Source organism: Burkholderia sp. SRS-25 (genome assembly GCF_004343765.1).
Classification (GTDB): Bacteria; Pseudomonadota; Gammaproteobacteria; order Burkholderiales; family Burkholderiaceae; genus Burkholderia; species Burkholderia contaminans.
The window spans coordinates 225938-281937 of the sequence record NZ_PTXM01000011.1 but is presented as its reverse complement, the minus strand read 5'-3'; the positions used below and the strand labels follow the sequence as shown (position 1 = coordinate 281937).

General features: G+C 67.0%; 56 protein-coding genes (2 of these 56 running past the window's edge). 30 read left to right on the top strand and 26 right to left on the bottom strand.

Annotated elements, in window-relative coordinates; translation table 11 throughout:
- Both C5O79_RS17880 and C5O79_RS17875 read left to right on the top strand, forming a co-directional pair.
- Window positions 1-36: the final stretch of an aldo/keto reductase gene (locus C5O79_RS17880; RefSeq protein ID WP_122476969.1), read on the top strand. The gene continues 969 nt to the left of window position 1, outside the view; the window shows 36 of its 1005 coding nt (coding positions 970-1005); the start codon falls outside the window, past its left edge; it ends in the stop codon at window positions 34-36.
- 177 nt (window positions 37-213) lie between these two features.
- On the top strand, window positions 214-747 hold the full coding sequence (locus C5O79_RS17875; RefSeq protein WP_047851272.1) for a DUF3455 domain-containing protein: 534 nt from the start codon (window positions 214-216) through the stop codon (window positions 745-747).
- Between the two features lie 119 nt (window positions 748-866).
- Here the strand turns inward: C5O79_RS17875 and C5O79_RS17870 are convergent, their stop codons facing one another.
- Complete coding sequence (locus tag C5O79_RS17870) at window positions 867-1532, bottom strand: O-methyltransferase (protein WP_122476972.1); 666 nt, start codon at window positions 1530-1532, stop codon at window positions 867-869.
- Between the two features lie 48 nt (window positions 1533-1580).
- On the opposite strand from C5O79_RS17870, the gene C5O79_RS17865 reads away from it, so the two are divergent.
- The 6 genes from C5O79_RS17865 (at window position 1581) to C5O79_RS17840 (ending at window position 8462) form a co-directional block, all read left to right on the top strand.
- Window positions 1581-2258: a TetR family transcriptional regulator gene (locus C5O79_RS17865; RefSeq protein ID WP_122476975.1), complete on the top strand. Its 678-nt coding sequence runs from the start codon at window positions 1581-1583 to the stop codon at window positions 2256-2258.
- A gap of 529 nt (window positions 2259-2787) precedes the next feature.
- Window positions 2788-4176, top strand: coding sequence for an NCS2 family permease (locus tag C5O79_RS17860; protein ID WP_046548640.1), 1389 nt, complete (start codon window positions 2788-2790; stop codon window positions 4174-4176).
- Window positions 4177-4390: 214 nt separating this feature from the next.
- Window positions 4391-4984, top strand: coding sequence for a hypothetical protein (locus C5O79_RS17855; RefSeq protein ID WP_122476977.1), 594 nt, complete (start codon window positions 4391-4393; stop codon window positions 4982-4984).
- Window positions 4985-5191: 207 nt separating this feature from the next.
- Window positions 5192-6112: a LysR substrate-binding domain-containing protein gene (locus tag C5O79_RS17850; protein ID WP_046548642.1), complete on the top strand. Its 921-nt coding sequence runs from the start codon at window positions 5192-5194 to the stop codon at window positions 6110-6112.
- Between the two features lie 226 nt (window positions 6113-6338).
- Entirely contained in the window at window positions 6339-7121 is a 783-nt protein-coding gene (locus tag C5O79_RS17845) for an ABC transporter substrate-binding protein (RefSeq protein WP_046548643.1), read from the top strand.
- A 225-nt stretch (window positions 7122-7346) separates the two neighbouring features.
- Window positions 7347-8462 carry a succinylglutamate desuccinylase/aspartoacylase family protein gene (locus C5O79_RS17840; RefSeq protein WP_039349914.1) on the top strand — a complete coding sequence of 372 codons (1116 nt, stop codon included), beginning with the start codon at window positions 7347-7349 and terminating at the stop codon, window positions 8460-8462.
- Window positions 8463-8587: 125 nt separating this feature from the next.
- On the opposite strand, the gene C5O79_RS17835 is transcribed toward C5O79_RS17840, so the two are convergent.
- A complete protein-coding gene (locus tag C5O79_RS17835) occupies window positions 8588-9394 on the bottom strand; it encodes a MetQ/NlpA family lipoprotein (protein WP_046548644.1) in 807 nt (268 codons plus the stop codon).
- Window positions 9395-9702: 308 nt separating this feature from the next.
- On the opposite strand from C5O79_RS17835, the gene C5O79_RS17830 reads away from it, so the two are divergent.
- The 9 genes from C5O79_RS17830 (at window position 9703) to C5O79_RS17790 (ending at window position 18764) form a co-directional block, all read left to right on the top strand.
- Complete coding sequence (locus C5O79_RS17830) at window positions 9703-10854, top strand: porin (protein WP_122476980.1); 1152 nt, start codon at window positions 9703-9705, stop codon at window positions 10852-10854.
- Between the two features lie 212 nt (window positions 10855-11066).
- Window positions 11067-11327 carry a DUF2866 domain-containing protein gene (locus C5O79_RS17825; protein ID WP_011353838.1) on the top strand — a complete coding sequence of 87 codons (261 nt, stop codon included), beginning with the start codon at window positions 11067-11069 and terminating at the stop codon, window positions 11325-11327.
- A gap of 124 nt (window positions 11328-11451) precedes the next feature.
- Window positions 11452-11835, top strand: a complete 384-nt coding sequence (locus tag C5O79_RS17820; protein WP_122476982.1) for a DUF6232 family protein — start codon at window positions 11452-11454, stop codon at window positions 11833-11835.
- A gap of 200 nt (window positions 11836-12035) precedes the next feature.
- A complete protein-coding gene (locus tag C5O79_RS17815; protein WP_046549469.1) occupies window positions 12036-12263 on the top strand; it encodes a hypothetical protein in 228 nt (75 codons plus the stop codon).
- Window positions 12264-12497: 234 nt separating this feature from the next.
- A complete protein-coding gene (locus tag C5O79_RS17810) occupies window positions 12498-14765 on the top strand; it encodes a TonB-dependent hemoglobin/transferrin/lactoferrin family receptor (protein WP_122476985.1) in 2268 nt (755 codons plus the stop codon).
- A 49-nt stretch (window positions 14766-14814) separates the two neighbouring features.
- On the top strand, window positions 14815-15906 hold the full coding sequence (locus C5O79_RS17805; RefSeq protein ID WP_046548647.1) for a hemin-degrading factor: 1092 nt from the start codon (window positions 14815-14817) through the stop codon (window positions 15904-15906).
- A complete protein-coding gene (locus tag C5O79_RS17800; RefSeq protein WP_122476987.1) occupies window positions 15903-16820 on the top strand; it encodes a helical backbone metal receptor in 918 nt (305 codons plus the stop codon). The genes C5O79_RS17805 and C5O79_RS17800 overlap by 4 nt, the downstream gene beginning before the upstream one ends.
- A gap of 15 nt (window positions 16821-16835) precedes the next feature.
- Window positions 16836-17924, top strand: coding sequence for an iron ABC transporter permease (locus C5O79_RS17795; protein WP_122476989.1), 1089 nt, complete (start codon window positions 16836-16838; stop codon window positions 17922-17924).
- Between the two features lie 18 nt (window positions 17925-17942).
- On the top strand, window positions 17943-18764 hold the full coding sequence (locus C5O79_RS17790) for a heme ABC transporter ATP-binding protein (RefSeq protein WP_131931529.1): 822 nt from the start codon (window positions 17943-17945) through the stop codon (window positions 18762-18764).
- A 129-nt stretch (window positions 18765-18893) separates the two neighbouring features.
- On the opposite strand, the gene C5O79_RS17785 is transcribed toward C5O79_RS17790, so the two are convergent.
- Entirely contained in the window at window positions 18894-19505 is a 612-nt protein-coding gene (locus C5O79_RS17785) for a trimeric intracellular cation channel family protein (RefSeq protein WP_046548651.1), read from the bottom strand.
- Between the two features lie 8 nt (window positions 19506-19513).
- Window positions 19514-21637 (bottom strand): PBP1A family penicillin-binding protein, encoded by a 2124-nt coding sequence (locus C5O79_RS17780; RefSeq protein WP_131931527.1) that lies wholly within the window; start codon window positions 21635-21637, stop codon window positions 19514-19516.
- A 239-nt stretch (window positions 21638-21876) separates the two neighbouring features.
- On the opposite strand from C5O79_RS17780, the gene C5O79_RS17775 reads away from it, so the two are divergent.
- Both C5O79_RS17775 and C5O79_RS17770 read left to right on the top strand, forming a co-directional pair.
- Complete coding sequence (locus C5O79_RS17775) at window positions 21877-22671, top strand: aminoglycoside phosphotransferase family protein (RefSeq protein WP_122476997.1); 795 nt, start codon at window positions 21877-21879, stop codon at window positions 22669-22671.
- Between the two features lie 158 nt (window positions 22672-22829).
- Window positions 22830-23897, top strand: a complete 1068-nt coding sequence (locus C5O79_RS17770; protein ID WP_047852564.1) for a zinc ribbon domain-containing protein — start codon at window positions 22830-22832, stop codon at window positions 23895-23897.
- A 116-nt stretch (window positions 23898-24013) separates the two neighbouring features.
- On the opposite strand, the gene C5O79_RS17765 is transcribed toward C5O79_RS17770, so the two are convergent.
- From C5O79_RS17765 to C5O79_RS17750, 5 genes are all read right to left on the bottom strand, one after another.
- Window positions 24014-24850 carry a bifunctional allantoicase/(S)-ureidoglycine aminohydrolase gene (locus tag C5O79_RS17765; protein ID WP_046548654.1) on the bottom strand — a complete coding sequence of 279 codons (837 nt, stop codon included), beginning with the start codon at window positions 24848-24850 and terminating at the stop codon, window positions 24014-24016.
- Between the two features lie 870 nt (window positions 24851-25720).
- Window positions 25721-26167: a hypothetical protein gene (locus tag C5O79_RS17760; protein ID WP_043181055.1), complete on the bottom strand. Its 447-nt coding sequence runs from the start codon at window positions 26165-26167 to the stop codon at window positions 25721-25723.
- Between the two features lie 378 nt (window positions 26168-26545).
- Window positions 26546-27205: an isoprenylcysteine carboxylmethyltransferase family protein gene (locus C5O79_RS17755; protein ID WP_122476999.1), complete on the bottom strand. Its 660-nt coding sequence runs from the start codon at window positions 27203-27205 to the stop codon at window positions 26546-26548.
- 163 nt (window positions 27206-27368) lie between these two features.
- A complete protein-coding gene (locus C5O79_RS38145) occupies window positions 27369-27533 on the bottom strand; it encodes a hypothetical protein (protein ID WP_011353821.1) in 165 nt (54 codons plus the stop codon).
- Between the two features lie 256 nt (window positions 27534-27789).
- Window positions 27790-28209, bottom strand: a complete 420-nt coding sequence (locus C5O79_RS17750) for an HIT domain-containing protein (protein WP_043181059.1) — start codon at window positions 28207-28209, stop codon at window positions 27790-27792.
- 295 nt (window positions 28210-28504) lie between these two features.
- Between C5O79_RS17750 and C5O79_RS17745 the strand changes: the two genes are divergently transcribed.
- Both C5O79_RS17745 and C5O79_RS17740 read left to right on the top strand, forming a co-directional pair.
- A complete protein-coding gene (locus C5O79_RS17745) occupies window positions 28505-29668 on the top strand; it encodes a hypothetical protein (protein WP_174242155.1) in 1164 nt (387 codons plus the stop codon).
- Window positions 29669-29860: 192 nt separating this feature from the next.
- The gene (locus C5O79_RS17740) at window positions 29861-31261 is read left to right on the top strand and encodes a serine hydrolase (RefSeq protein ID WP_122477006.1); all 1401 of its coding nucleotides are present in this window, start codon (window positions 29861-29863) and stop codon (window positions 31259-31261) included.
- A gap of 92 nt (window positions 31262-31353) precedes the next feature.
- Here C5O79_RS17740 and C5O79_RS17735 read toward each other — a convergent pair whose 3' ends face one another.
- The 6 genes from C5O79_RS17735 to C5O79_RS17710 all read right to left on the bottom strand — a co-directional run bounded on the left by C5O79_RS17735 (window position 31354) and on the right by C5O79_RS17710 (window position 36915).
- Window positions 31354-31977 carry a glutathione S-transferase gene (locus C5O79_RS17735; protein ID WP_047851287.1) on the bottom strand — a complete coding sequence of 208 codons (624 nt, stop codon included), beginning with the start codon at window positions 31975-31977 and terminating at the stop codon, window positions 31354-31356.
- A 72-nt stretch (window positions 31978-32049) separates the two neighbouring features.
- Complete coding sequence (locus C5O79_RS17730) at window positions 32050-33549, bottom strand: TIGR01777 family oxidoreductase (protein WP_122477009.1); 1500 nt, start codon at window positions 33547-33549, stop codon at window positions 32050-32052.
- Complete coding sequence (locus C5O79_RS17725) at window positions 33546-34418, bottom strand: DUF393 domain-containing protein (RefSeq protein ID WP_122477545.1); 873 nt, start codon at window positions 34416-34418, stop codon at window positions 33546-33548. Before C5O79_RS17725 ends, C5O79_RS17730 begins: the two co-directional genes overlap by 4 nt.
- 100 nt (window positions 34419-34518) lie before the next feature.
- Window positions 34519-34989 (bottom strand): DUF2269 domain-containing protein, encoded by a 471-nt coding sequence (locus C5O79_RS17720; protein ID WP_039349799.1) that lies wholly within the window; start codon window positions 34987-34989, stop codon window positions 34519-34521.
- Window positions 34986-36293 (bottom strand): SDR family oxidoreductase, encoded by a 1308-nt coding sequence (locus tag C5O79_RS17715; RefSeq protein WP_122477547.1) that lies wholly within the window; start codon window positions 36291-36293, stop codon window positions 34986-34988. The genes C5O79_RS17720 and C5O79_RS17715 overlap by 4 nt, the downstream gene beginning before the upstream one ends.
- 88 nt (window positions 36294-36381) lie before the next feature.
- Window positions 36382-36915 (bottom strand): MarR family transcriptional regulator, encoded by a 534-nt coding sequence (locus C5O79_RS17710; RefSeq protein ID WP_047851291.1) that lies wholly within the window; start codon window positions 36913-36915, stop codon window positions 36382-36384.
- A 160-nt stretch (window positions 36916-37075) separates the two neighbouring features.
- Between C5O79_RS17710 and fabV the strand changes: the two genes are divergently transcribed.
- Window positions 37076-38278 carry an enoyl-ACP reductase FabV gene (gene fabV / locus C5O79_RS17705; RefSeq protein WP_046548661.1) on the top strand — a complete coding sequence of 401 codons (1203 nt, stop codon included), beginning with the start codon at window positions 37076-37078 and terminating at the stop codon, window positions 38276-38278.
- Window positions 38279-38342: 64 nt separating this feature from the next.
- On the opposite strand, the gene C5O79_RS17700 is transcribed toward fabV, so the two are convergent.
- The gene (locus C5O79_RS17700; protein WP_047851292.1) at window positions 38343-39047 is read right to left on the bottom strand and encodes an SDR family oxidoreductase; all 705 of its coding nucleotides are present in this window, start codon (window positions 39045-39047) and stop codon (window positions 38343-38345) included.
- A gap of 342 nt (window positions 39048-39389) precedes the next feature.
- Between C5O79_RS17700 and C5O79_RS17695 the strand changes: the two genes are divergently transcribed.
- Window positions 39390-39974: a TetR/AcrR family transcriptional regulator gene (locus C5O79_RS17695; protein ID WP_046548663.1), complete on the top strand. Its 585-nt coding sequence runs from the start codon at window positions 39390-39392 to the stop codon at window positions 39972-39974.
- A 178-nt stretch (window positions 39975-40152) separates the two neighbouring features.
- Here the strand turns inward: C5O79_RS17695 and C5O79_RS17690 are convergent, their stop codons facing one another.
- The 5 genes from C5O79_RS17690 to C5O79_RS17670 all read right to left on the bottom strand — a co-directional run bounded on the left by C5O79_RS17690 (window position 40153) and on the right by C5O79_RS17670 (window position 44436).
- Window positions 40153-41481, bottom strand: coding sequence for a hypothetical protein (locus tag C5O79_RS17690; RefSeq protein ID WP_131931525.1), 1329 nt, complete (start codon window positions 41479-41481; stop codon window positions 40153-40155).
- Window positions 41482-41617: 136 nt separating this feature from the next.
- Window positions 41618-42202 (bottom strand): hypothetical protein, encoded by a 585-nt coding sequence (locus C5O79_RS17685; protein ID WP_131931523.1) that lies wholly within the window; start codon window positions 42200-42202, stop codon window positions 41618-41620.
- A 218-nt stretch (window positions 42203-42420) separates the two neighbouring features.
- The gene (locus C5O79_RS17680) at window positions 42421-42999 is read right to left on the bottom strand and encodes a hypothetical protein (RefSeq protein WP_122477015.1); all 579 of its coding nucleotides are present in this window, start codon (window positions 42997-42999) and stop codon (window positions 42421-42423) included.
- A gap of 109 nt (window positions 43000-43108) precedes the next feature.
- Entirely contained in the window at window positions 43109-43894 is a 786-nt protein-coding gene (locus C5O79_RS17675; RefSeq protein WP_122477017.1) for a YhfC family glutamic-type intramembrane protease, read from the bottom strand.
- Window positions 43895-43905: 11 nt separating this feature from the next.
- Window positions 43906-44436, bottom strand: coding sequence for a GNAT family N-acetyltransferase (locus C5O79_RS17670; RefSeq protein WP_071331855.1), 531 nt, complete (start codon window positions 44434-44436; stop codon window positions 43906-43908).
- Between the two features lie 204 nt (window positions 44437-44640).
- Between C5O79_RS17670 and C5O79_RS17665 the strand changes: the two genes are divergently transcribed.
- The 3 genes from C5O79_RS17665 (at window position 44641) to C5O79_RS17655 (ending at window position 46064) form a co-directional block, all read left to right on the top strand.
- Complete coding sequence (locus tag C5O79_RS17665; RefSeq protein WP_071331854.1) at window positions 44641-45006, top strand: metalloregulator ArsR/SmtB family transcription factor; 366 nt, start codon at window positions 44641-44643, stop codon at window positions 45004-45006.
- On the top strand, window positions 44978-45463 hold the full coding sequence (locus C5O79_RS17660; RefSeq protein ID WP_039349758.1) for an SRPBCC family protein: 486 nt from the start codon (window positions 44978-44980) through the stop codon (window positions 45461-45463). The genes C5O79_RS17665 and C5O79_RS17660 overlap by 29 nt, the downstream gene beginning before the upstream one ends.
- A 124-nt stretch (window positions 45464-45587) precedes the next feature.
- Complete coding sequence (locus C5O79_RS17655) at window positions 45588-46064, top strand: SRPBCC family protein (protein WP_059487757.1); 477 nt, start codon at window positions 45588-45590, stop codon at window positions 46062-46064.
- A 33-nt stretch (window positions 46065-46097) separates the two neighbouring features.
- On the opposite strand, the gene C5O79_RS17650 is transcribed toward C5O79_RS17655, so the two are convergent.
- The 4 genes from C5O79_RS17650 to C5O79_RS17635 form a co-directional block, all read right to left on the bottom strand.
- Window positions 46098-47228 carry an amidohydrolase family protein gene (locus C5O79_RS17650; RefSeq protein ID WP_122477020.1) on the bottom strand — a complete coding sequence of 377 codons (1131 nt, stop codon included), beginning with the start codon at window positions 47226-47228 and terminating at the stop codon, window positions 46098-46100.
- Between the two features lies 1 nt (window position 47229).
- Window positions 47230-48537 carry an MFS transporter gene (locus C5O79_RS17645; protein WP_122477022.1) on the bottom strand — a complete coding sequence of 436 codons (1308 nt, stop codon included), beginning with the start codon at window positions 48535-48537 and terminating at the stop codon, window positions 47230-47232.
- A gap of 82 nt (window positions 48538-48619) precedes the next feature.
- The gene (locus tag C5O79_RS17640; RefSeq protein ID WP_047851299.1) at window positions 48620-49900 is read right to left on the bottom strand and encodes a CaiB/BaiF CoA-transferase family protein; all 1281 of its coding nucleotides are present in this window, start codon (window positions 49898-49900) and stop codon (window positions 48620-48622) included.
- Window positions 49897-50883: a hydroxymethylglutaryl-CoA lyase gene (locus C5O79_RS17635; RefSeq protein ID WP_122477024.1), complete on the bottom strand. Its 987-nt coding sequence runs from the start codon at window positions 50881-50883 to the stop codon at window positions 49897-49899. Before C5O79_RS17635 ends, C5O79_RS17640 begins: the two co-directional genes overlap by 4 nt.
- Window positions 50884-51055: 172 nt before the next feature.
- On the opposite strand from C5O79_RS17635, the gene C5O79_RS17630 reads away from it, so the two are divergent.
- Entirely contained in the window at window positions 51056-51877 is an 822-nt protein-coding gene (locus tag C5O79_RS17630; RefSeq protein WP_105818278.1) for an IclR family transcriptional regulator, read from the top strand.
- A gap of 138 nt (window positions 51878-52015) precedes the next feature.
- Entirely contained in the window at window positions 52016-52654 is a 639-nt protein-coding gene (locus C5O79_RS17625) for a 2-hydroxychromene-2-carboxylate isomerase (protein ID WP_122477028.1), read from the top strand.
- A 45-nt stretch (window positions 52655-52699) separates the two neighbouring features.
- On the opposite strand, the gene C5O79_RS17620 is transcribed toward C5O79_RS17625, so the two are convergent.
- Window positions 52700-53683, bottom strand: coding sequence for a LysR family transcriptional regulator (locus C5O79_RS17620; protein ID WP_122477031.1), 984 nt, complete (start codon window positions 53681-53683; stop codon window positions 52700-52702).
- Between the two features lie 101 nt (window positions 53684-53784).
- Here C5O79_RS17620 and C5O79_RS17615 point away from each other — a divergent pair, with 101 nt between their 5' ends.
- Together C5O79_RS17615 and C5O79_RS17610 are read left to right on the top strand one after the other, a co-directional pair.
- Window positions 53785-55017, top strand: a complete 1233-nt coding sequence (locus C5O79_RS17615; protein WP_122477033.1) for an MFS transporter — start codon at window positions 53785-53787, stop codon at window positions 55015-55017.
- Between the two features lie 431 nt (window positions 55018-55448).
- Window positions 55449-56000 carry the 5' portion of a phosphatase PAP2 family protein gene (locus C5O79_RS17610; RefSeq protein ID WP_046548678.1) on the top strand. The gene runs 141 nt beyond the window's last position, so only the first 552 of its 693 coding nucleotides appear in the window; its start codon is at window positions 55449-55451; its stop codon lies off the right edge, out of view.

Genomic DNA, 56000 nt, shown 5'->3' with positions numbered 1-56000 from the left:
GCCGCGCAGGCACCGACACCGGTCGGCCGGGATTGAGGTTGAATCGGGGATGCGCGGCCGCGTCAACCAACGGCCGCGCATCCCGGGCCGCACGCAATTGCAACGGCTATCGCCACGATTGCCATTTGCGCATTGCAGCCGGCGCAATTGGCGTCTAGCGTTTACGGGTTCGTCGACGTATACCCGTCACCCGACCCGAAAGGATGCCTCGCCATGCGAAGCCGCTTCCCGAAACGCCCCATGCTACCGGCCGCCATGGCCTGCGTTGCACTCGCCTTCTGCGCGTCGTCCGCCCGCGCCGACGACGCCGGCCTCGCGCCGCCCCAGCCGGCCACGCCCGTGCTGTCGACGACTGCGGCCGGCCTACAGGTCTACACGTGCGACTACGATGCCGGACACAAGCTCGTGTGGGTGTTCCAGCACCCGGAGGCGATGCTGTTCGACGCGAGCGGCACGCTCGTCGTCCGGCACGGTGCCGGGCCATCATGGGAAGCGCTCGACGGCAGCCGCATTACCGGCAAGAAACTCGCGGAAGCGCCGAGCGCGCGCGCCGGCAGCATTCCGCAACTCCTGCTCGCGGCGACACCGGCCGCAACGGACGCGAAGGCCACGGCCGGCTCGCTCGCCGGCGTGCGCTTCGTGCAGCGGCTCGATACCGCGGGCGGCATGCCGCCGGATGCAGCATGTTCGACCGAGCATGCGGTCGGCCGCTTCCCGTATTTCGCGCGCTACGTGTTCCTGAAATAACACACGACGGCGCCCGAAGCGCCGGGCGCCGCTGCGGCTTCGTCCACTGCCCGCATCGCATCGATCAGTTGTCCTTTCCTTGATGGTCGGATGCGCGCAGTCATCAGGTACCGCAAAGCTCAGCCGATCCGCATCGACAACTCGACATCGCCACCGAACGGCACCGACAGATAGCCGTTCTCCGGCGCGCGCACGTAAGCGAGATAGTCGGGATTGAAATCGGCATTGTCTGCAACGACGAACGCTCCGCGCCGCAGCCGGTGCTCGACGAGAGCAAGCACCTCCGGATACAGCGCCTTCGCACCGTCGAGCAGCAGCAGGTCGACCGAATCCGGCAGATCGGCGGCCAACGTGCGCAGCGCATCGCCCTCGCGGATCTCGACGAGATCGGCCAGCCCGGCCGCTGCCAGGTTCGCCCGCGCCCGCACGACCTTCGACGGCTCGAATTCGCTCGTGACCAGCCGGCCGCCGCCGTTGTCACGCAGCGCGGCCGCGAGGTGCAGCGTCGAAATGCCGAACGACGTGCCGAATTCGACGATCGACCGCGCGCCGCCGCTGCGCGCGAGCATGTACAACAGCGTGCCCGTCTCGCGCGACACGGCGAGCGGATAGTCCTTCAGGCGCGCATACAGATCGGTGTATTCGGTCTTGCTGCGCATCAGCCGCGCTTGCTCGTCGCGCGACAGGCTGGCGAAGTCCGGGCTCGCGGCGGGCGACGAAGCGTCGGCCTCGTCGAACAGGCGTGCCAGCAGCGAGGCCAGCGGGTCGAGCGTCAGGGTGGTCATGCGAATCTCCGGGTTCAGGTTGAGTGCGTCGTTGCACCTGTTTAGAATATGACGAACTATTCATGTTTTACTATTCGCATTGGCCAGCCACTCATGACCGACCGCTCGAACGCCCGGATTGCCACGCGCAAACAGCCTCAGCAGGCTCGCTCGACCCAGCTCGTCGAGGACGTCCTGCAGGCCGCTGTTCAGGTTTTGGCGAGCGAAGGCGCGCAGCGCTTCACGATGGCGCGGGTCGCCGAGCGCGCCGGCGTGAGCGTCGGCTCGCTGTACCAGTACTTCCCGAACAAGGCGGCCGTGCTGTTCCGGCTGCAGCATGACGAGTGGCGGCAGACGGCCGAGATGCTGCGCGGGATGCTGGAGGACGTGAAGCGGACACCGCCCGAGCGGCTGCGCACGGCCGTTCACGCGTTCATCCGTTCGGAATGCGACGAGGCGCGGATGCGCATCGCACTCGATGACGCCGCGCCGCTCTATCGCAACGCGCCCGAGGCACGGGAAGCCAAGGCGGCCGGCAACCGCATCTTCCAGGCGTTCATGCGCGAGGCGCTGCCCGCTGCACCGGACGCCACGCGCGAACTGGCATGCGACCTGATCACCACCACGCTCACCGCGGCCGGCAAGGCGTTTTCGGAAAGCGAGCGCTCCCCCGATGAAATCGCCGCGTATTCGAACGCGATGGCCGACATGTTCCGCGCCTATCTCGACCATCTCGCGCACAATTGAGGCCGGGGGCGACGACGAAAACCGCCCCTGCGCGATGGCGCCATCGTCCGGATGCAGGTTGCGCGCGACGGCGGACCCCGCCACCGGCCCCTGTTTCCACCGGCCTGCCCGGCCACCCCGAAAGACACTTGTAATTTTCGATGCATCTCCCGCTTCCCCCTGCCCGTCGACCCCGCATTCAAATAATCGCCTTAACGGATTCGAACTAGGCGTATACACGCGTGTCGACACGACGAAGCCCCGTTGCACGCCGATATAAGCGCTGAGACATGCGCTGCATGCTCTTCCCCCAATGGGACGTGATGGGCGCTTCGCCTAACCTTCGCTACGGCAAAGCACACGTGACGGGGTCGACACCACAACGCGTCGCACGACGCGACACCCTCGCGATCGTTTCGATTCACACGTAACGACACGGATCACGCGTCATTCGTCCCCACGACGTTGCCGACAATCCCAACCAGATACGAGACACCCTGACGACGGTTCGCTACGGGCCGTTTCAGCATGCTGATAAAGGAGCAAGCTCATGAGTGATACCCCGGTGCAGCCGACGGTCGGCGTCGGCGCGGAAGAAACTGACTTTGGCACCAAGGGAGTCATCGACCGGTACTTCGGCATTTCGTCGCGCGGCAGCACGCAGCGCCGCGAGATCATTGCCGGCGTCACGACCTTCCTCGCGATGGTCTATTCCGTGTTCGTCGTGCCCGGCATGTTCGGCAAGGCCGGCTTCGACACGAGCGCCGTGTTCGTCGCGGTCTGCCTCACGACCGCGTTCGGTTCGCTGCTGATGGGCCTGTGGGCGAAGCTGCCGATCGCGATCGGCTGCGCGATCTCGCTGACCGCGTTCACCGCGTTCGGCCTCGTGCTCGGCAAGGGGCTGTCGCCGACGGTCGCGCTCGGCGCCGTGTTCCTGATGGGCCTCGTGTTCACCGGCATTTCCGTCACCGGCGTGCGTTCATGGATCCTGCGCAACCTGCCCGCGGGCGTCGCGCACGGCACCGGGATCGGCATCGGCCTGTTCCTGCTGCTGATCGCATCGAACGACGTCGGCCTCGTGATCAAGAACCCGGGCGCGGGCCTGCCGGTCTCGCTCGGCCAGATCACCGCGTTCCCGGTCATCATGTCGGTCATCGGCCTCGCCGCGATCTTCGGTCTCGAAAAGCGTCGTGTGCCGGGCGGCATCCTGCTCGTCGTGATCGCGATCTCGATCTTCGGCCTGGTCTTCGATCCGGGCGTCAAGTACCACGGCATCTTCGCGCTGCCGTCGCTGAGCGCACCGGGCCATGCGTCGCTGATCGGCGCGATGGACATCAAGGGCGCGCTGTCGATGGCCGTGCTGCCGAGCGTGCTGGCGCTGGTGATGACCGCCGTGTTCGACGCGACCGGCACGATCCGCGCAGTGGCGGGCCAGGCAGGCCAGCTCGACGAGAACGGTCGCATCATCAACGGCGGCCGTGCGCTGACCGCCGATTCGATCAGCTCGATCTTCTCCGGCTTCCTTGGCGGTGCACCGGCGGCGGCCTACATCGAGTCGAGCGTCGGCGTGGCCGCCGGCGCGAAGACCGGCCTCGCGGCTGCCGTGGTCGGCCTGCTGTTCCTCGTCGTGATGTTCTTCTCGCCGCTCGCGGGCCTCGTGCCGTCGTACGCCACCGCACCGGCGCTGATGTACGTCGGCCTGCTGATGCTCGGCAGCGTGAGCAAGCTGCACATGGACGACATGGTCGACGCGATGTCGGGCCTCGTGTGCGCGGTGTTCATCGTGCTGACCGCGAACATCGTGACGGGCATCATGCTCGGCTTCTCGACGCTCGTGATCGGCCGCATCGCCAGCGGCGAATTCCGCAAGCTCAACGTCGGCACCGTGCTCATCGCAGCCGTGCTCGTCACGTTCTATCTCGGCGGCTGGGCGATCTGACCGCGAATCGTGCGCGACGTCGCCGGCAGAAGGACGGCGCGCATCGGGACGGCATCGTCTCCTCCACCATCATCGTTGATGGTCTCCAGGCCTGGGAACGCAAGTTTCCAGGCTTTTTTTGTCGAAGCGGCGCCGTGCAACCGCGTATCGCGAAACCGGCGCGGCGCGAATCCGCCCCCGGTGCTACGATCGGGCTTTGCCTTCAGGAGCCCCCATGAACGCGCTCGGCATCGTCTCCGAATCGAGCACCCGGACGTCGGCACACAAGCCGCCGTTCATCCCGTCGTTCGGCTTCCACGAAGTGCACGAATCGAAGCCGATCGAGGCCGCGCCGGCGCGCATCATCGACACGGTCACCGCGCTCGACATGCGCACGGATCCGATCGTCGACGCCCTGCTCAACGTCCGCGAATTCCCGGCGGCCGTTGCCGCGTCGCTGCGCCCCGGCACCCCGCGCGGCGAACGCGAACGCTTCGGCCTCCACGCATTCACGCGGCTGCAGCGCGACGAGACGTCGCTGTCGCTCGGCCTGATCGGCCGCTTCTGGCGCCCGGACCTCGGCGTGGTGAAGATCGCCGACGCAGCCGCATTCGTGCAGCATGACGACCCGCGCGATGCGAAGCTCGTGCTCCGCTTCGAAGTCGTCGGGCTCGCGTCGGGTGCGCACCTGCTGCGCACCGAAACCTTCGTGCATTGCCCGACCGCCCGCACGCGGCTGCTGTTCATGCCGTATTGGCTTGCAATCCGGATGGCGAGCGGCTGGATTCGGCGCCGCACGCTCGCGGCTGTCGAAATGGCGCTGGCGTAGGGCCTCCCCGCACCTGCCATTGCGGCACGCGCGGGCTATCCGCATCAAAACGGCTTGATCACGACCAGCCCGACGACGATCGCCGTCGCGGCTCGCGATGCCTCGCCCTGTCGGCACGAAACCCTGCGCACGCAACCGTCAGGATCGCTACCGAATGCCGCCACATCCCATCGCCCGCCACAACGTCGCGCCAACCGGACCCGATCGATGACCCGCATCCGCAACCCCCTGAACCTCGCGCAGCTCCAGGCGTTCGTCTCCGCCGCGCATCACAAGAGCCTGCGCGCCGCCGCGCGCGAACTCGGCGTCACGCAGCCCGCGATCACGCATACGATCCGCGAGCTCGAAACGGCGCTCAACGCGGAGCTGCTCGCGCGCAGCGTACGCGGCGTCGAGTTGACCGCGTGCGGCCATGCGCTGCTGCCGCGCGCCGAGCAGTTGCTCGGCGACATCCGCCGCACGGTCGAGGCCGTCGAGCAGGTGAAGGGCGAGATGTCGGGGCGCGTGGCGGTCGGCACGATGCCGTCGATCGCGCTGACCGCGCTGCCGCGCGCGGTGACGGCGTTCCGCCAGTCGATGCCGAACGTGAGCCTGCATCTCGAGGAAGTGACGGTGCCCGACGCGCTCGCGCAATTGCGCAACGGCACGCTCGACATCGCTGCGATGCACCATGTGCCCGCACTCGACCGCGATTTCACGCAATTGCCGCTGCTGTCGACCGAATTCACCGTCGTGATGCGCGAAGGCCACCCGCTTGCGCATGCGCGCCGGTTAGAGGAATTGCTCGATGCCGAGTGGATCGTCACCGTCGGCGCCGAGCAGTTTCCGCACAGCGTGATGGTCGGGATGTTCGAGGCGCACGGGCTGCCGCTGCCCAAACGTCTGCTGCGCTCGCCGATGTCGTTCGCGGTGACGCTCGGGCTCGTCGCGCGCTCGGACGTGATCGGCTGCTTCACGCGCCCGCTCGCCGAGATGGTCGCGCCGCTGGGCATCCGCACGGCCGAACTCGACGAAAGCATGCCGCGTTTCGACCTGTCGATCATCGCGCGGCGCGACCTGCTGCCCACGCCCGCCGTCACGCAATTCGTCACGTGCCTGCAGCGCGCGGTCAACGAAACGCTCGGCTGAATCGTTCCTGTGTCTGAAACGGCGTCGCCTGTCGCGCGCCGCCGCCGGGCCCGGTATCGGGGCTTGTCCTAGGCGCCCCGCCGGTATTTTGTCTTGATAATCTTCCGCACGTCGCGCGCCCCCATCGGGCGGGCGAAACGGACTGTCCGACGCGAAGCCGCGCCGGGCCGAAGGCTTACGGCGCGGCACAACCGCGCACCCATCGAACAAAACGAGGAGTCACCGAGTGAAAAAGATTCTTGCGGCTGTGACCGTAGCCCTGCTCGCCGTATCGGCAGGCACCGCGTATGCGAAGGACTGGACGACCGTGCGGTTCGGCGTCGACGCAAGCTACCCGCCTTTCGAATCGAAAGGCGCTGACGGCAAGGTGGTCGGGTTCGACGTCGACCTCGGCAACGAAATCTGCCGCCGCATGAACGCGAAGTGCGTGTGGATCGAAAACGACTTCGACGGGATGATTCCGGCACTGAAGGCCCGCAAGTTCGACGGCGTGCTGTCGTCGATGTCGATGACGCCGGCGCGTCAGGAACAGATCGCCTTCTCGGCGAAGCTGTTCAACACGCCGACGCGCCTCGTCACGAAGAAGGGCACCGGCCTGCAGCCGACGGCCGAATCGCTGAAGGGCAAGTCGGTGGGCGTCGAGCAGGGCACGATCCAGGAAACCTATGCGAAGACGTACTGGGCGTCGAAGGGCGTGAACGTCGTGCCTTACCAGAACCAGGACCAGGTCTACGCCGACCTGATCTCGGGCCGTCTGGACGGTGCGCTGCAGGACGCGGTGCAGGCTGAAATCGGCTTCCTGAAGACGCCGCGCGGCGCGAACTTCGATTTCGCCGGCAAGGACATCGACGATCCGAAGACGCTCGGCAACGGCGCCGGCATCGGCCTGCGCAAGGAAGACACCGACCTGAAGGCGAAGATCGACGGCGCGATCGCCGGCATGCGCAAGGACGGCACGTACGACAAGATCGCGAAGAAGTACTTCGATTTCGACGTCTACGGCAAGTAATCCGCCAGCCAAGCGCACGCTTCGCTTCGGCACGAACGGGCTCCGCAAGGAGCCCGTTTTTTTTCGCCCGCGGCGCCGGCAGCGTTATTTTTTCCGCCCCAACCTGATGATTCTCAACGAGAATCGGCGTGTTCTGGCGCCGGTTTGATGGCGGCGAGGAAGGCAACGTACAATCGATCTTCCACGCACACCGGATCATTCGCGGCTGCGCCGCACTCCCCCATCATGCAAACGCAGACCCATCCGCTGATTTCCCCCGCCGTCGGTACCGAACGCCAGATCACGAGCTTTCACTACGGCCCGCGCGGCGGCAAGAAGGTCTATATCCAGTCGTCGCTGCACGCGGACGAACTGCCCGGCATGCTGGTCGCCACGCTCCTGCGCCGCAAGATCGCCGCACTCGAGACGGCCGGCAAGCTGCGCGGCGAAGTCGTCATCGTGCCTGTGCCGAACCCGATCGGCCTGTCGCAACATGTGTTCGGCGATCACCTCGGCCGCTTCGAGCTCGGCTCGATGCAGAACTTCAACCGCAATTTCTACGATCTCGCGGCGCTCGTGCTGCCACGTGTCGAACACCGCCTGACGAACGACGCGCAGCACAACCTCGTCGCCGTGCGCGCCGCGATGCGCGAAGCGCTCGACGAGCAGAAGCCGCGCACCGAGCTCGACTCGCAGCGCCTCGCACTGCAGAAGCTGTCGTTCGACGCCGACATCGTGCTCGACCTGCACTGCGACAGCGATGCGGTGATGCACCTCTACACGAATCCCGATCTGTGGCCGGACGTCGAGCCGCTGTCGCGCTACCTCGACGCACAGGCGTCGCTGCTCGCGCTGAATTCGGTCGGCAACCCGTTCGACGAAATCCACAGCTTCTGCTGGTCGGACCTGCGCAACCGCTTCGGCGACCGCTTCCCGATCCCGAACGGCGCGATTTCCGTCACGATCGAACTGCGCAGCGAGCGCGACGTGTCGTACGAGTTCGCCGAAAAGGACGCACAGGCGATCGTCGAATACCTGACCGAGCGCGGTGTCGTCGACGGCACGCCGGCGCCGCTGCCGCCGCTCGCCCATCCGGCCACGCCGCTCGCGGGCACCGATCCGCTCGTCGCGCCGGTGTCGGGCGTGATCGTGTTCCGCACGCCGGTGGGCGTGATGATCGAGGCCGGCCAGGCCGTGGCCGACATCGTCGATCCGCTGACCGATCGCGTCGTCACGCTGAAGAGCAGCGTGTCCGGCGTGCTGTACGCGCGCCAGATCGTGCGCTTCGCGACGGCCGGCATGGAAGTCGCGCGGATTGCCGGCGCGACTGCGATCCGCACCGGTTCGCTGCTGTCGGCCTGAGCGGCCCGCGCGCCGGAGCACGGCGCGCATCGCGTTCACCCACCCGCACCAACGAAATCGCCCGCTTGCGCGGGCGATTTGCTTTCCGGATCGTCGAGATCCGGCCATGCGGTACGTGAAAACGTTCAGAACGCCGGTACGATCGCACCGCCGAACTTCTGGTCGATGAACTTGCGCACGTCGTCCGATTCATAGGCCGCGACGAGCTTCTTCACCCACGGCTTGTCCTTGTCCTGCGCGCGCACCGCGATCAGGTTCGCGTACGGCCCGCGCAGATCCTCGATCGCGATCGCATCCTTCACCGGCGTGAGCCCGGCCTTCACCGCGTAGTCGGTGTTGATCGACGCGGCATCGACGTCGGGCAGCGCGCGCGGCAGTTGCGCGGAATCAAGCTCGACGATCTTGATCTTCTTCGGGTTCTCGGCGATGTCGAGCGGCGTCGCGTTCACGCCGTTCGCGCCGACGCCCGGCTTCAGCTTGATCACCCCGTACTTCTGCAGCAGCAACAGCGCGCGGTTGCCGTTCGACGGGTCGTTCTGGATCCCTACCTTCGCCCCCACCGGCAAGTCCTTCAGCGACTTGAGCTTTTTCGAGTAGAAACCCATCGGCGCCGTGTACGTGAGCCCGACGTTGACGATCTTGTAGCCGCGCTGCTTGATCTGGCTGTCGAGGAACGGCTGGTGCTGGAATCCGTTCGCGTCGAGATCGCCGGAATCGAGCGCGGCGTTCGGCTGCACGTAGTCGTTGAATTCGATGACCTTGATCGCGAGGCCTTCGCGCGCGGCGACCTTCGTCACCTCGGTCCAGATCTGCGCGTCGGGGCCGCTCATCGTGCCGATCTTGAGCGTTTGCGGATCGGCGTGCGCGCCGGGCGCCGCGAATGCCAGCGCGGCGGCGAGTGCGCCGAGGCCGGTCAGGAATGAACGTCGCATGGTGACCTCTTGTCCCGTGTCGTTTGTTGGAACACGGATCGTGGCATGGGGCCGGAACGCCACCAACCAAGCTTATTTCATGTGCATATTCCTGCTTCCGACCGAATCTCAGTCTGAATCGGTATAACCACCGGCTATACAAGCGGGCAGAATTCGATGTCGCATCGACGCCACACATTCTTCATATGACAGTCGCTGTCATATTCATTACGTGGCCCCTCGATAAAGTTGCCGCCGGTCCGTGAAAGCGCCCATAGAGAGCGCCGGAACCGCAACTGGACACGCCATTTATTCGCTCGGAGAATCCTTTGAACAAGAAACTGTTGACCATCGCCGTCCTGGCAGCAACGACCGGCGCAGCTCATGCACAAAGCAGCGTGACCCTCTACGGCGTCATCGATGCCGGTATCAGCTACGTGAACCACAGCAAGACCGCTACCGGCAGCGGCAAGTTGTTCAAGTACGACGACGGCGTGGCCCAGGGCAGCCGTTGGGGCCTGCGCGGCACCGAAGACCTCGGTGGCGGCCTGAAGGCGATCTTCGTGCTCGAAAACGGCTTCAACAGCGGCAACGGCACGCTCGGCCAGGGTGGCGCGATCTTCGGCCGCCAGGCTTACGTCGGCCTGAGCCAGACGCAATACGGCACGGTCACGTTCGGCCGCCAGTACTCGTTCTCGACCGACATCCTCGGCTCGAACTACTCGACGGGTGGCAACACGGTCGCGGGTAACTACGCTTACCACGTGAACGACATCGACCAGCTGACGTCGAGCCGCATCAACAACTCGGTGAAGTTCCAGAGCGCGAACTACTCGGGCTTCACGTTCGGCGCGTTGTACGGCTTCTCGAACTCGACGGACTTCGCCGGCGCAAACGGCACGGGCGCCGCAAACACCGTCGGCTCGTCGCGCGCTTACAGCTTCGGCCTGAACTACGCGAACGGCCCGTTCTCGCTGGGCGCCGCGTACACGGACATCCGCTTCCCGAGCCAGGCAACGCCGGCGTTCTCGACGTCGATCGCGAACATCGCACTGACCAACATCCGCGACCTGCGCACGTACGGCGTCGGCGGCCGCTACGTCTTCGGCCCGGCAACGGCATGGGCACTGTGGACGCGCACGCAGTTCACCCCGATCGCTGCCGGCGCATCGGGCACGTTCTACAACGCATACGAAGCAGGCCTGAAGTACGCGATCACGCCGGCCCTGTCGGCAGCAGCAGGCTACACGTACACGAACGCAACGCAGAGCGGCAACTCGGCGCACTGGAACCAAGGCAACCTGGGGCTCGACTACGCACTCAGCAAGCGTACGGACGTGTACGGCCTGGTGATCTACCAGAAGGCGTCGGGCAACAACGTGCAAGCGCAGATCGGCTCGAGCACGAGCTACTTCAGCACGTCGGGGACGGGTTCGTCGAACCAGCTCGCCGCTCGCGTCGGCATCCGTCACAAGTTCTAAAGCATCCGCTTAACTCGCGGATCACGACGGCAAGAAGCGCCCCGCTCCACGCGGGGCGCTTTTTTATGTGCTTTTAAGTTTCGCTTAATTCTGGGCTGAGAGGATGCTCTCACCCCCCCTGTTGGCCGCCTGAACATCGGCGGCTTTTTTTTTGAACCGCCGACGGCGCCGCCATCGATTGCCCACAAGACGAGACAGGATCGGAGGCCATGATGATCGAAGATACCGTTTTCAGCCATCTGCACGCGATTCTGACGTGCCAACACTCGATGCCGGTCCAGAGCTGCCGCGTATCGGTCGAAATGCAGCGTCCGTGGGGACGGCCGTATCGTCTCGTCGAATGGACGATGCATCTCGACGCGCCCGCGCGACGCCAGATCGTGCCGGCCGAATCGACTGACGAAGAGATCGCCGAAGTGGTCGCCTCGCACGTGCCGGGCCGGCTTTACGGCGACGGCCGCCTGCAGTTCTGAACGCCTTCCCGCTCCATCCGCTTCCCTGGTTTCACCCGCGCCGCACGCATCGTGCGGCAGTCGGTCTCGTTTGATGCCGCAACGAAACCTGCTACGCTGCGCGTTTTCGTCCACGCAACACACGATGGAAAACGCATTCAACGAACGTGGCGTGATGATCACGCGCAACGGCCTGTCGGCCGCCGGGCAGGTATTCGCACTCCGTGACATCCGCCAGGTCGACGTCGTCAAGATTCCGAAGAACCGCCTCGTACCGTCGCTGATCTCGCTGATCGGCGCGGCCACCGCCGTCGCAGGCGGCATCGCCGGATCGAGCGCCGCGCTCGTCGTCGGCGTGATGCTCGGCGTCGTCGGCTATCTCGCATGGGCCACGCAGGACGTCACGTATCGCCTGATGGTCGAGATGCCCGACGGCAAGCGCGAAGCGCTGTCGAGCGTCGACGTCGAGTTCGTCGAACGCGTCGCGCAGGTCGTGCGCGATGCGCAGGCCGCGAAAGCGGCCGGCTGATTCCGTTAGCCTCCCTGCACGCTTCGATTCGCGGTGCGCCAGGCACGCGCGGCGCGTTTCGCGCCGCGCAACGGCACCGTCGATTACCCCGTCGAAGCGCATTCCACCTCCTCGTCGCCAACACCGCGCCTGCGCTGCGTACGCCGACCGCCTAGTATGGAAAGAGCGGCTCGCCGCCGCATCGTCCGATGGAGGCCAGCATGAACGTCCAGACGCTGTCCGGCACGCTTCGCGCGCAGGAACTGCTGATCGTGTCGATGATCCGCGCGCTTCCCCCTGACGCGCGCCGCGTGCTCGTCGACCTCTACACCGAACAGATCGCGTTCGCCGAGCAGGCCGGCCTCGAAGGCCACGGTGATCGCGCGACGCACGACGCGTTCATCACGCATGCGCGCAACCTGCTGATCCGCATCGAAGCGCTGGCCTAGGGCCGCGTTTTTCCCGAATTTCCCGCCGTGGCTCGCCCGGGCCGCGCAGGTAAGCGCTCACCCACGCGAGCCGCTTTCCGCTCTTGTATTGATAATAATTCTCATTTACACTGGTAAAGTTATCAGTTGCCTTTCAATTCGCCGCTCGCCGCCTTCCATGCGCGGGCGGGCCAGCCAGGTGAACGCGTCACCCAGCCAGCCTTCGGGCTTGTCATCGTCAATGGGAGACCACCTGTGCATTGCTATACGCTGGCGCGGCGGCCGATCTGTGCCGCGCTGTTCGGCGCGTTCGGCCTGTCCGCCGCCACGGCTCACGCCGATTCGACGCCGCAAGGCGCCAACCCGCCTGCCGCCCTCCTCGTCGCCGCGTCCACGCGCGGCGACGCGGCGCTGCTCGATCCCGTCACCGTCACGGCCAACCGCACCGCCACGGCCGCGAGCCGCACGGCGGCGTCCGTGGCGGTGATCACCGACGAGGATCTCGAAGAGCAGCAGGCCACCAACATCAAGGACGCGCTGCGCTACGAGCCGGGCGTCACGGTGCGCCGCACCGCGTACCGGCCCGGCAGCGCCGCGCTCGGCGGCGGCCGCGACGGCGATTCGAGCATCAACATCCGCGGCCTCGAAGGCAATCGCGTGCTGCTGATGGAAGACGGCATCCGCCTGCCGAATGCGTTTTCGTTCGGCCCGCTCGAAGCGGGGCGCGGCGACTACGCCGATCTCGACACGCTCAAGCGCATCGAGATCCTGCGCGGGCCGGCCTCGGCGCTGTACGGCAGCGACGGCCTGACCGGCGCGGTGAACTTCATCACGAAGGATCCGCGCGACCTGCTGTCGATCTACAACAAGCCCTATTACTTCTCGTTCCGGCCGAGCTACGACTCGGCCGACCGCAGCATCGGCGCGACCGTGTCGGCCGCGGGCGGCAACGATCGCGTGCAGGGGATGATCATCGCCGACGGCCGGCGCGGCCACGAGGTCGACACGCGCGGCAGCAACAACTCGGCGAGCACGCTGCGCACCACGTCGAACCCGCAGGACGTCTATTCGGAATCGCTGCTCGGCAAGCTCGTGCTGACGCCCACCACGCGCGACACGATCAAGTTCACCGCCGAAACGGTGCAGCGCCGCGTGAGCACCGACGTGCTGTCGGCGATCAGCCCGCCGACCACGCTCGGCCTCACGACCTACGACCGGCTCGAGCGCAACCGCTTCAGCGTCGACTACGACTTCCACGACGACGCGTTCCGCTGGTTCCAGACCGCGCACGTGCAGTTCTACTACCAGGACGCGAAGCAGGACCAGTACGCGTTCGAGACGCGCGGCCGGGCGGCTTCGCGTTCGCGCGACAACCAGTACAAGGAGCGCACGTTCGGCGGCGCCGCGTTCGCCGAAAGCGGCTTCGCGACCGGCCCGTTCGCGCACAAGCTGCTGTATGGCATCGACGGCAGCGTGTCGCGCGTGACGAACATGCGCGACGGCACGGTGCCGGGCGTCGGCGAGGCGTTCCCGAACAAGGCCTTCCCCGACACCGACTACACGCTGTTCGGCGCGTTCGTGCAGGACCAGATCGGCTACGGCCGCCTGCTCGTCACGCCGGGCCTGCGCTTCGACACGTACCGGCTGAGCCCGACCGGGAACGATCCGCTGTTCACCGGCAAGGCCGTGTCGACGAGCGCGAACGAACTGTCGCCGCGCGTCGCCGTACTCTACGAGATCACGCCCGCCGTCATTCCGTACGTGCAGTACGCGCACGGCTTCCGCGCGCCGACGCCCGACCAGGTGAACAGCAGCTTTTCGAACCCGGTGTACGGCTACACGTCGATCGGCAATCCGAACCTGAAGCCCGAGACGAGCGATACGTTCGAAGCCGGCTTGCGCGGCAAGGCCGGCACCGGTTACGGCGTCGTACGCTACAGCGCCGCCGCGTTCACGGGCCGCTACCGCAACTTCATCTCGCGCACGACGATCGCCGGCAGCGGCCGGCCAACCGACCCGTTCGTGTTCCAGTACGTGAACTTCGCCGACGCGCGCATTCACGGCCTCGAAGGCCGCGCGGAATGGGTGATGCCGAACGGCATCACGCTGAAGACGGCAATGGCGTTCACGAAAGGCTCGACCCAGAACGACGGCGCGGCCAGCCAGCCGCTGAACACCGTCAACCCGTTCTCGGCCGTGTTCGGCGTGCGCTACGAGCCGACCGAACGCTGGTACGTGCAGACCGACCTGCTGTTCCAGGCCGCGAAACGCGACAAGGACATCGACAAGTCCGACTGCTCGAACAAGGCGTGCTTCTCGCCGCCGTCGTCGCTCGTCGTCGACCTGCGCGGCGGCTACCGCTTCAACAAGCACGTGAGCGCGACGATCGGCATCCGCAATCTGTTCGACCGCAAATACTGGAACTGGTCGGACGTGCGCGGCATCGCAGCCGATTCGCAGGTGCTCGATGCGTACACGTCGTCCGGACGCACGGTCGCCGTCAGCATGAAAGTGGATTTCTGATGCGCGCCGCCCGCGCTGCCACCCCAACCGCTACTTGAAGGAGTCCGACATGATGCAATCCGCCCTTCCCGGTCAATCGGCCACGCCGGCCCGCGCCGCTGCCGCGCTGCGCGACGCGTTCATCAAGCTCAAGACCGAGCGCCAATTGCGCAACCGTGACGTCGCGCAGGCGCTCGGCGTCAGCGAAGGCGAGGCGCTCGCCGCGTTCGTCGGCGAGCACGTCGTGCGGCTCGACGCGCACTTTCCGGCGATGTTCGAGGAAATGCCGCGCCTCGGCCGCGTGATGGCGCTCACGCGCAACGACACGGCCGTCCACGAGAAGGACGGCGAATACGCGCAGATGAGCCACGACGGCCCCGTCGGCCTCGCGCTCGGCGATATCGACCTGCGCATCTTCTATCGTCACTGGGTGTCGGCGTTCGCGGTGCGCGACGAGACCGCACACGGTCCGCTGAAGAGCCTGCAGTTCTTCGACGGGCAGGGCCATGCGATCCACAAGGTCTACCTGCGCGCGCACAGCGACCACGCCGCGTACGACGCGTTCGTCGAGCGCTGGCGAGCGCCGTCGCAGGAGCCGGGCCTCGAGGTCGCGCCCGCCAAGCCGAAAACGCCCGAGCGCGCCGACACCGAGATCGACGTCGCGGGCTTTCGTGCCGCTTGGGACGCGATGACCGACACGCATCAGTTCTTCGGCATCACGCAACGCTTCGGCGTGAGCCGCATGCAGGCGCTGCGGCTCGCCGATCCGCAATACGCGTATCCGGTCGAAACCGCGCATGCGCTGCGTCACGTGCTTCAGCAGGCGGCGGAAAGCGGCCAGCCGATCATGGTGTTCGTCGGCAACGCGGGGATGATCCAGATCCATACGGGCCCCGTCGCGAACGTGCGCGAGGTCGGTGCGTGGATCAACGTGCTCGACCCGGGTTTCAACCTGCATGTGCGCGAGGACCTGATCGCCGCCGCGTGGGTCGTGAAGAAGCCGACGAGCGACGGCATCGTCACGTCGCTCGAGCTGTTCGATCGGCAAGGCGACCACGTCGCACTGCTGTTCGGCGAACGCAAGCCCGGCAAGGTCGAACGTGACGACTGGCGCGCGCTCGTCGCGACGCTGCCGGCCGCGGCACGCGGAGGCGCGCGGTGAGCGCGCGGCCGTTCGATCCGCGCCGCCGCGCGCTGCTGGCGAGCGCGGCGGCCGGCACGCTGGCGGGCGCGCTGCCCGGCAGCGTGCTCGCCCGGGGTGCGCAGGCCGCGCCCAAACGCGTGGTCGTGATCGGCGGCGCGCTCGCGGAAACCGCGTTCGCGCTCGGCGGCGCGGAAACGCCGCGCTACCGGCTCGTCGGCGCCGACACCACCTGCACGTACCCCGACGCCGCGAAGCGGCTGCCGAAGGTCGGCTACCAGCGCGCGCTGTCAGCCGAGGGGCTGCTGTCGCTGCGGCCCGATCTCGTGCTCGCATCGGCGGAAGCCGGCCCGCCCACCGCGATCGCGCAAGTCAAGAACGCCGGCGTCGCAGTAACGACGTTCGATGAACGCCACGACGTCGAATCGGTGCGCGCGAAGATCACGGGCGTCGCGCAGGCGCTCGACGTGCGCGATGCGGGCGCCACGCTGCTGCAACGTTTCGACCGCGACTGGCAGGCCGCGCGCGACGCGGTCGCTGCCCGTGCGCGCGGCGATGCGCCGCCGCCGCGCGTGCTGTTCGTGCTGAACCATACCGGCAACCAGGCGCTCGTCGCCGGCCAGCGCACGGCCGCCGACGCGATGATCCGCTACGCGGGCGCGCGCAACGCGATGCAGGGCTTCGATCACTACAAGCCGCTGACGACCGAGGCGCTGGCAGCCACCGCGCCCGACATCGTGCTGATCTCCGACGAAGGGCTCGCGGCCGTCGGCGGCCGCGCCGCGCTGCTCGCGACGCCCGGCTTCGGCGCGACGCCGGCCGGCCGCGCACAGCGTGTGGTGGCGCTCGACGCGCTGTTCCTGCTCGGCTTCGGCCCACGCCTGCCGCTCGCCGTCACGACCCTGCGCCGACGCCTGTCGGATGCGCTCGCCTGATTCCGGATTGCCCCGATGCCCGCTCACGCTTCGCCTTTCCCCGCATCGTCGTCCGCATCGCGCTCCGGCGCCGCGCGCATCAGCACGTCGCGCCGTTTCGCACCGTTCGCGCTGGCCGCGCTCGCCTGCCTCGTGTGCGCGATGTCCGTCGTCGCGCTGTGCGTCGGCGCCTATCGCATTCCGCTCGTGGAAGCCTGGGCCGCGTTGACCGGCGATGCGGCCGCACATCAGGCGCGTGCGGTGCTGTTCGACATCCGCGCGCCGCGCGTCGCGCTCGCGCTACTGGTCGGCGGCGGCTTCGGCGCGACCGGCGCCGCGATGCAGGCGCTGTTCCGCAATCCGCTCGCCGATCCGGGGCTCGTCGGCGTGTCGAGCGGCGCCGCGCTCGGCGCGACGACGATGATCGTGCTCGGCCCCACGCTCTTTGCCGCGCACGTGAGTGCAGCCGCGTTGCCCGTCGCCGCATTCGCGGGCGCGCTCGCGGTCGCGGCCCTCGTCTACCGGCTCGCTGCGTCGCGCGGCCGGCTCGCACTGCCGCTGCTGCTGCTCGCCGGCATCGCGATCAACGCGCTGGTCGGCGCGGCGATCGGGCTCCTCACGTTCGTCGCCGACGACGCGCAATTGCGCTCGCTGACCTTCTGGAGCCTCGGCAGCCTCGGCGGCGCGCAATGGTCCGCGCTGGCGGCCGTCGCGCCGTGCGTCGCGATCGGCGGTGCGCTGCTCGCGCGTGAACGCGACGCGCTGAATGCATTGCAGCTCGGCGAAACCGAGGCGCTGCATCTCGGCGTGCCCGTGCAGCGATTGAAGCGGCGCGTGCTCGTCGCGGTCGCGCTCGCGGTCGGCGCGCTGGTGTCGTGCGCGGGCATCATCGGCTTCATCGGGCTCGTCGCGCCGCATTGCGTGCGTCTCGTGTGCGGCCCCGATCAACGCGTCGTGCTGCCCGGCGCCGCGCTGTTCGGCGCGCTTCTGACGCTCGCCGCAGATCTCGCCGCGCGCACCGTTGCCGCACCCGCGGAAATTCCGCTCGGCGTGCTGACCGCGCTGCTCGGCGCACCGTTCTTTCTCGCGCTGCTGTGGAAGAGTCGCGGCGCGCTCGGCGGCTAACCTTCCCTCACGACGACCATGCTGACCGCCCATCATCTCGACGTTACCCGTCGACACAACGCGATCCTGCGCGACCTGTCGCTGTCGATCGAACCCGGCCGCGTGACCGCGCTGCTCGGCCGCAACGGCGCGGGCAAGAGCACGCTGCTGAAGACTTTCGCCGGCGAACTCACCGGCAACGTCGCGCCGAACGGCGTGCGCGTGGCCGGCGACATCACGCTGAACGGCGAACCGCTCGCACGCATCGACGCGTCGCGGCTCGCGTGCCTGCGCGCGGTGCTGCCGCAAGCCGCGCAACCGGCGTTCCCGTTCAGCGTGGACGAAATCGTGCTGCTCGGCCGCTATCCGCATGCGCGGCGCAGCACCGCGACGTCGCATCGCGATCGCGAGATCGCGTGGTGCGCGCTCGAACGCGCGGGCGCCGATGCGCTCGTCGGCCGTGACGTGACGACGCTGTCGGGCGGCGAACTCGCGCGCGTGCAGTTCGCCCGCGTGCTCGCGCAGCTGTGGCCCGATGATGAAGCGACGGAATGCGGCCCGCGCTACCTGCTGCTCGACGAGCCGACCGCCGCGCTCGATCTGTCACATCAGCACCGCCTGTTCGAAACCGTACGCGCCGTTGCACGCGAATGGCAGCTCGGCGTGCTCGCGATCGTGCACGATCCGAACCTCGCCGCGCGACACGCGGATACGATCGCGATGCTCGCCGACGGCACGATCGTCGCGCACGGCACGCCGCGCGACGTGATGACGCCGGCCCATATCACGCAGTGCTACGGATTCGCGGTGAAGATGGTGGACACCGGCGACGGTGCACCGCCGGTGATGGTGCCTGCGTAGCGCGCGCGTATGCCACATGTCGCATGAGCTTTGCGTCGCACGATGCCCTGCTTGATCGATAGCAACGACTGTCACGCCCAGGCCGGCGTCACCCTCGTCCGGCGCTGTGCGGACGGCGCGCCTCCAGGCTCAATGCTCGAGATCCGCCGCGCCGAACGTCCGCATCTTCCACCCGAGCCGCACGGCGAGCATCCGCATCGAGAATCCCGCCGCCAGCGCGACGACCGTCGCGATGCCAGCATCGATACCGAGATGCTGCATCCCGACATAGAGCCCGCCCGTGACGAACGCGACGCTCGCATACAGTTCCTCGCGCAGGATCAACGGCATCTCGTTGCACAACAGATCGCGCAGCATCCCGCCGCAGACACCCGTGATCGCGCCGGCCAGCACGACGATGATCGGCGCGGTGCCCGTCGACGCACCGATGTCGCAGCCGATGATCGTGAACGCCGCGAGGCCGATCGCATCGACGGTCACGAACAGCGTCTTCATTCGCGCGACATGCCGTGCGACCCACGACGCGACGGTCGCCGCGACGAGCGTGATCACCAGGTACTCGGGATGCGCGATCCAGCCGAGCGGATAGTGGCCGAGCAGCACGTCACGCACAGTGCCGCCGCCGAGGGCCGTCACCGCGCCGACGAGCGCGAGCCCAAAACGGTCCATTCCGCGGCGCATGCCCATCAGCGCCCCCGACATCGCTTCCGCGACGATTGCAATCAGATAGAGCGTATGCATGGCGAACGTCAGTCATCCGTCCGAAACAGGTCGAGCACGCGTTCGCGCTCGGCCGCATCAACCGCGGCAGGCGTCGATTCGGCAGGCTTGCCGTTGTTGCCCGGCGCGTCGGACGCACCGGCCACTGCCGCCGCCCCGCCGCACGCGAAGCGGCTGCGGATGTACGACGGCACGTCGGCCGTGCACGTGCCGCGCGTGTATTCGGCGTAGACGAAGTCGCCGTCGACGAGCGCGACGTCCTGCGGCGGCGTCGCCTCGACCGGCGTACGCCCGTCGACGGCCGTCTTCATGTAGTCGAGCCAGACCGGCAGCGCAAGCGATGCGCCGGTCGCACGCCCCATCGGGCGCGGCGTGTCGTAGCCGAGCCACGCGACCGCGACGATGCCCGACGAGTAGCCGGCGAACCAGACATCCTTCGACCCGTTCGACGTGCCCGTCTTGCCGGCCGCGTCGTCGCGGCGCAGCGCGAGCGCGCCGCGCGCGGTGCCGGACTTCACGACGTCGCGCAGCATGCTGTCCATCACGAACGCGTTGCGCGCCGACACGACGCGCTCGCCTGCCGGCGACGTCGCCTCGTACATCGCGCCGCCATGACGCTGTTTCACCGACAGGATCAGGCGCGGCTCCATCCGCGTGCCCCCGTTCGCAAACACGCTATACGCGCTCGCCAGTTCGAGCGGCGTCACGGCGCCTGCGCCGAGCGCGAGCGGCAGCGACGCCGGATTGCGCTGCGCGTCGAAGCCGAAGTGCACCGCATGCTGCTGCACGTAGCGCGCGTCGGTGGCCTGCATCAGGCTGACCGCCACCAGGTTCTTCGAGCGCATGAGCCCGCGCCGCACCGGGATGAAGCCCTCGTAGTTGTTGGCGAAATTGCGCGGGCGCCACGGCCGTGCGCCGGTTTCCTCGTGCGTGAGCGTGCGCTGCGTGTCGTCGACGAGCACGCCCGGGAAGTAGCCCTTTTCCAGCGCAGCCGAATAGACGAACGGCTTGAAGCTCGAGCCCGGCTGGCGATACGCCTGCAGCGCATGGTCGAACACGTTGCGGTTGAAATCAGCGCCGCCGACGAGCGCGAGCATGTCGCCGGTTGCCGCGTCGAGCGACACCAGTGCGCCTTCGAGCCCGTTGCGCGCATCGCGCTTCGCGCGCGGCTGGCGGCTCAGCGTGCGTGCGAGCGACGATTCGGCCGCGCGCTGGTCGCGCATCGAGATCGTCGTCGTCACGTCGAGGCCGAGCGTATAGGCATCGTCGTAGAAACGCTCGACCATCATCCGGCGCGCGCGCTCGGCGACGTACGGCGCCGCGATGATCCCCGGCGGCGGCGTGGTGGCCAGCGCGATCGGCGCGTCGACGGCCGCGTGATACGTCGCGTCGTCGAGCTGGCCGAGCGCGTGCATCCGGCCGAGCACGTAGTTGCGCCGCGCGGTCGCGCGTGCCGGATTGACGACCGGGTTGAACGCGGACGGTGCCTTCGGCAGCCCCGCGAGCACGGCGGCCTCGCCCGCGCTCAGCGCGTCGAGCGGCTTGCCGAAATAGACGTTCGCGGCCGCCGCGAAACCGTACGCGCGCTCGCCCAGATAGATCTCGTTCATGTACAGCTCGAGCAGCTTGTCCTTGCTGTATTCGCGTTCGAGCTTGGTCGCCATCAGGATCTCGGCGAGCTTGCGACTCAGCACCTTGTCGCGCGTCAGATAGAAGTTGCGCGCGACCTGCATCGTGATCGTGCTGCCGCCCTGCCCCGGCTGCCCCGTCACGACGTTCGCGAACGTCGCGCGCGCGAGGCCGCCGAAATCGACCGCGCCATGCTGGTAGAACTTCGCGTCCTCGGCCGCGAGCAGCGCCTGCCGCATCAGCGGCGGGATGCGTTCGAGCGGCACGAACTCGCGTCGCTCGACGCCGTATTCGGCCAGCAGATCGCCGTCGCGCGAGAAGATCCGCAACGGCAGCGCGGGACGGTACACGGCGAGGTGCTCGACGGACGGCAATTGCGTCCAGATGCGCTGGATCGTCCATGCGCCGATGCCCGCGCAGGCGACCGTCAGGCCGAGCAGCGCGCCCGCGAGCGTGCGCCACACGCGGCGGCGGCGTGGCGGCGGCGCGGGTGGTGGCGGTGGGGATGCGTTGTGGTCGGTCATGTCGGGCTCCTTCTTCGATGCTGCGACGGCCGGTGCGCAAGAGGCGCCGACGGGTCACGAAAGGCGCGCATTGTCGAAGGGATGGCGGGAAACCGGAACATTCTTTAGCCAAAGTTTGGCTGGCTAAATTTTATTTAGGAAAGTGTGTCGGGGCCGTTCACGTCGTATCTGCGACCGCGTGACGCATGCGTCGGGCGAACCGCGCTGCGCGCGATCCGGTTCGGCTGTAGCATCGTGTGATGTTCGATCGATATCTCGGCCTGTGGGGCCTCGTTCCTGACGGCGGCCCGATCCTGACCGCGAGCGGCGGCCTGCTGCCCGTCGTCTGGCAATCGCGGCCGGCGATGTTGAAGGTCGCTACCTGCGACGAGGAGCGTCGCGGCAATGCGCTGATGACGTGGTGGAATGGGCAGGGCGCCGCGCAGGTGTGGCTGCACGACGGCGATGCGATTCTGCTCGAGCGGGCGCAGCCGGAACCGACGCTGGCCGGTTTTTCGGCATCGGGCCATGACGACGACGCGATGCGCATCGCGTGCGACGTCGTTGCGCGGCTGCATGCGCATCGTGCTTCGGAGCCGCCTTCGGTCGTACCGCTGCAGGTGTGGTTTCAGGCGCTGCTGTCTGACGCTTCAGCCAATGTCGTGCTTCATCGCTGCGCAACGGTCGCGCGCCAGCTGCTCGCCGGGCCGCCCGTCGATGAAGTTGTCCTGCACGGCGACATCCATCACGGCAACATTCTCCATTTCGGCGATCGCGGCTGGCGTGCGATCGATCCGAAGGGGCTGCGCGGCGATCGCGCGTTCGACTACGCGAACCTGTTCTGCAATCCTTCGCACGACGTTGCGGTCGATCCGGTGCGGTTCGCGCAGCGCGTCACGCTCGTGGCCAGCACCGCGCAGCTCGACAGGCGCCGGCTGCTGCAGTGGATTCTCGCGTGGTCGGGCTTGTCGGCGGTGTGGTTGATCGAGGACGGGCTGCTGCCCGATACACGGTTGCAGGTCGCGACGCTCGCGGCGGCCGCACTCGGCCTGTAGGAATACGCATCATCCGTGGAAGCAGGTTCGTCATGAATTTCCCGGGAGCGCGGGGAAGACCAGCGGCTCTCGGCCGGACGGGGACGTTCGACAAGGGTACGGGAATCGTCGACAATCAAGTCCGCTTAAATAACCATTCCAACAAGGGCAAAACAATGATGACTTCCAGCGACGGCCTGACCAGTCCAGCACGCCTCCTGCGGCTCGCTTCGTGGGTGATTGCGATCATCTTTGCGGTGTTTCTGAACATGCTCGGCAGTCTCGTGATTCGCGACATGGCCTTCGCTCCGAGGGGCGGGCCGCCCGTCGTCGAGCAATTCGCGGATGCTCCATTGAAGGCGCGGCTGGACGCAGCCCGGCGCGATCTGCAGGCACGGCACGACACGCTTGCCGAGAAAGCCGATGCAATGGAGGTGGCACGCGGACGTGCCGCGAAGGAGTACGCGGCCGAGAAAGAAAGTTTCCGCAACTGGCTGGCAACCCGCTCGGTGACGGGAGACAGTGCGAGGGACCCGGACATTCTGGCGCGAACTCGCAAGCTGGATACGCTCCAGGCAGTGGTCGTCAACTGGCAGCATCAGATCGATGCGATCGGCGACCAGCAGCGGGCGTTGGCTTCGCAGCAGACTCAAGTCGACACGCAAATCGCCGACGCCGACGCGGCAGCCGAACGCCGCTTCGAAAAGGCCGACCGGCATTACGAGTTGCAGGTGTTCGGGCTGCGGCTTGCACTCACGTTACCGATTCTGCTGATTGCGATCTGGCTGTTCATGCGCTATCGCAAGATGCGCTATTGGCCTTTCGTGTATGGCTTTGGCCTGTTTTCGCTGAGTGCATTTTTCATCGAACTGGTCCCGTATCTGCCGAATTTCGGCGGCTATGTCAGGGTCCTGGTCGGCATTGCACTCACGGTGTTCGCCGGCCTTTACATGTTGAAGGCCTTTCAGCGCTATGCCGAACGCAAGCGGCTCGAATTGCAGCAGGATCAGGGAGAACGTGCGCGCACGATCGGATACGAAAAGGCCGTTCGCTCACTCGAAAAAAAGCGTTGCCCGTCATGCGACAAACAGTGGAATCTCGGTGGCGACGACTCCACGTTCTGCGTGCACTGCGGATTGAGGCTCTTCAACGTATGCGGATGCGGTGGCCGGAATTTTTTCTTCTTCCCGCATTGCCATCAATGTGGTGCCACGCAGGGCAATGAGTCGCCAGCGGCATCCGACTGACGGTCGGTGTTTGCAAAACGCACTGGCTGGATTCCCGCTTTCAAGCCACGAAGAACCTGAAAAAAAGCCCGCCGGCATCCCCGGCGGGCTTTCACATCCAACTGCTTGAACAACGCTCAACGCGCCGGGTTCAGCAACAGGTTCATGTGACGGTTCACGTCTTTGTACAACAGATAACGGAAGCGGCCAGGGCCCCCCGAATAGCATGCCTGCGGGCAGAACGCGCGCAGCCACATGAAGTCGCCCGCTTCGACCTCGACCCAATCCTGGTTCAGGCGATACACGGCCTTCCCTTCGAGCACATACAGCCCGTGCTCCATCACGTGCGTTTCGGCGAACGGAATCACGCCGCCCGGCTCGAACGTCACGATGTTCACGTGCATGTCGTGGCGCATGTCGCTCATGTCGACGAAGCGCGTCGTCACCCATGCACCGTTGGTGCCCGGCATCGGGATCGGCTCGACGTCCTGCTCGTTGGTCACGAAGGCTTCAGGCAGCGGAATGCCGTCGACGGCCTGGTAGTGCTTGCGCACCCAGTGGAAACGCACCGCGGCATCGCTGACGTTGTGCAGCGTCCAGTCCGCGCCCGGCGGAATGAACGCATAGCCGCCCGGCTTCAACTGGTGCTTCGTGCCTTGCAGCGTCAGCTCGGCTTCGCCTTCGACGACGAACAGCACGGCTTCGGCGTTCTTGTCCTGCTCGGGCTTGTCGCTGCCGCCGCCCGGGTTCACTTCGACGATGTACTGCGAGAAGGTTTCCGCGAACCCCGACAGCGGGCGGGCGATCACCCACAGGCGCGTGTTCGTCCAGAACGGCAGCCAGCTCGTGACGATGTCGCGCATCACACCCTTCGGGATCACCGCGTACGCCTCGGTGAACATCGCGCGATCGGTCAGCAGATCGGTCTGCGGCGGGTGGCCGCCATGCGGCGCGTAATACGTTGTCTTAGACATAGTGCATCCAGGCAATGGGTTGGTCCGGCCCCGGGTGCCAACGGCATCGGGCGGCACGTACGCGCGTGGGGCACGCATGCGGCGGCGGGACATCGTTGCCGGGGTGGCTTGAAGGCGCATGCGCCTTCGTTCGGTCGGCCAGGCTTCGCGACGGGTTCGTCCGGTTCTTCGGACGCAGCGGCCCATGCTGGTGGGGCCGGCGGCCGGGCCGTGGCGCCCGCGCTCATGCGGCGAGACGCGGCCAGCGGCACGGTGCGATGCCGTACGCGAGCATCGCCGACGATAGCGAAGTCGTTCGCAATCGACCAATTAAATGTTGCGATGGATTCCATTCGATTTCCCACTACCTGCGGGCAGCCGCGATACGCGGAGAGGAAGCGTGGCGCGACGGTCCGGCTATCAGGGAAATCCTGACGGGCGGGCAGCGCGCACGTTCGCCGGGACGCAACGGGCGCCGGCGAATAACAGCAGCTGTTCCCGGTGCACACGCGGTTCGCGATACATCCGGTTACGCAGAGTGGATCGCGCCGACGTGCGCACGGCAGCAAGTCGCACCGCGCCAATCATGAGCAGCCGTCAGGCTGGAGAACGGGCCAACGGGAATCGAACGGCACGCGAATGGTCTCGGCACGCGTCGGACGCATTCAGTCGCGCGTGGCGATGTAGTCGGGAAACGGGGAAATACAGCGAGGAGGGAAACTTGCCGGCCCGTCGATCGGGCGTCTGGCCGCGGCTGAGGAAGCCGGAAAGGGTTCGCCGGTCTGGCCGGCGATGACGGCCCGGCAAGCCGCCGGGCCGAATCTCGCGTCGGGTGCCGACGCCGTCGGCGCGCCGGTGCGCCATTCGCGCACCAAGCCGCGCCAGCGGCGATCAGTCCCAGTCGCGGTGGTGGTGATGCTTGCGGTGGCGATAGCCACGATCGCCGCGACCGCCGTAATCGCGCTCGTAGGAGCTGCGCGACATGTTGCCGCCGAGCGCCGCGCCGGCGCCGCCGCCGACAGCCGCACCCAGCAGGCCGCCCGTGCGGCCGCCCATCGCGTTGCCTGCCGCGGTACCTGCGCCGCCGCCGAGGGCGCCGCCGATGATCGCGCCGGTGCGCTCGCGACGGTTCGACGTCACCGCGCCACCCGCGCCGCCGCCGATGGCGCCGCCGATCACCGAGCCCGTGCTGCCGCCGAGCGCACCGCCGACCGCTGCGCCGGCTACCCCGCCGAGCGCGCCGCCAAGCGCGTTGTTCATGTCACCTGCCATGGCCGGCAGTGCAGTCGCGCCGGTCAACGCGGCGACGACGAGAGCGGGGGCGATTTTCTTCCACATTCCCGTATTCTTCCTTGTTCGCAATCTGGTTATTGAAGGTCCGCTCGGTACGACGATCTGAATCGATCGACGTCGTGTCAGGCATTGTGCCGAACCGCGGACCAATTCATTTCAATGAGCTTGCGGCGAAGAATAGCACCGGTCCCACATCCTTGCCGTGGACATTCTGGTAACAAGTTGTTTACGAATAAGCGACTTCGAGCGGCCGTACCGGAATGCCCGCAAACCCGCGCCAGCATTGGCTCGGCCGACGGTCCGGCCCTGCGGAACGACAGGCCGGCCATGGGCGGCGTCGCACCTTTGCGACACACGTGGCAACACATCGGGAACGAATCGTGGGCGGGGCGCGAGACGGCGGCCGGGAAGAAATGATGGGGGTCAGTACACGCCCGGCAGCAGACGCCAGGTCCGCGCGCAATACGCGTCGTATTCGGCGCCGAATTGCGCACGCAGCAGCACCTCTTCGGAGCGGATGCGCGCGACGAGCGGCACCATCGTCAGTACGACCAGCAGCAAGCCGACACCCGAGCGGAATGCGAGCGCCCAGCCGACCGAATTGACGACCAGGCCGAGATAGCTCGGATTGCGGATGCGGCTGTAGATACCGTCGGTCACGAGCGTATGGCCCGGCTGGATCGCGACGAGCCCGCTGAAGCGCTTGCCGAGCACGAATACGGGCCAGATGCGCAGCACGCCGCCTGCGATGTACAGCACGACGCCGATCCAGCGCACCGCATCGCCGCCGAAGGTCCAGAAGTCGAGGCGGTCGGTCAGCGCCGGCAGGTATGCGAGCAGGAACCCGCTTACCCCGAACGCCGCGAGCACCCAGCGGTTGTCGCGGCTCTCGCGCTCGCCGCTGCTCAGGTTGCCTTCGGTGAACAGCGCGGCGACGGCCATCGCGAGCGTCGCCACAACAACGACGGTCAGTTGGGGATGCGAGAAGAAGGCCGCGAACCCACCGCTGCCGAGCACCGCGAGCCCGAGATAGACGAGCGTGGCGATGCCCGACGCGACTGCGACCTTGCGGGTGACTGTCATGGCTGCCTCACCGGAATGCGGAATGCGCTTTCCTGTGAAGTATAGGAACCACGCGCACGCCGTGCAGCGCACCGCCGTCACGCGTTACGCGAATCCGCGCGAACCATCCGGTGCAACGGCTTGGCGCCGACAGATGCGGACGGCGCCAACGCCCGGTGCCCGATCAGCGGATGCGGAAGTTGCCGCCGATCCCGACGCTGACGGGCGGCGCGTAATACGCCGGCGCATAGCCGTAGTAGGCCGGCGCGGGCGCGTAGCCGTACGGCGGCGCAACGTAGCAGCCGGACAGGCCGCCGATCAGGGCAAGCGTGATGAGAAGTCTGGTCATGGCTCGATTCCCGGCGCGAAAGACGAATGGCACCTCGCGAAAGCCGCTCCGCCGCGCGATGCGGCGGCCGGCACGAAGGGACGATCCGCCCCTTCCTGTCGCTCGGTGAAGCAATGCGCGGAGTCTAGCGCCGGGTGGGCCGGGCCGAGTTTCGCCGGTGGTTACACGTGTTACCTCGCGTGACCGCTGAAACAGGCGCTGGCACGGCGACGGGCCGATGCGCCATGCCGTGCCGTCGCCGCACGCAATCGACGCGTTACACGAAACGCGCGCGAATGCGCTGCGCGAGCGCTTCGAGCGTCGCCGCGTCGGCGATCTCGCGTGCATGCATCCGCAGCTCGGCGCCTTCCCAGCGCGGGATCACGTGGAAGTGCACATGCGGCACCGTCTGGCCGGCGGCCGCGCCGTTGAACTGGCCGATGAACACGCCGTCCGGCTCGAGCGCCGCGCGCACCGCCGCCGCCACGCGCTGCGTCATGCGGATGCCGGCCGCCGCCGCGTCGCCGGACAACTCGAAGATCTGCGCGGCCGGCTCCTTCGGGATCACGAGCACGTGGCCGTCGGCCTGCGGCATCAGATCCATGATCGCGAGGGTCGCGTCGTCTTCCGCGACTTTCACGCACGGCAGTTCGCCGCGCAGGATTTTGGCGAACGGGTTGTTGTTGTCGTAGGACATGGCGTTTTCCGATAACGGTTGGACTGGGAGAGGGGGAAAGCGATGCCGGACGATTATCGGCCGACGGCGGGTCGAATTTCAACTTGTCAGGCCGCGTCGCCATTGCGGTGAACAATGGACACATGGCTCCATGCAGCAGGCGTAACAGATCGGAATATCCGGCCGTCGCCATCCGTTTGTTTCGAGCGTGGGTTCACGCGGCAACAGCACGATCGCGAACCCGCGCCGGACACCCGTCGGCTGCGCAGGCCGGCAGCCGGGATGACTGCTCGCGATCTTCAACCGGAGTCATGCCATGGACCCTCTCCCCTCGTGTCGTTCACCCGCCCCGCCCGTCCGTGCGGTTGATCCACCGGTCGTCGCGCGCGTCCGGCACTCGCTACGCCGCGCGGCATACAGCGCCGGGCTGGTCGCGTTGTCGTCGGCTTTCGCATGGGCCGGCGGCAACGACATCATCTTGCCGATTCCATCATTCACCGCGTCGACCGTGCCCGCCAACGGCGATGTCAATCCGTACGGCATCGCGTTCGTGCCGCGCGGCGTGCCGCCCTGGAGCACGCTGAAACCCGGCGACGTCGTCGTGTCCAACTTCAACGCGGCGTCGAATACGCAAGGCACCGGCACGACGATCGTGAAGCTGTCGCCCGGCAAGACGCCGGCGGCCTTCTTCCAGGGCAGCAATCTCGGCCTGACAACCGCGCTCGTGGTGCTGCGCAGCGGTTTCGTGCTGGTCGGCAACGTCCCGGCGCCGGACGGCAAGACCGTCGTGCCGCCGGGCTCGCTGCTCGTCATCGGTCCGCAAGGCCATCTCGTCACGCAACTCAGCAGTGCGGCGCTGCTCGACGGGCCGTGGGACATGACCGTGATCGACCGCGGCCAGCGCGTGACCGCGTTCGTGTCGAACGTGCTGAACGGGACGGTCTCGCGCATCGAACTCGCGATCGGCGACAACGGCGTCACGATGCTGCCGGGCTCGCGCGTCATCGCGTCGGGCTACGTGAATCGAACCGATCCCAGTGCACTCGTCGTCGGCCCGACCGGCCTCGCTTACGACCCGAACATCGACGTGCTGTATGTCGCCTCCACCGGCGACAACGCGGTGTTCGCGATCCAGAACGCGGCGTCGACGAAACGCAACGGCGGCGTCGGACGGATGATCTACTTCGACGCGGCGCACTTGCACGGCCCGCTCGCGCTGGCGCTCGCACCGAACGGCCATCTCGTGACCGCGAACGGCGACGCGGTCAACGCCGACCCGCAGCAGCCGAGCGAGATCGTCGAATTCACGGTGGACGGGCGCTTCGTCGCGCAAATGCAGGTCGACACCGTTCCGGGTGCCGCATTCGGCCTCGCGTTCGGGCACGGCAGCAAGGGCCAGCCGGAATTCGCGGCCGTCGACGACAACACGAATACCGCGACGGTCTGGACCCTGCGGTCCGACAACAACGACGCGCAGTAACGCGCCACCTGGACGGGCCGCACGCGGCCCGTTCGCCCCGCACGATCGACACACACGCGTCACACACGCCGGGCACCTTGCGCGCTGTCGGCGCCGCCCGGCGTCGCACGCACCCGCGATTGCCACCGCCGGCCCGAACCTGCGACACTGCCTGTTCGTGTTCTGCCTGCCGACAATCGAGGACGCTCGCGCATGACGATCCCCTTCAAGAAGCTGATCCTGCGCGGCGCCGCGCTCGCCGTCGTCGTCGCGGTCGGCTACACGGGCTACATGCTGTCCCGGCTCGCGCCGATCGCAACCGGCTATGCGGCGAAGGCGCTGTGTTCCGGCGTGTACGTGTCGGGCCGCCCGGCCGCATCCGTGATCGACGTCGACATCATGGCGGGCGTGCACCCCCTGTTGAAACTGGTGCATCCGTCGATCGATCCCGACCATCATCGCGCGACGGCGACCTTCGCCGGCTTCGCCGAACGCGAAGCCGACTTCCGGCCCGGGCTCGGCTGCACGCTCGCGCTCGGGCCGTCGCCCGGCGCGTTGCCGGCCGCGCTGCAACCTCTCCCCGATCCGCCGTCCACACAACCGGCACCGGCCACGCCGCCGGCCGGCATCGACGCGCAGAAGCTGCAGACCGCACTCGACCGCGCGTTCGACGAACCCGATCCGGCACGGCCGCGGCGCACGCGCGCGGTCGTCGTGATGTGGCGCGGCCAGGTGATCGCCGAACGCTATGCGCCCGGCTTCACCGCCGACATGCCGCTGCCCGGCTGGTCGATGACGAAGACCGTGACGGCCGCACTGGTCGGCACGCTGGTCGCGCAGCACAAGCTGTCGCCCGGCACGTCGGCGCTGCTGCCCGAATGGCGCGGCAGCGGCGATCCACGCGCGGCCATCACGCTCGACGAGCTGCTGCGGATGACGAGCGGTCTGCAATTCAACGAGGACTACGACGACCCGCTGTCCGACGTCGCGTTGATGCTGTACGCGCAGCCCGATACCGCGCGGTTCGCCTCGGAAAAGCCGCTCGCCGCGACACCCGGCACACGGTGGTCCTACTCGAGCGGCACGAGCGCGATCCTCGCGCGCGTGATGCGTGAGGCACTGGGCGGCAGCGACGGCGACTACCTCGCGTTACCGCGCCGCGCGCTGTTCGCGCCGCTCGGGATGCGCAGTGCCGTGCTCGAGCCCGATGCGTCCGGCACGCTCGTCAGCCCGTCGTACATGTATGCGAGTGCGCGCGACTGGGCGCGCTTCGGGCAGTTGCTGCTGCAGGATGGCGTGTGGGACGGGCAGCGGCTGCTGCCGGAAGGCTGGGTGCGCTACCTGACGCGCACGACGCCGCAGTCGGAGCGCCAGGAGTATGGCGCGCAGTTGTGGGTCAAGGTGCCGGAGCCGTTCAACGATCGCGATCCGCATGCGGTCGCGATGCCGGCCGACGCGTTTCATGCGGTCGGCCATGAAGGCCAGTTCGTGAGCGTGGTGCCGAGCCGGCAACTGGTGGTCGTGCGGCTCGGGCTGTCGCGGCCGGAATCCGCGTGGAATCACGAGGCGTTTCTCGCGCGCGTGCTCGACGCGGTGCCGGCGCCCGGCGCGTGACAACAGGCCCTCAGGCCCGTTGTGCATACTGCTCATGACGCGAACGCGGCGGTGCTTGCCGCGCCGCCGCGCCGCGCACTACCTGCGAGGCGTCACGGGTTCGCGCTGCCTGCGTACTTCCGGAAACCTTCGCGCGTCGCGAGGCGTTCGATATAGCGCGACACCGCCGGGAAATCCGGATGCTCGAACGGCGTGCCGAACCAGCGGTTCACCGACAGGCCGATCGGAATGTCCGCGAGCGTGAAACTGTTGCCGGCCACGTACGCGCCGGTTGCCTCGAGCTGAGTGTTCAGCACCTGCATGTGCTTCGTCCAGCCCGCGATCGACTGCGCGATGCCGGCCGGATCCTGATGGTCGGGCGATTTGCGCACGAGGCCGAGGAACGCGCCGACCCACGAGCGGTTCAGGTCCGCGCCCTGCCAGTCGATCCATTGATCGACCCGCGCGCGCGCCTGCGGCTCGGCCGGATACAGTGCATCGCCGCCATAGCGGTTCGCGAGGTAGCGGATGATCGTGTTCGATTCCCAGAGCACGAAATCGTCGTCCTTGATGACGGGCACGAGACCGTTCGGATTCAGCGCGAGATAGGCCGGATCGTTGGTCGTGCGGAAGCCCGCGCCCCAGTCTTCCTGTTCGAACGGCAGGTTCAGCTCGGTGCACAGCCACAGCACCTTGCGGACGTTGATGGACGGGATCTTGCCGAGGATGTGCAGCATGCAGTCTCCTTGTGAGGTCGGATGCGGCACGCCCGGGACGCACGACACGTCCCGAACGCGTTCACGCCGAGTTTATACGCGACCGCGCGGCAAACGGCAGGTCGTCCGCGGAAAATCCGCATGCGGACGATTCGTCAGGTCACGCAGCGCGTGCTCGGCCGTCGGGAACCGGAACATGAATCCGTCCTGATGCAGGCGTGCCGGCATCACGCGCTGCCCGTCCAGCAGCAGCTCGGCCATCTCGCCCATCGCGATGCGCAGCGGCGCGGCCGGCACGTGCAACGAGGCCGGGCGGCGCAGCACCTTCGACACGACCTGCACGAACTCGCGTTGGGTCACCGGCGCGGGTGCGACCGCGTTGTAGACGCCGTGCATGCCCGGGTTCGCCAACGCACGCGCGATGATCCGCAGCACGTCGTCCCGGTGGATCCAGCTCATCACCTGCGCGCCGTCGCCGAATCGCCCGCCCATCCCGAAGTAATGCGGCAACAGCATCGGGCGCAGCGCGCCGCCGGGGCCGAACACGACGCCCAGCCGCAGCACCACCGAACGGACGCCGTGACGCTCGAGCGGTCGTGCAGACTGCTCCCACTGCCGGCACAGCTCGGACATGAAGCCGGCGCCGGCGCTGCTGCTCTCGTCGAGCCGCTCGTCGGCGGGACGCACGCCGTAATAGCCGATCGCCGAAGCCTGGATCCACGTGCGCGGCTTGACCTCGGCGGTCTCGACCCAGCGCATCAGCGATTCCGTGACGCCGACGCGGCTCGCAAGCAGCACCGCCCGCCGCCGCTTGCTCCAGCGTGCACCGAGCACCGGCGCGCCCGCGAGATTGATGACCGTGTCGAAACGTTCGTGCGGCTGCAGCTGACCGACGGACGTCACGCTGCGCACGCGGCCGTGAAACGGGTAGGCCGCGCGCAGCGGATCGCGCGCCAGCAACGTGACCGCATGCCCCGCATCGAGCAGATGGTTCACGAGGGTTTCGCCGATGAAGCCGGTCCCGCCCGTGACGAGCACGTTCCCCGGCGGCGGTCCCGCGAACGGATTGGCGACCGGCGCGCGGCGCGCGATCCGGCAGGCCGCGATCCCGTCGCGGATTCCCGATACCGTCACGCCGACGGCAAAGAGGCTCAGCACCCAGCCGCGCCAGCCGAGATCGAGCGCCTGCAGCGCGGTCGGTTCGTGCGCCCACACGGCGAGCTGCATCGCGATCATTCCGAACAGCGCGCCGCCGTTGACGGCCAGCAGCGTGTGCAGCACGCGCTCGGTCGCCGGCAGCTTGCGGCTCTGGTCCTCGACGACGAAATCCCACAACGTCAGCACCACCTCGACCACCACCACCGCCGCGATGGCCGCGATCCACGCGCCGTGGAATGCGACGTTCGCGATCGATGCGAACACGAGACCGTAAAGCACGGAGCGCACGGCGTGAATTCCCAGCTCGAGCCGCGCACGCGGGCTGTGCGGCAGATCCTGCGTGAGTTCGTGGTGATAAAGCGTGTCGAACGCGCCCATCGCGCCCTGCACGATCAGCAGGTTGAGCGCCCAGTCGTAAGCAGGCAAGGTGTTCATACTGCGTCCCTCCTCCAAAGCCAGACAAGCGGCGGCACCATCGCGACGAGTGCCGCCGCGTCGATCGCCACGTGGCCCGATACATGGGCCTGCAATGAAAACAGCATGTCCTGCGGCGCCCAGATCAGCAGGCCGGCCAGCAGCCATCCCCACACTTCCCGTTTCCGCAAGCGGTTGCCGAGGTGCACGAGCGCCAGCATCCAGACCGACGCGCACTGCACCGTCGCGCCCATCAGCGACATCCACCAGACCTGCTGTGCACGCGCCGCGTCGGGCGCCGCTCCCGCCCAGAAATGCAGCTCGATGACGCGGTGATACGCGTCGAGCCACGGCGCGCCGGCAACCCACGGAACGGCCATGCCGACGAGCAGGTGCGCGATCGCGGCGCCGTACATCCAGGTCACGACGAGGCGGCGTGCAGCGTCACCCGCGGGACGATCTGCCGTGGGTTCAGCCGCACGTTCGCTACCGCTACCGCACGCCGCCCCGTCGCAAGGCGCTTCAGTGCGATAACCGAGCCAGCGCGAAACCGCATGCCGGTTGCGCGCGAGGCGGCGATACAGCAGCGCCAGCACACCGCGCACGGCCGGCACGCGAAGCAGCCGGACGAGCGAGCGGCGCCCGGTCAGCGCCTGGGCGGCCAGGATGCTGTCCACGCCGGTCAACATGCGTCCGTCGGGCAGGCGCGCGTGCAGCTCGCGATTCAGCGCGGGCAGATCGACGCCCAGCGGCGCGGGATCGAAACCCGGCTCGGCGATATCGACGAAAGCCAGCCGGTGTCGCGCGTCGCGGGCCCCGAGACGCTTGATCTCCGCAACGCATATCGGACATCGTCCGTCGAAGTACAGCACCAGTTCACTTGATCCCATGATTCGCATTCCTTCTTATTACCTGTCGCATGCTTCATGAATCGATCGACTGCTTTCGTCCATGCCGTACCGCCACTTCATTGCAGCGGCGGCGGCACGCTTACATCGGCTTGAGCACCATCAGGAAGTAGACGGTCAGCATCGCGAAGAACGCCGGATAGCCGAGCAGTTCCCAGCGCTTCGCATAGCGCCAGTACCGTTCCGGCAGTGCGGCGTTGCCGTTCGCGTGCGCGAGCTTCGCCATCGATGCCAGTTCAAGCTGCAGCCACACGACCGGCAACCAGCACACGCCGGCGATCGCATACAGCACGATCGACGCGACGAGCCAAGGCGTATCCCACGGCCAGCCGGCCGTATGCGCGAGCCAGAGCCCCGATGCCGGCTGGAAGATCACGGCCGGCGTCGTGAACCACCAGTCCGCGCGCACCACGAGGCGCGACACGGCCGCAATGGCGGGCACCGAGCGCGTGCGGTTCGCGAAGAACAGGTAGAACGCGGTGCCGAACCCGGTGCCGACCAGCAGCACCGAGGACAGGATGTGAAGCGCCTTGATGACGAGATAGGTATTCATGCTTGTTCTTCTTCTGAAAAAAGGATCAACAGGATGGCGAGAATCGGCACGTTCTTGAGCACGGGGCCGAACGGTTCGGCGAGCAGGCCCGGCATCGTGACCGCGATGACCGCCGAATACGCGACGATCAGCGCGGCTTGCGCGACCCACAGGCGGCGTGACGGCGCGACGACGGTCGCGATGCCGAACGCGAAGTCCAGCGCGCTGGCCGCATAGAGCGCGATCAGCGCGGGCAGCCCTGTCAGGTGCGCAGGCGCGAGCAGCGCGAGGCTCGCGTGCAGCGGATGGATGAACGCGCTGGCGATGGCCGTCCAGATCCACACGATCGCCAGCGCGCCGCGCAACAGCGGGCGACGCCACATCGCGAGCGCATCGCGACGCAGCGCGGCGGCTTCCGCGCCGATGAAGCCGTCGATCCCCCGCGGCGGCCGGCCGAGCATCGCCGTGGCGGCGGCCGGATCGCCGGTGTTTCCCCCACGCAGCATCGTCCACGTGTCGCGTGTGAAGATCGCGCCCGGCAGCGTGCCGAGCAGCACGGCCGCCACACCGGCCAGCGGGCCCGGCAATCCGATGCGAGCGGCCGGCGGAAACCCCAGTGCCGCGCGGTAGCGGGCCAGCATCTCGCGGTATTCGACTTCGTCAGCGCCGACCACATCGATTACCGGGCGGCCCGCCGCCGGCGCATCGACGCACCGCGCGACGACTTCGGCGAGATCGTCGACGTGCACGGGGCGCAGCCGTTGATGGCCACCGGCCGGCAGGACCTGCACCGGCAGGCTCGCGAGCATCCGGAAAAACCGCGCCGACGCACCGTCCGTGCCGTAGACGAGCGCGGGGCGCACGATCCGGAAGTCGATCGGCAGCGTCTGCAGGAAACGGTCGGCAGCGCACTTGCTGGCGAAGTAGCGCGTATCGCCGCGCTCGACGCCGAGCGCCGAGATCTGGATCACGCGCCGCACGCCGGCGCGGCAGCACGCGGTGAAGAGCGCGCACGGCGCGGCGCGATGCACGGCGTCGAGCGTCGCGCCGCGCTGATCGGCAAGGATGCCGACCGTATTGATCACCACGTCGACGCCTTCCAGCCGCGCGAGCCACGCAGCCGGATCGATGTCCTTCGCGAAGTCGATCGCGACGTCGGACGCGCCTGTCGCATGACGCACGCCGCGCAGCACGCGATGGCCGCCGGCTTCGAGCTGGGCGCACACTGCCCGCCCGATGAAACCGTTCGCACCGCACACGAGAACGGTCATGCTGTGCGCCCCGGTGCGGCCATGCGGGCGGGTCGACGGCAAGACGGTGTCCATTTTCATCCTCTATTTACAGTTATTTCTGTACAGACAGAAATAACAGCCCCGAAAAAAGCGGGCTGGCTGCCCGCATTGCGCATACCGCTTACTTCGACGGCTTGCGCCTGACCGTCTGGCTGATCTTCGCACCGATGCCGAGCGCCTTCATCAGCGTATCGGGCTTGAGCCGCAGCATCTCGTCCGACCAGGTCGTGAGCGTCTCGACGAACTGCAGCGTGTCGCGGATGCGCTGCTCGGTCTCGCGGCTCTCGTTCGCGATCTCGGGATTCGCCAGGCAATCGCGCAGCACCGTGAGCGTCGGCTCGATCTCGCGCTGCCGCCGCCCTTCGACGATCAGCTTGAACAGTTCCCAGATGTCGGTCGACGTCTCGAAGTGGTCGCGGCGGTCGCCCAGCACGTGCACGACTTTCGCCAGCCGCCACGCCTGAAGCTCCTTCAGGCTCGTGCTGACGTTGGAGCGCGCCACGTTGAGCGTCTCGGCGATCTCGTCGGCCGCGATCGGCCGGCCGGCCAGATAGAGCAGCGCGTGGATCTGCGAGACGGTGCGGTTGACGCCCCACCGCGAGCCCATTTCGCCCCAGTGGAGAATGAATCGTTCGGCTATCGGTGTGAGTTCCATGACGTGAAATTTAGGTATTTCAGTTATTTCTGTCAAGAGAGAAATAACTGAACGGCCCGCCGGGTTCCGGCCGCGCCCGCCCGCGATCGGCCGCTTCCTTTACAATGCGCGGGATTTTCCCGAATTCAGGCCGTTTCCGCCTTTCAGACAAGAGGTTTCCATGATCATCAAACCGCGCGTGCGTGGCTTCATCTGCGTGACGACTCATCCGGTCGGCTGCGAAGCCAACGTCAAGGAACAGATCGACTACGTGACTTCGCACGGCCCGATCGCCAACGGCCCGAAAAAGGTGCTCGTGATCGGCGCGTCGACCGGCTACGGCCTCGCTGCCCGGATCTCGGCCGCCTTCGGCTCCGACGCGGACACGCTCGGCGTGTTCTTCGAGCGCGCCGGCAGCGAGACGAAGCCCGGCACGGCCGGCTGGTACAACAGCGCCGCGTTCGAGAAATTCGCCGCCGAAAAGGGGCGCTATGCGCGCAGCATCAACGGCGACGCATTCTCCGACAAGGTGAAGCAGGTCACGATCGACACCATCAAGCAGGATCTCGGCAAGGTCGATCTCGTCGTCTACAGCCTCGCCGCGCCGCGCCGCACGCATCCGAAGACGGGCGAAACCATCAGCTCGACGCTCAAGCCGATCGGCAAGACGGTCACGTTCCGCGGCCTCGACACCGACAAGGAAGTGATCCGCGACGTCACGCTGGAACCGGCGACGCAGGAAGAGATCGACGGCACCGTCGCCGTGATGGGCGGCGAGGACTGGCAGATGTGGATCGACGCGCTCGATGAAGCCGGCGTGCTGGCCGACGGCGCGAAGACCACCGCGTTCACGTATCTCGGCGAGCAGATCACGCACGACATCTACTGGAACGGCTCGATCGGCGAAGCGAAGAAGGATCTCGACAAGAAGGTGCTGTCGATCCGCGACAAGCTCGCCGCGCACGGCGGCGACGCACGCGTGTCGGTGCTGAAGGCCGTCGTCACGCAGGCCAGCTCGGCGATCCCGATGATGCCGCTGTACCTGTCGCTGCTGTTCAAGACGATGAAGGAAAACGGCACGCACGAAGGCTGCATCGAGCAGGTGTACGGCCTGTTCAAGGACAGCCTGTACGGCGCGACGCCGCACGTCGACGCGGAAGGCCGCCTGCGCGCGGACTACAAGGAGCTCGATCCGCAAGTTCAGGCGAAGGTCGTCGCGCAGTGGAACCACGTGACGAACGAGAACCTGTACGAGCTGACCGACTTCACCGGCTACAAGACCGAGTTCCTGCGTTTGTTCGGCTTCGAGATCGCCGGCGTCGACTACGACGCGGACGTGAACCCGGACGTGAAGATCCCGGGCATCATCGACACCACCGTCTGACGGTACGGGCCGCCGCCGCCCCTGCACGCGCGGCAGGGGCAGCGGGCCCGGGATACCGGCGACGTCAACGCGGCGCCGGCTCTTCCAGATAAACGCCCGACGACAGCGTTGCCTTCACCTGCCGCGTGAACTCGTCGGTCGACACTTCCTCCTCTCCCGCTTCGATCGCTTCGTACGCCTGGCGCACGACGTCGGCCGGCGTCGCTTTCGGCACGTCGAGGCCGGCCGTCAGGTCGGTATCGATGAAGCCTGCATGCAGCCCGACGACCTGCGTGTGCTGCTCGCGCAGCGAATGGCGCAGCCCGTTGGTCAGCGCCCACGCAGCCGATTTCGACACGCCGTAGCCCGACAGGATCGGCCGGTTCACCCAGCTCGCGACGGACAGGATGTTCAGGATCGCGCCGCCGCCATGGCCGGCGAGGATGCCCGCGAACGCGCGCGACATCGCCAGCATCCCGAACACGTTGGTTTCGAAGTGATCGCGCAATGCGTCGGGTGCGCCATCGTCCGTCAGGCTGCCGAGCCGCGCGATGCCCGCGTTGTTGATCAGCAGCGTGACGTCGCGTGCGGCATCGGCCGCCGCGGCGACGGCCGCCGGATCGGTCACGTCGAGCTTCACCGGCACGACGCCCGGCAGCGTCACGGTGGCCGGATCGCGCGCCGCCGCATAGACCTTGCGCGCCCCTCTCGCGAGCGCCTGCTTCGCAAACTCGAGCCCGAGCCCGCGGTTTGCGCCCGTGATGAACACCACTGCACCTTCGATCTTCATGTTCGTTCCTTTCGCATGATGAATCGCATGCGCGCCGGCTCGCCGCGCGCGTGAGATCCGGTGGAAAACCAGCCTGCCATTGCTCGTCGAACCGTGGCGCCGCCTGACGGCAGACGGCGAGCCGCCCGCTGCCCATGACCCGGCGGCGCCAAAGACCCCGACCGATTGCCATCCGGTGTTCGGGCAGCGGCTTTGTGCTCGCCGCCAAGTCGACTACACTTGATGTCAATGTCGATCACCATCGTCTTTGCGATGCATTGTGTTCCCGCCATCCGGGCACGTCAATGGTGATCGCCATTGTGTTTTCCAATCGACGCGATCGACAAAATCAGGGAGGGATCGATGGGCGTGTCAAGACAGCAGGCTGCCGAGAACCGGAGCGCGATCGTCGCGGCCGCCGAGCGGCTGTTCCGCGCGCGCGGCGTCGACGCGGTGGGGCTCACGGAGCTGATGAAGGAAGCCGGCTTCACGCAGGGCGGCTTCTACAACCACTTCAAGTCGAAGGACGCGCTGGTCGCCGAGGTGATGGAAAAGGCGATGCAGGACCGCGCGGACTCACCGAATGCCGGCAGTCTCGACGCGCAGGTGGCGTTGTATCTGTCCGCCGCGCATCGCGACAACGTCGAGGCCGGATGCCCGCTGTCCGGTTTCGCGGGCGATGCGCCGCGACTGACCGACGCGGCGCGCGCGTGCTATGCGCGCGGCCTCGCCACGTATCTCGATCGGCTCGAACGGATGGTGGCCAAGGAAGGCGCGACGCCGGCGCAGACGCGTCGCGATGCGGTCGCGGTGTTCAGCCAGATGGTCGGCGCGCTCGTGCTGTCGCGCGCGATCGCCGGCACCGATCCGGCGCTGGCTGACGAGATCCTCGCCGCCGGGCGGGAGACGCTCACTGCCGGGCGCGACGATTCGGGCACGCCGGCGTGACGCCGCACACGGCACAACGCCATTCCGCCGTTGCTGCGCTATGCGATTGCCCGCGCGGCATTCCACAGCTGCTGCCCGCCGGGCAACGCATATCACGCGTCAAAGCGCGTGTACTACGATTCGAACGGCTCCATCAGCCGATGGAAGAAACTTGAATGACAGACTAAGAATTCTCGGACTATGTATTCTTACAGATTCTCAGCTTGTATTCATGCTTTGCCCTCGTCATCGGGATATCAAATATCCATGGAAACACGAGCACTTCGCCATCGTATTGCTCAAAGGACACTTTCCCCTTCAGCTTGCCCACCGAAGCAACGAGCGGATCGTTTAGCCTGGCCTTCGATACCGCATAGGGAAGCGGATACTGCATCGTGAATTTATCCTGAGGAGGAAAATACATCTCAGATGGCGGCAATGGTGAAAAATTCATACCCTCATCATAATCACTCGATGCATGCTTGATAATTGATCCACTATTGTCGACAGTTTGAAATGTAGAAACCGTTAATCGCGGCCATTGGGCCGACACAAGCCGATAAAGAGCAGAATCCGGGTTGGAAGCTTCTGGAGCGTATTTCTGGATCCTCGCCAGCGCTGCCGCGGAAACGGCACCAAACTCCGGCGAATGGCGAGGATCGTACTCTCGGCCATCAGCATCCCTTATATATGCGATAAAATCTCGCGGGACGCAAAACTGCCAAGCCTTCAAAATTCCATCACACCATATCTGCGGTTCATACGTTGCGTCCTCTTCGCCCGAAGCAAAGGTACGATATTCACTAAGATTGATTGCATAATCAAACGAAGACTCCAGCTCCCTCAACGTAAGCAACGCCCTTGAAATTACTCCATATACAGAATTTCTCAACGGATAATCACCATTCAGGTATGTATCCAAAAAGAGATGCCCACTTATGTCATTCGGATTGAACGGTGAAACTGTATTCGACTGCAAGGTATCCGGCATCGCGGTGCGGAGCGCCTTGACCACGAGATCAGAGTCGGACGTAATGTACCCTTCGCCATCAGCAACAAAATTTGCGACCGACGCGACATGAACGACCTTGAAATTTCCGGGTTTTATTTTCGGATTGGCATACACGACTCGGTGCGTTGCATTTGCATACAGACTACCCTGCGAATGCCCCACCAATAAAACACGCCGACCTTTATTCAGAACATAATCATTAACCTTCGATGCCGCGCCTTCTACTCGATCGTCCACATATATGTATTTTGCCTTAAACTGCTCTGCAACTCTGGCCGCAGTCTTCTTTTCCGTATCAGAGATCATCGTCTTGACCAGATCGATCGTTGTCGGGAGGAGGCCATCCACGAAGCCACCAGCAACTCGCGCCAATATTTCCCAAGTTAGATTCGGACGATCGGCCATTTTTTGCCGAAATACGACCATTAGATCGTCTAGAAATCCATTTGATTCGTTTGGAAAGAACGAATAATAAACAGGAATACCCCCAACCTTATTTCCGATGAGCGCAGCCACGGCCTCTGCGCCGCTCTCGATATCTGCATATTATTAAGAATCCCATTTCCGTAAACCACCTGATATGGCGAATCACACTTATCGTCGACTTGTTGCGCAAACACCGGGATCGAAAATGCAAGCACCAACACCATCATTAATTTTCGCACGATTCCCCCCGGTATAAATCGTAGATATGACCCGACATATTTCTCATCGCGACTGAAAATGCCTGCCAGCGCTCCTTGGTATTCAACATCATCGCCAGCACCAACTTCGATTCGTCAACACCCCTTTGTCCCATTAATCCACGAAGGCACGCAAATGATTTCACCATTCGCTCAGCAGCATTTACCGCCCCCTCACGCGATCCGCCATACACCAAAAAATCGCGTTGCGCGACAGCGTATTGCTTCATCGCTGCGCGTTGTTTCGGATCCGTATATTTTTTATCGATAAAATTCTCGATGTCATCGCGAATTTTATTATTCTTCGACTCAACCCCGGGAACGGAATCAGAATAGTCCGTTGAAACACCACCCATGGCCGGACTTCTCCGAGCCATCGAACTCACCGAATCAAATGACGACTGAATACCAATTGAGTCTGATGTGCCGAGTGATGGCGTTGCTTCCGCTCCAGTCCATGTGGCCTTCGGGGTCTCGGTTCGAAGAAACGCATAGGTGCCCGCGACAACCATCCCCCCGATGACCACCACGACAATAAGCTCCCTCGTATTCATTTTTTGTGGCTCCCGTATTGTTATCGCTTATTTTTGGAGCACTATAGTCTCTGGCGGCAATCCTGCAAGATAATTATTAGAAAAACGAAAGGAATTCGCCAGAAAAGCCGCCTCGACGGGTGGCGTTTCGCAGGGAAAGGCGTTCTTACATTGGCCGCCGCCCGGCGGGCAATGCTCCAGTCACCAAGACGTGACGCTGAAGCAGCGCCGCTTCCGCGCTATTCGACCGACCGCGCCGCCTGCCACAGCGGCTGTGCACCGCGCGCCGCATTCCACGCGGCAAAACGCGTGCGCCACGCTTCGAACGGCTCCGACAGCGGGTGGCGCGGATCGTCGCTGAGCGAATACGCCATCCCTTCGATCAGCCAGCGCGGCCGGGTCGCGACAGCCAGGTTGCCGAGCACCTCGGCCTGGCGATGATGGATCAGCTCGTGCGCGAGAAAATAGGTATGCCAGCCGCGCGGTGCGACGACCACGCCGAAATTCCCGAGCGTCAGCGCCGCGCGCTGGCCCAGGCCGAACGCATCGGCGCACGCCCGCGTCGAGCAGAACACCACGCGCGGCGCCGCCTGGAATGCGCCGACGGCCGCCGCCGCGCGCGCATAGCCGTCGCGATAGAGCTGCTGCGCGGCGCCGAGCTTCGCGGCATCGTCCGTGCAGATATCGGCGCTCGGGCACGACACACCGGGAACCAGCGCGGGCGCGATGACGCGCAACGGCTTGACGAGCGCATACGCGGCAATCGGCAGCGCGACGAGCAAGCCTGTGAGGGCGAAAGCGACATGGGAGCGTTTCATCGGGGCGGTGGTTCCGGGGCGTTCTCGTTCTGCTGAAGTCTTCCTGCGTGACTATATCGGACCGGCGATGTCGGCGGCCTTGCTTGATTCCCTGACGAAGCCCGGCCAATCAGGCCACATGCCCCGTGCTCGCGTCGCCGGCCCCCGTCATCCGGCGGCTCCAGCGCAGCCCCAGCCACAGAAGCACGACACCGCAAACGAACAGGAGCACCTCGACCAGCACGGTATCGACATGCCAGTACCGCGTGAGCAGCACGACGGCGAGGTCGAACAGGAAGTGAAACGCGATCGCATACGCGAGCCAGCGCTTCGTACCCCGGACGAATGCCTGCAGCACGATCAGCGACAGCCCCACGTGCGCGGCCATCGCGCTCGCGCGCTCGAACAGCGCGAGAAACGGCGACGCGAGCGTCATGCCCGCGAACTGCGAGCCGATCAGCGATTGCACGCCTTCGGGCACCACGACGCCCGCGTGCGCGAGCACATAACCCGTGCCGAGCGCGAGAAACCCGACGCCGACCAGCAGCATCGCCTCCAGCCCGCCGTGCCCGAGCCCGAGCATCACGGCCGTCGGCGCGTCATGTCGCTTCGGCAGCAGATACCGGAAAGCGACCCAGCGCCCGCACTCCTCGAAGAGGCCAGCGGTCAGCGCCGCGAACACGAGCATCGGCAGGTGCCAGCGGGGATCGTTCCCGAGCCAGTGGAACAACGGCGCCTGCCACGACAGGCGCAGCACCGGCTGGAACACGAAAAAAGTCAGCATCCCGTAGAAAAACACCCGCAACGGCACCTGCGTGCGGCGCCGCCACGCGACCGCGAGCAACACCGGCACGATCAGCGCCACGACACCCGCCGCGCATGCGAGGAACAGGAGCAACGGGGCGACGGGATGCATGACGAATGCCGCTACGCGAGTTGCTTGTGGAAATACGTCGTCGCGCAGAGCGTGCCGTCGGGCATCAGCGCGTAGTTCGGCACGACGCCGACACGCTGCCAGCCGGCCCGCTCGTACAGCCGCTCCGCGTCGCCGCCCGTCACGGTATCGAGCACGAGCACGGTCTTGCCCGCGTCGCGTGCGGCCGCATCGGCCGCCGCCATCAGCCGCGCGGCGATGCCCTGCCGGCGCGCCCGCCGCGACACGAGCATCTTCGAGATATCGGCGCGATGCGGCTGGTTCTCGGGCTGCGCGGTCACGACCTGCACGGTGCCGACGATCCGGCCGGCCGCATCTTCGGCAACGAGCAGGATGCGCTCGCCGTTCGCGACGCCGTCGGCGACGTGGGTCCAGAATGCGACGGCGGTCGTCCGCTCGATCGGCAACATGAAGCTGACGGACGCGCCGCCCTCGACGCAATCGATCAGCACGTCGGCCAGTGCTTCGACACAGCGCTTCGCTTCGCCCGCGTCGACGCGGCGGACGGTAACGGATTCGGTCATGCCAACTCCGGTAGTCGGTTGGATCGCACACGCGGGTTCGGCGTGCGTCCGGATGGGAAGGAACACCGGCCGGCCGTCGCGACTCGCGCAACGGCGGCAGGCGCGCGGCAACGCCGCACCCGGTCGGCACGTGTTACCGCCCCATCATCCTACGCGACGAAAGATTCCGTTGCATCGCCGTCCGCCTCTCCTATACTTAGCCACATGGCTAACTTTCAACCCGGCATCAGCGACGTCTTCCACGCCCTCGCCGATCCGACGCGCTGCGCGATCGTCAACATGCTCGGCCACGGCGAACAGACCGTCTCCGCGCTGGCCGAGCCGTTCGACATGGCGTTGCCGTCGTTCATGAAGCACGTCGCCGTGCTCGAGCGCAGCGGCCTCGTCCAGACCCGCAAAGCCGGCCGCTCGCGCACCTGCACGCTGGTCGGCAGCCGGCTGACCGAAGCCGAGGCATGGCTCGCCGAGCAGCGCGCGCTGTGGGAAGCACGATCCGATCGTCTCGTCGAATTCGTCGAACGCCGCCATCAGGAGGAGCAAGATGTCAGCCAGCCCCGTCGACCCCGTTGAAGCCCACGATCTCGTCATCACGCGCACGTTGCGTGCGCCGCGCCATGCGCTGTGGCGTGCATGGACCGACCCCGAACTGCTGAAGCAATGGTGGTGCCCGAAACCGTGGACCACCGAAGTGCGCGCGTTCGACCTGCGGCCTGGCGGCGCCTTCCACACATACATGCGCGGCCCCGACGGCGGCACCAGCGACAATCCCGGCTGCTTCCTCGAAATCGTGCCGGAATCGCGCATCGCGTTCACGTCGATGCTGACGGGCGGCTGGCGGCCGCAGGCGCCGTGGATGGGCTTCACCGCGATCATCACGATGGCCGACGACGATGCGGGCAGCCGCTACGAAGCGCGCGTGATGCATCCGGACGCCGCCACGCGCGACCGCCACGAAGCACTCGGCTTCTTCGAGGGCTGGAACACCTGCATCACGCAGCTCGACGAATTCGCGGCCGCATTGCGCTGAGCCGGCCGCGGCCGCGTGTGCGGTCATTGCATGCCGCCTCTCGCGCGCCTAGGATTCCTGAAGGAAGCATGACGACACGCCGGCCGCCGGCGTGCACCGTCGTGCGCGCTCCGCGGGAGGCCACATGTTGCACACGCACACGCATTCGACCCGGGTCAGCCGGCACCTGAACGCCCCGCGCGGCCGCGTCTACCGCGCGCTCCTCGATCCGCACGCCGTCGAGCAATGGAAGGTGCCCGACGGCATGACGTGCCGCGTGCATGCGTACGACGCGCGCGAAGGCGGTGCGCTGCGGGTATCGCTGAGCTACGACGCGCCGTCGGCCGGCACCGGCAAGACCACTGCGCGCACCGATACCTATCACGGACGCTTCGTCACGCTCGTGCCGGACGAGCAGATCGTCGAGATCGACGTGTTCGAGACCGACGACCCGATGCTGCGCGGGGCGATGACGATCACGATCACGCTGTCCGACGAAGCGGGCGGCACGCGCGTGGACGCCGTGCACGACGGGGTGCCGCCCGGCGTCCCGGCCGCCGACAACGAGACCGGCTGGCAAATGGCGCTGGCGCGGCTCGCGGCGCTGGTGGAAGCCGGGTGAGCCTGCGCCGCGCCGGGCCCGCCGCGGCGCGCGTCAGCCGAGCCGGTAAGCGCGCGTGACCGTGCCGCGGAACAGCGCGTCGCGCTCGTCCGGGCTCGCCTGCGCGGTCAGCCGCTTGAACGCATTCCAGCCGTTCACGAACGAATACGAGCCCTTGTCGACCGGGAAATTGCTCTCGAACATGCAGCGCCCGGGGCCGAACGCGTCGATGCAGGTCATCATCCACGGCTTCCACGCATCGGCGAGCTGCACGGAAGACGGCGGCCGTTCGCCCTTCTCGAAATCGAAACCGTTGATGCGCATCCCGAGCCCGCCGACCTTCACGTACACGTTCGGCAGTTGCGCGAGCGTACGCATCGACGCCGACCAGCGCTCGAACACCTCCGGCCGCTTGTCGGCATAACTGGCGATCCGCACGACGCCGCCGCAGTGATTGACTATGACGCGCGTATCGGGGTTCGCCTTCGCAAGCTCGAACAGTTCGGGCAACTGCGGAAAGAACAGCCACGCGTCATACGACAGCCCGAGCGGCGCGAGCTGGGCGACGCCCGCCCGGTACGCGGGATCGAGCAGCAGCCCGCGCGGCACTGCCGACAACGGATTGGCGAGCGTCGGATCGGCGTCCCATGTCGTCAGGTGACGAACCCCGCGGAAGCGCCCGCGACCGGCGTCGAGATGCGCTTCGAGCACCTCGCGCACGCGTTCGCCGAGACGCAGGTCCGCGTGGCCGACGATGCCTTTCGCGACCGCCACCGGGCCGTGCTGCAGCGCCTCGGTCACGCCCGCGACGTAGGCCGTCTCGCCCACCGGTTTCAGTTCGGCCGGGCCCGATTCGCGATAGCGCGTCTGCGCCTGCATGTAGACGGACGCCTGGATGTTGTGGCCGGAGCGCGCATCCTTCAGATAGTCGTCGAGCATGTAGATCCAGCCCGGCCGTTCATAGAAATGATGATGCGCGTCGACGATCGGCAGGTCGGGCTCGAGCGCGGGTTCGAGCGCCGACGCGAGCCAGTCGGGCCGGACCGCGAGATAGTTGCTTTTCGTCGTCATGCGGGAAACTCCTTCCTGGGTGGCCGCGCGCGTCCCGGTGAACGCGGGCAGCGCGAGCGATGCGGCGGCCGCGCCGAGCAGCCGGCGTCGCTTGATCGAAATCGTCGTGTCCATGTCATTCGCTCCGGTCGAACGCATACAGCGACAGCGTGAGCAGCGTCGTGATCGCCAGCACGATCGCGAGGCCGAGCATGCCGGCGGTAAAGGTGCCGAAGCTGTCCTTCAGGTAGCCGACGAGATAAGGGCCCGCGAAGCCGCCGAGCGCGCCGATCGAGTTGATCAGCGCGAGCCCGCCGGCCGCGGCCTGGCCGGACAGGAAGCGCGACGGCAGCGTGTAGAAGATCGTGCGGCCGGCGATCGTGCCGATCAGCGCGAGCGTGATGCCGACGAGCGCCGGCCCGAGCGTCAGGAAGTGCGTCGACACGCCGAGCGCCACCGCGCCGATGAACAGCCCGATCGCCAGGTTCGCGACGGGGCCGCCGCGCCGGTCGACGCGCTTCGCCCACCACAGCAGCGCGATGGTCGCGAAGAAGTACGGCACCGCGGACAGCCAGCCCGTCTGCATCGTCGACATGCCGTGCGCCTTCAGCATCTGCGGCAGCCAGATGCCGATCCCGTAGGACCCCATCGTGAAGCCGAACGAGATCAGCGCGAGCACGTACACGCGCACGTCGCGCAACGCAACGCCGAAGCGCTTCTTGCGGCCGGCGGCCGCGGCGTCGCGCTCGAACGCGCGCTGCAGCGCCGCACGCTCGTCGTCGGACAGCCACGCGGCATGCGCCGGCGAATCCGACAGCAGTTTCAGCACGAGAAAACCGAGCGCGCACGCCGGCAGCCCTTCGACGATGAACATCCATTTCCATCCGGCAAGCCCGAGCGCGCCGTCGAGTTGCAGCAGCCACGTCGACAACGGACCGCCGATCAGCGACGACAGCGGCGTCGACACGGTGAACCACGCCAGCACGCGCGTGCGGTAGCTCGCCGGAAACCACACGGCGAGGAAGAAGATCACGCCCGGAAAGAATCCGGCTTCGCCGATGCCGAGCAGCAGCCGGATCGCGTAGAAGCTCGTCGGCCCGGTCGCCAGCGCGGTCGCGGCCGCCATCAGCCCCCACGTGATCATGATGCGGGCGAGCCAGCGCCGCGCGCCGAAGCGGTACAGCGCGAGATTGCTCGGCACCTCGAACATGCAGTAGCCGGCGAACATGATCCCCGCGCCCCAGCCGAACTGCGTCGCGGTCAGCCCGAGATCGCGGTTCATCGTGAGCGCCGCGAAGCCGACGCTCGTGCGGTCCAGGTAGTTGAAGAAGTACGCGAGCGCGAGCAGCGGAATGAAGCGCCACGCGGCCTTGCGCACGGCCCGTTGCTCGATCGACGTGTCGGTCTCGCGATCGTCGGCCATTGCCGGGGAAGCGGATGTCATGGTTGTCTCCGTGGATGGGGCGGCCGCGCCCGTGCGCGGCACGGCCGGGACGCCTTTGTTCGTTCGGTGAATCGCGGCCGCGCTACGCGCTCGCCAGTTCATTCGGTGACGGCGCGCCGCCCGGCGCCGCATCGTCCGCGCCATGCCGGCCCGCGACGACGCCGGCTTCGATCAGCGCACGCGCATCGTCCGGCGTGTAGCCGAGCTCGCCGAGCAGCGCGCGCGTGTCCTGGCCGAGTGCGGGCGGAGCCGTGCGCAGCCGCAGGCGTTCGCCGGCAAGCGTCAGCGGCAGCAGCGCGGTGCGCGTGTCGACCGGCCGCCCGGCGCTGCTCGCGTCGGCCGGCAGCGTCACGGCCTCGAGGCCGCCCGTGGCGAGCAGGTGCGGATCGTCGAACAGGTCCTGCGGTTTCGTGATCGGCGCGTACGGCAGGCCGTTCGATTCGAAGATCGCGCCGATCTCCGCAGCCGAATGCGACGCGAGCCGCGCGCGCAACTCGGGCAGCAGCCACTCGCGCGCCTGCACGCGCAGGTTGTTGGTCGCGAGGCGCGGATCGTCCTTCAGCGCGGCCAGGCCGAACGCATCGCAGAACAACGCCCACTGCGTGTCCGATACGACCGCGAGAAAGATCTGTTCGCCATCCTTGACGGCAAACACGTCGTAGACGGCCCACGCGGAAATCCGGCTCGGCATCGGCGATGCGGCCTGCCCGGTCACCGCGAACTGCATCATGTGCTGCGCGACGAGGAACACGTTGTTCTCGAACAGCGAGCTCTGCACCTGCTGGCCGCGGCCGGTGCGTTCGCGCTGCGCGAGCGCGGCCATCGCGCCGATCGCGCCGAACATGCCGCCCATGATGTCGTTCACGCTGGCGCCCGCGCGCAGCGGCCGCCCTTCCGGGCCCGTCATGTACGCGAGGCCGCCCATCATCTGCACCACTTCGTCGAGCGCGGTGCGATGCTCGTACGGCCCCGGCAGGAAACCCTTGTGCGATACGTACACGAGGCGCGGGTTCAGCGAGAAGAGCGCGGGATAGCCGAGGCCGAGCCGGTCCATCGTGCCGCTCTTGAAGTTCTCGCTGAAGACATCCGCCGTCGCGACGAGCCGCAGCACGATCTCCAGCCCGCGCGGATCCTTCACGTCGACGGCAAGGCTCTTCTTGTTGCGATTGAACATCCCGAAGAAGCCCGCGCCGGAACCGCGCAGCGCGCGCGTGCTGTCGCCCGCGATCGGTTCGATCTTGATGACTTCCGCGCCGAGATCCGCGAGCAGCATCCCGCAGGTCGGGCCCATCACCATGTGCGTCATCTCGATCACGCGCGTGCCTGCGTACGGCAGCGCCGAAGCCGGTTGATGGTCGTTCATTGCGCGACTCCCGTCAGGCATCCTTCCGGTTGCACCGCGCTCGGTGCGCGGCCGTCCGCGTAACGGAAGCCCTTCGGCAACCCGGCGTCCGGCACATGCCCGTACAGCGCCTCGGCCGGCAGCGCCGCGTACAGGATTGCGCGCGCGGCGAGCAGCGCGTCGACGTCGATACCCGTGTCGAATCCCATCGCCTCGAGCAGGAACACGAGATCCTCGGTGACGATGTTGCCGGTCGCGCCCGGTGCATACGGGCAACCGCCGAGGCCGCCCTGGCTCGCGTCGATCGTCGTCACGCCCGCGTCGAGCGCCGCGACGACGTTCGCGAGCCCCTGCCCGCGCGTATTGTGGAAATGCGCGCCCCCCGCCTTGCCGCCGACTTCGCGCTGCAGGCGCAGGAACAGCCGGCGCACCTGCGCCGGGTTCGCATAGCCGCTCGTGTCGGACAGCCCGATCTCGTCGACGCCGCATTCGGCCATCGCCACCGCCATCGCGATCGTCTCGTCGTCGCTGACGGCGCCCGCGATCGTGCAGCCGAACGCGACCGACACGCCCGCCTCGATCTGCACCGAGGGAAACCGCGCGTCGCGCAACGCGACGATCGCACGCACCTCGTCGATCATCTGCGCGGGCGTCTTGCGGATGTTCGCCAGCGAATGCGCTTCCGTCACCGAGACCGGCAGCGTCAGCTTGTGCACGCCGGCCTCGAATGCGCCCTCGGCGCCGCGCAGGTTCGGCGCGAGCGCGGCGACGTGCAGCCCGGGAATCGCCAGCGCGTGCGCGACGACTTCGCGCACGTCGGCCATCTGCGGCAGCAGCCTGGCCGGCACGAACGACCCGACCTCGATCTCGCGCAGGCCGGCCGCGGCCAGCGCCGTGATCCAGCGCAGCTTGCCGGCCGTCGGCATCACGGCCTGGATGCTCTGCAGGCCGTCGCGCGGCCCGACCTCGCTGACCAGCACCTTCGGATATTCGGAAACGCTCATTTGACACTCCATCGTTCTATCTGAAAGAACATCGTTCTGTTTGACAGAACTTTATGCACACGTCGAACCAGCCGTAAGCGGGGTATACCCGTGAAATTGCGATTTTCTGGAACTTGAGTTCTGCCAGACAGAACGATATAGTCGGCCGATCATCCTCAGAAGGAAGCAGGCAGTGCCCAAGACTCAAACCGATCACGCCGGCAGCGAGCCCGATTCGCCGGTCGAAGAAGCGTCCAGCGGCGTCGCCGTGCTCGATCGCGCGTTCGCGATCCTCCGTGCGTTCGGGCAGACCGACGACCGGCTGTCGCTCGCGGAGCTGTCGCGCCGCACCGGGCTGTACAAGAGCACGATCCTGCGCCTGCTCACGGCGCTCGAACATGGCGGCTTCATGCGCAAGCTCGACGACGGCCAGTACGCGATCGGGCACGAGCCGCTGCGGCTCGCCGCGCTGTATCAGCGTTCTTTCCGGGTCGGCCCGGTGGTCGAGCCGCTGCTCGAGACGCTGAGCCGCGAACTCGGCGAAACGGCATCGTTCTACGTGCGCCAGGGCGACATGCGCTCGGTGCTGTACCGGGTCGAGCCCGCCCGTGCGGTGCGCGTGTCGATTCGGGTCGGCGAGGAGTTTCCGGTGCGCCAGGGCGCGTCCGGGAAGGTGCTCTTGGCGTTCACCGACCTGCAGGATGCGCGATGGAACGACGTGCGCGAACAGCTGTGGGCCGCGTCGTACGGTGAGCGCGACCCCGAGACGGCGTCGGCATCCGCGCCCGTGTTCGGCGCAGCCGGCGAGTGTGTCGGCGCGCTGACCGTATCGGGCCCGAAATCGCGGCTCGCCGACGCGCCGGCCATGGCGGCGGCGCTCGCGATGCTGTTGCCGCTCGCGCAGAAGGCGACCGTGGCGCTCGGCGGCTCAGGCGCACGCTACGACGCGGCGGCCGTGCGTGACAGCCTCGCGCGGCTCGCATCGGCAGCGGGCCACGGCGACGCGGCGCCGTAACCGACGGCGCGCGCCCGGCCGCGCCACAGCGCGAAAGGCGGCCGCGTGCGACACTGGCCGCCGATGCATGCATCGCGCGCCGCCTGCGGGCGTGCCGCGCGTGCCGCAACCAACCGGACACGCTTGAGGGCCGCCACCATGAACGCCGCGCGCACCGCCACCTGGTATTTCGATTTCGTTTCGCCGTTCGCCTATCTGCAGCAGGAACAATTCGACCGGTTGCCGGCCGCCGCCGCATTCGAGCCTCGGCCCATCGTGCTCGGCGCACTGCTCACGCACTGGGGCCAGAAAGCGCCGGCCGAGATCGCGGCGAAACGCGTCTTCACCTATCGTCACGCGCAATATCGCGCGGAGAAGCTCGGCATCGCGTTCCGGATGCCGCCCGCGCACCCGTTCAATCCGATCAAGCCGCTGCGCCTCGCGCTCGCGATGGGCAATTCTCCCGACGCAATCCGGCGGATCTTCAGGCATATCTGGCGCGACGGCCAGGACGTGTCGACACCGGAAGGCTTCGCCGCGCTGTGCGAAGCAGTCGGCTTTCCGGAAGGTGTGACGGCCGTCGACACCCAGCCGGTGAAGGACGCGCTGCGTGCGAACACCGACGATGCGATCGCGCACGGCGTATTCGGCGTGCCGACCTTCGCACTCGACGGCGACCTGTTCTGGGGCGAGGATGCGACCGACATGTTCGCCGACTGCGCGACGTCGCGCGCGTGGCTCGATTCGCCCGAGGTGCGCCGCATCAGCGCGCTGCCCGAAGGGATCCGGCGCGGCTGACACCACCGTGGCCGCCCGGCGCTCGCGGCACATCCCGCGTCGGAGTCAGGTATCGCGCCCTTCGACGAGCCCCGGCACGGCCTCGCGCATCATCGCGGCGAACCGGACGAGCCGCGACGGATAGAACTGCGCATGCGGGTAGGTCAGGTAGACGGGCAGCGGCGCGGCCTGCCACTCGGGCGCGAGGTGCACGAGCTCGCCGCGCGCGAGGTGGTCGGCCAGCATCCATGACGAACCGACGCACGCCCCCACTCCCAGCAACGCCGCGCTGCGCAGCGCGTAAAGGTTCGCGGTCGTGATGCGCGGGCGGATCGCAATGCGCCGCGTCTCGCCCGTGGCCGAATGCGTGAGCGCCAGCTCCGTGCGGTAGTACGTGCGCAGCGCGAGCCACGGCAGCGCGGCCAGCGCGTCGGGATCGGCCGGCACGTCGGCGCCGTTCAGCACGGACGGCGCGGCGACCACGAAGCGCGGCACCTTCGAGAGCCGGATCGCGACCACGGCCGGATCGGTCGGCTCGCCCACCTGGATCGCGCAATCGATGCCGCTGCCGACGAAATCCCGCACCTCGTCCTGCAGCAGCCACTCGACCGACACGCGCGGATAGTCGCGCAGGAACCGCGCGAGCGGCTCGACGAAACGCTCCTGCCCGAACGCGTGCGGCACCGCAACCCGCAACAGCCCGTCCGGCTCCTCCTGCGCACCGCGCAGATCGGCCTCGAACGCTGCCCAGTTCGCCAGCAGCTCCTTCGCGCGCTTGAAGCAGCGCTCGCCGTCGACGGTCAGCCGCATCGTGTGCGTGGTTCGCTGCAGCAGCCGCATGCCGAGCGAGCGTTCGAGCGCCTGCAGCCGCCGGCTGATCGTCGGCTGTGTCGTATGCAGTTGCGCGGCCGCGGCCGACAGGCTGCCGGCTTCGACTATGCGTACGAAGGTTTCCATCAGCTCGAAACGATAGCCCGCTCCGTCCACCGGCACCGCCTGAATGCGCGGAGATCCGCCAGGAGCGGGAGAGAAGGGGGATTTTTCGGTCATTCGTGGAGCGTATAACAAATCTGCGCGGGGCGGCACTACCGTGGCCGGCCGCATGCCGCCACACTCGCGTCCATTCCTTCATCGCAACCAGGATGCACGCCATGTCCACCCCGTCCCGACTCGATGCCGCGCCCCGCGCCGCCCATGCCCCGGCCCACCCGGCCGCCCGTTCGATGCCCGATCGCCGGCTCGTGCTGCTGCTCGCGGCCGCCGCCGGCCTCGGGGTCGCGCCGCTCTACTACGCGCAGCCGATGCTCGGCGCGCTCGGGCCCGATCTCGGCGCGTCGGCACGGGCGATCGGCTTCGTGCCGACGCTCACGCAGCTCGGCTACGCGCTCGGCATCCTGCTGCTTGCGCCGCTCGGCGACCGTTTCGACCGCCGCCGCGTGATCGTGACCAAGGCAGCGACGCTGGTCGTCGCGCTGCTGCTCGCCGCGATCGCGCCGTCGCTCGGGCTGCTGCTCGCGGCGAGCTTCGCGATCGGCCTCGCGGCGACGATGGCGCAGGACGTCGTGCCGGCCGCCGCGACGCTCGCGCACGACGCGCATCGCGGCCGCATCGTCGGCACGGTGATGACGGGGCTGCTGCTCGGCATCCTGCTGTCGCGGGTCGTGGCCGGGTTCGTCGCCGAGACGGCCGGCTGGCGCGCGATGTTCGCGCTCGCGGCTGCCAGCGTCGCGGCGATCGGCGTCGTGGCGGCGCGCGGGCTGCCGCACTTCGAGCCGACCACGCGCCTGCCGTATCGTGCGCTGATCGGGTCGCTCGGCGCGCTGTGGCGCCAGCATCCGGCGCTGCGCCGTGCCGCGCTCGCGCAAGGGTTGCTGGCGATCGGGTTCAGCGCGTTCTGGTCGACGCTCGCGGTGATGCTGCACGGCGCACCGTTCCACCTCGGCAGTGCAGCCGCGGGCGCATTCGGCCTCGCCGGTGCAGCGGGTGCGCTGGCCGCGCCGATTGCCGGGCGCCTGGCCGACCATCACGGCCCCGAGCGCGTCACGCGCATCGGCATCGGCATCGCGACGGTGTCGTTCGCGTCGATGGCCGCCGCACCGCTGATGTCGACGCATGCCCAGCTCGTGCTGCTCGCGGTCGCGACGATCGGCTTCGATCTCGGCGTGCAGGCCACGCTGATCGCGCACCAGGCGATCGTCTACCGGATCGACCCCGCGTCGCGCAGCCGCCTCAACGCGGTGCTGTTCGTCGGCATGTTCATCGGAATGGCGGCCGGCGCCGCGATCGGCAGTTTGTTGCTCGCGCAACTGGGCTGGAATGCGGTGACCGGGCTGGCCGTCGTGACGTCGCTCGCCGCGCTCGCCGTGCGGATCTGGCGCCACTGAGTTTCCGCGTCCGCACCCACCTGGCGGGCAGGCCCACAAGGGCTTGTCCGCCTTTTCTTTTATTTTCGATCGGCGCACGCATGACGCCGGGCAGCCTGGCAGATTCGTGCGCATTCGGCACGAAAAGCCCCCATCCCGCGCACGGTCCGCACCCGGTCGAACGAATGTCCAGTTCAACCGATTATTTTTCCGGCGGCCGTGCGCCTCGATGCGGAAACGTCGGACGATTCGATGCGCCCCGCCACGCGGCGCTCCCCCATCCGGCCCCGTTGCACAGCCCCGTTTTATCAGGGGATTCCCGGTATTTTTTCGCATTTTCTTCGAAATAACGGGTGACATACTTGCCCCCCGTTGCGCTCCGGTACGAGCGCGCTTTCCGATCCTGCCGGCCGCATGTCATGCGCTGAGCGTCCGCCCGGGTCGCACAGAACATGAACGATTTCGACACCACGATCCAGACCTTCCTCACCCACATCACGTTCGGCCCGCTGATGAATCACGCGATCCGCGTGATCGCCGGGCTGTACACGTTCAAGGGCTTCGTGCTCATTCCCGTGCTGTGCTGGCTGTGGTTCCAGCCGGGCCCGAACCGCGAGCGGCAGCGCGAGCAGGTCGTCGCGACGATCGCGAGCGGGCTCATCGCGCTCGCGATCGGCCGGCTGCTCGCGCAGGTGCTGCCGTTCCGCGTGCGGCCGATCTACAACCCCGACCTGCACCTGCACTTTCCGTCGGCAGGGCTGCGCGCGGCCACGCTGCAGGCATGGAGTTCGTTTCCGAGCGATCACGCGATGCTGTGGATGGCGATCGCCACCGGCATCTTCATCATCGCGCGCCGCGTCGGCGTGTTCGCGCTGCTGTATGCCGTGGTGTTCATCTGCCTGCCGCGCGCGTATCTCGGCTTTCACTATCCGACCGACCTGATCGCGGGCGCCGCGATCGGCATCGCGCTCGCGTGGCTGCTGACGCGCGATGCAATCCGCTCG

Bases quoted from the DNA above. Each gene is read 5' to 3' on its own strand.
- C5O79_RS17875 (WP_047851272.1), top strand. From the start codon at position 214: ATGCGAAGCCGCTTCCCGAAACGCCCCATGCTACCGGCCGCCATGGCC.
- C5O79_RS17870 (WP_122476972.1), bottom strand. From the start codon at position 1,532: ATGACCACCCTGACGCTCGACCCGCTGGCCTCGCTGCTGGCACGCCTG.
- C5O79_RS17865 (WP_122476975.1), top strand. From the start codon at position 1,581: ATGACGAACTATTCATGTTTTACTATTCGCATTGGCCAGCCACTCATG.
- C5O79_RS17860 (WP_046548640.1), top strand. From the start codon at position 2,788: ATGAGTGATACCCCGGTGCAGCCGACGGTCGGCGTCGGCGCGGAAGAA.
- C5O79_RS17855 (WP_122476977.1), top strand. From the start codon at position 4,391: ATGAACGCGCTCGGCATCGTCTCCGAATCGAGCACCCGGACGTCGGCA.
- C5O79_RS17850 (WP_046548642.1), top strand. From the start codon at position 5,192: ATGACCCGCATCCGCAACCCCCTGAACCTCGCGCAGCTCCAGGCGTTC.
- C5O79_RS17840 (WP_039349914.1), top strand. From the start codon at position 7,347: ATGCAAACGCAGACCCATCCGCTGATTTCCCCCGCCGTCGGTACCGAA.
- C5O79_RS17835 (WP_046548644.1), bottom strand. From the start codon at position 9,394: ATGCGACGTTCATTCCTGACCGGCCTCGGCGCACTCGCCGCCGCGCTG.
- C5O79_RS17825 (WP_011353838.1), top strand. From the start codon at position 11,067: ATGATCGAAGATACCGTTTTCAGCCATCTGCACGCGATTCTGACGTGC.
- C5O79_RS17820 (WP_122476982.1), top strand. From the start codon at position 11,452: ATGGAAAACGCATTCAACGAACGTGGCGTGATGATCACGCGCAACGGC.
- C5O79_RS17815 (WP_046549469.1), top strand. From the start codon at position 12,036: ATGAACGTCCAGACGCTGTCCGGCACGCTTCGCGCGCAGGAACTGCTG.
- C5O79_RS17805 (WP_046548647.1), top strand. From the start codon at position 14,815: ATGATGCAATCCGCCCTTCCCGGTCAATCGGCCACGCCGGCCCGCGCC.
- C5O79_RS17795 (WP_122476989.1), top strand. From the start codon at position 16,836: ATGCCCGCTCACGCTTCGCCTTTCCCCGCATCGTCGTCCGCATCGCGC.
- C5O79_RS17790 (WP_131931529.1), top strand. From the start codon at position 17,943: ATGCTGACCGCCCATCATCTCGACGTTACCCGTCGACACAACGCGATC.
- C5O79_RS17785 (WP_046548651.1), bottom strand. From the start codon at position 19,505: ATGCATACGCTCTATCTGATTGCAATCGTCGCGGAAGCGATGTCGGGG.
- C5O79_RS17780 (WP_131931527.1), bottom strand. From the start codon at position 21,637: ATGACCGACCACAACGCATCCCCACCGCCACCACCCGCGCCGCCGCCA.
- C5O79_RS17775 (WP_122476997.1), top strand. From the start codon at position 21,877: ATGTTCGATCGATATCTCGGCCTGTGGGGCCTCGTTCCTGACGGCGGC.
- C5O79_RS17770 (WP_047852564.1), top strand. From the start codon at position 22,830: ATGACTTCCAGCGACGGCCTGACCAGTCCAGCACGCCTCCTGCGGCTC.
- C5O79_RS17765 (WP_046548654.1), bottom strand. From the start codon at position 24,850: ATGTCTAAGACAACGTATTACGCGCCGCATGGCGGCCACCCGCCGCAG.
- C5O79_RS17760 (WP_043181055.1), bottom strand. From the start codon at position 26,167: ATGTGGAAGAAAATCGCCCCCGCTCTCGTCGTCGCCGCGTTGACCGGC.
- C5O79_RS17755 (WP_122476999.1), bottom strand. From the start codon at position 27,205: ATGACAGTCACCCGCAAGGTCGCAGTCGCGTCGGGCATCGCCACGCTC.
- C5O79_RS38145 (WP_011353821.1), bottom strand. From the start codon at position 27,533: ATGACCAGACTTCTCATCACGCTTGCCCTGATCGGCGGCCTGTCCGGC.
- C5O79_RS17750 (WP_043181059.1), bottom strand. From the start codon at position 28,209: ATGTCCTACGACAACAACAACCCGTTCGCCAAAATCCTGCGCGGCGAA.
- C5O79_RS17745 (WP_174242155.1), top strand. From the start codon at position 28,505: ATGGACCCTCTCCCCTCGTGTCGTTCACCCGCCCCGCCCGTCCGTGCG.
- C5O79_RS17740 (WP_122477006.1), top strand. From the start codon at position 29,861: ATGACGATCCCCTTCAAGAAGCTGATCCTGCGCGGCGCCGCGCTCGCC.
- C5O79_RS17735 (WP_047851287.1), bottom strand. From the start codon at position 31,977: ATGCTGCACATCCTCGGCAAGATCCCGTCCATCAACGTCCGCAAGGTG.
- C5O79_RS17730 (WP_122477009.1), bottom strand. From the start codon at position 33,549: ATGAACACCTTGCCTGCTTACGACTGGGCGCTCAACCTGCTGATCGTG.
- C5O79_RS17725 (WP_122477545.1), bottom strand. From the start codon at position 34,418: ATGGGATCAAGTGAACTGGTGCTGTACTTCGACGGACGATGTCCGATA.
- C5O79_RS17720 (WP_039349799.1), bottom strand. From the start codon at position 34,989: ATGAATACCTATCTCGTCATCAAGGCGCTTCACATCCTGTCCTCGGTG.
- C5O79_RS17715 (WP_122477547.1), bottom strand. From the start codon at position 36,293: ATGGACACCGTCTTGCCGTCGACCCGCCCGCATGGCCGCACCGGGGCG.
- C5O79_RS17710 (WP_047851291.1), bottom strand. From the start codon at position 36,915: ATGGAACTCACACCGATAGCCGAACGATTCATTCTCCACTGGGGCGAA.
- fabV (WP_046548661.1), top strand. From the start codon at position 37,076: ATGATCATCAAACCGCGCGTGCGTGGCTTCATCTGCGTGACGACTCAT.
- C5O79_RS17700 (WP_047851292.1), bottom strand. From the start codon at position 39,047: ATGAAGATCGAAGGTGCAGTGGTGTTCATCACGGGCGCAAACCGCGGG.
- C5O79_RS17695 (WP_046548663.1), top strand. From the start codon at position 39,390: ATGGGCGTGTCAAGACAGCAGGCTGCCGAGAACCGGAGCGCGATCGTC.
- C5O79_RS17685 (WP_131931523.1), bottom strand. From the start codon at position 42,202: ATGAATACGAGGGAGCTTATTGTCGTGGTGGTCATCGGGGGGATGGTT.
- C5O79_RS17680 (WP_122477015.1), bottom strand. From the start codon at position 42,999: ATGAAACGCTCCCATGTCGCTTTCGCCCTCACAGGCTTGCTCGTCGCG.
- C5O79_RS17675 (WP_122477017.1), bottom strand. From the start codon at position 43,894: ATGCATCCCGTCGCCCCGTTGCTCCTGTTCCTCGCATGCGCGGCGGGT.
- C5O79_RS17670 (WP_071331855.1), bottom strand. From the start codon at position 44,436: ATGACCGAATCCGTTACCGTCCGCCGCGTCGACGCGGGCGAAGCGAAG.
- C5O79_RS17665 (WP_071331854.1), top strand. From the start codon at position 44,641: ATGGCTAACTTTCAACCCGGCATCAGCGACGTCTTCCACGCCCTCGCC.
- C5O79_RS17660 (WP_039349758.1), top strand. From the start codon at position 44,978: ATGTCAGCCAGCCCCGTCGACCCCGTTGAAGCCCACGATCTCGTCATC.
- C5O79_RS17655 (WP_059487757.1), top strand. From the start codon at position 45,588: ATGTTGCACACGCACACGCATTCGACCCGGGTCAGCCGGCACCTGAAC.
- C5O79_RS17650 (WP_122477020.1), bottom strand. From the start codon at position 47,228: ATGGACACGACGATTTCGATCAAGCGACGCCGGCTGCTCGGCGCGGCC.
- C5O79_RS17645 (WP_122477022.1), bottom strand. From the start codon at position 48,537: ATGACATCCGCTTCCCCGGCAATGGCCGACGATCGCGAGACCGACACG.
- C5O79_RS17640 (WP_047851299.1), bottom strand. From the start codon at position 49,900: ATGAACGACCATCAACCGGCTTCGGCGCTGCCGTACGCAGGCACGCGC.
- C5O79_RS17635 (WP_122477024.1), bottom strand. From the start codon at position 50,883: ATGAGCGTTTCCGAATATCCGAAGGTGCTGGTCAGCGAGGTCGGGCCG.
- C5O79_RS17625 (WP_122477028.1), top strand. From the start codon at position 52,016: ATGAACGCCGCGCGCACCGCCACCTGGTATTTCGATTTCGTTTCGCCG.
- C5O79_RS17620 (WP_122477031.1), bottom strand. From the start codon at position 53,683: ATGACCGAAAAATCCCCCTTCTCTCCCGCTCCTGGCGGATCTCCGCGC.
- C5O79_RS17615 (WP_122477033.1), top strand. From the start codon at position 53,785: ATGTCCACCCCGTCCCGACTCGATGCCGCGCCCCGCGCCGCCCATGCC.